Here is a 57,671-nt window from a genome sequence, read left to right as displayed (position 1 = left end):
AGCCCCAGCCAGGGCGCTTGCAGGTTGCGTTTGGCTTCGCCGATCAGTTCGCCCAGCGAGGCGCTGCCGGCGGGCATGCCGAACCCCAGAAAATCCAGTGCGGTCAGGGTGGCGATGGCGCCCGTTACGATGAAGGGCAGGTACGTCAACGTGCTGGTCATGGCGTTGGGCAGGATGTGTCGCCACATCAACGCCGCATCGGTCAGGCCCAGGGCGCGGGCCGCCTTGACGTATTCCAGGCTGCGACCACGCAGGAATTCGGCCCGCACCACATCCACCAGCGCGAGCCAGGAGAACAGCGCCATGATGCCCAGCAACCACCAGAAATTCGGTGAAACGAAGCCGGACAAAATGATCAGCAGATACAGCACTGGCAAACCGGACCAGATTTCCTGAATCCGCTGGCCGATCAGGTCGGTCATTCCCCCGTAGTAGCCCTGAATGGCTCCGGCACAGACGCCGATCAGGGTGCTGATTGCGGTCAGCAACAGGGCGAACAGGATGGAAATCCGTGCGCCGAACAGCACCCGCGCCAGCACATCCCGGGCCTGCTCATCGGTGCCCAGCCAGTTGCGGCTGCTGGGCGGGCTGGGTGAGGGCGCTTCCAGGTCGTAGTTGATGGTGTCGTAGCTGAAGGGGATCGGCGCAAACAGCATCCAGCCGTTTTTGGCGGCGATCAGTTGGCGGACGTAGTCGCTGGAGTAATCCGGCTCAAAGGGCAATTCGCCGCCGAAGTCGGTTTCCATGTAGGTCTGCAAGGCCGGGAAATACAGATTGCCTTCGTAGCTCAGAACCAGCGGCTTGTCGTTGGCGATCAGTTCGCCACACAGGCAGATCAGCATCAGGCCGAGGAAGATCCACAGCGACCACCAGCCCCGTCGGTTGGCCTTGAACAGCGCCATGCGGCGTTTGCTCTGGGGAGAGAACTCGAACATCAGGCACTCCTCGCGGAAAAATCGATGCGGGGATCGACCAGTGTGTAGCACAGGTCGCCCACCAGCTTGATCAACAGGCCGAACAGCGTGAACAGAAACAGCGTGCCGAACACCACGGGATAATCCCGCGACACCGCCGCCTCGTAGCTCATGCGTCCCAGCCCGTCGAGGCCGAAGATGGTTTCGATCAGCAGGGAGCCGGCAAAAAAGACGTCGATCAATGCCTGGGGAATCCCGGCAACCACCAGCAGCATGGCGTTGCGGAACACATGGCCATACAGCACTCGATGTTCCGTGAGGCCCTTGGCCCGTGCCGTGACCACATACTGGCGGCTGATTTCATTGAGGAAGCTGTTCTTGGTGAGGATGGTCAGCGTGGCAAATCCGCCGATCACCAGCGCACTGACTGGCAGCACCAGGTGCCAGAGGTAATCCTTCACCTTGCCCCAGGTGCCGAGGCTGTCGAAGTTGTCCGAGAACAGCCCTTGCGCCGGAAACCAGCTGAGGTAGCTGCCTCCTGCAAAGACCACGATCAGCAGGATCGCGAACAGAAACGCGGGAGTGGCATAACCGATGATGACCAGCGTGCTGCTCCAGACATCGAACGCACTGCCATGCCGCACGGCCTTGCGGATGCCCAGCGGTATGGAGATCAGGTAGGTGATCAGTGTTGCCCACAGGCCAAGCGACAGCGACACGGGCAGTTTCTGGGCAATCAACTCCGTCACTTCGGCACCACGGAAGAAACTGGTGCCGAAATCCAGCTGTGCATAATTTTTGAGCATCAGCCACAGGCGTTCGTGCATGGGTTTGTCGAAGCCGTAATGTTCCTTGATCGCTTCGATCAGGGCCGGGTCCAGCCCGCGTGTACTGCGGCTTGCCGTGCCGGAAGCGGCCACCTCACCGCCTCCGCCGCCGACCCCGTTGGGGCTGAAGCCCTGAATACGGGCGATGGCCTGCTCGACCGGGCCGCCGGGGGCCGCCTGCACGATCAGGAAGTTCACAATCAGAATGGCCAGCAGCGTGGGGATGATCAGCAGCAGGCGTCGAATCACATAAGCCAGCATTTCACGGCTCCTTCGCTGCGGTTGTCTTGCCTTTCAGGGCCGAGGCCTGGGCATTGGTCAGCGGTGTCGGGCTGATCTGCCACCAGGTTTCCAGGCCTGTGTCGTAGATGGGCGCGGTTTCAGGCCGACCGAAACGGTTGGCGAAAACCAGCGGTGTGCCTTTGGAGTAGTAGTTGGGAATCATGTAGTAGCCCCATTGCAGGACCCGATCCAGCGCACGGGCGTAGCGCACCATTTCCTGGCGGCTGTTGGCGGCGACCAGGCCGTCGATCAACGTATCCACAGCCGGATTGCGCAAGACCATGGCGTTGGAACTGCCCACTTCCGTGGCGCTTTGCGAGCCAAACAGGTTGTACAGTTCGCGGCCCGGAGAGATCAGCGGGTTGCCGTTTTTTGGCAGGCTGACCACGATCATGTCGTAGTCCCTTGCGTTGAGCCGGTTGATGTATTGCGCCGAGTCGATGCGCATGAAATTCAGGGTGATGCCGATCTGTGCCAGCGTGCGCTTGAACGGCAGTATCAGCCGGTCGAAGCCGCCCTGGCCGTCGAGAAAGCTGAACGTCATCGGCTCGCCCGCCGCGTTGACCAGCTTGTTGTTCCGGGGATGCCAGCCGGCCTCGGCCAGCAGTTTCAGGGCCTGCAACTGTTTGTCACGGATATAGCCGCTGCCGTCGGTTCTGGGCGGCTGATAGACCTGTGTGAACACTTCATCCGGGATCTGGCCGCGCAGGGGCTCAAGAATCTTCAGTTCGGCAGCGTCCGGCAATTGTGTCGCGGCCATCTCGCTTTTTGGGAAATAGCTCTGCTCGCGCACATAGAAATTGCGCATGACCCGACGGTTCAGCCACTCGAAGTCCCACAGCAGCGATAACGCCTCGCGCACGCGACGGTCCTGAAAGACGGGGTTGTCCAGATTGAAGACAAAGCCCTGGGCCGAAACGGGGCGTTGCTGGGCCAGGATGTGTTTCTGCAGGCGTCCGTCGTCGATGGCCGGGCCGCTGTAGCCGACGGTATAGCCCGCCGAAGAGAACTCCCGGTTGTAGTCGAACGTTCCGGCTTGCAGCAGTTGCCGGGCAATCTCCGTGTCTCCGTAGAAGTTCACGGTCAGGGTGTCGAAGTTATACAGGCCGCGACTGACGGGCAGGTCCTTGGCCCACCAGTCCTTGACCCGTTCAAAGACCACACTGCGGCCGGCGTCGACCTTCGCGACCCGGTAAGGCCCATTACCGAGTGGAGCCTCGAAACCCCCGCCATTGGCAAAGTCCCGGTTCTTCCACCAATGCTCGGGGAGGATGCGCATGCTGGCGATATCCAGTGCCAGCAGGCGATTGAGGTTGTTCTTGAAGTCGAAGCGAATCTGCCGCGGCCCTTCAATGACCACGTCCTTGACGTCTGCATACATGGGCCGGTAGCTGAAGCTGGCCTTGGTGGTCATCAATTCAAAGGTGTAGCGAACGTCCTGGGCGGTGACGGGTTTACCGTCATCGAAGCGGGCCTTGGGGTTGATGAAGAAACGAATCCAGAGGCCATTCGGGTCCATCTCCATTTTTTCCGCGATCAGGCCGTAAACCGTGTAGGGCTCATCGAGCGAACGATAGGCCAGCGGGGAATAGACCCAGGTGTCGAGTTGAATCACGTTGATGCCTTGATCGACGTAAGGGTTCAGGTAGTTGAACTGGCCGATTTCTTCGGCCGCACGGCTCAGTGAGCCGCCCTTGGGCGCGTTCGGGTTGACGTAATCGAAATGCTGGAAACCGGCCGGGTATTTCGGGGCCTCGCCATAGACCGTCAAGGCGTGGGTCGGCGCGGCCAGCAGTGTCTGCCAGCCACTGCACAGAGCAACGCCCAGTAGCAGATGCCGTAGAAAACGGGGGGTACGCAACATGGTGGAGCTGTCCTCGTTTGCGCTGAATACAACATGCACTGCGAAAAAACCTCCGGCCGGGGAAGGTGGATGAGACCTGTAGGGCCGGAGGGGCGAAGCGCAACTCTGGACATGGCTCATGAGCGTGCAGGAGCCACGTCATCACGTCAGAAGTGATAGGTCATGCGGGCGAACAACGTACGGCCCAGCGGGTCGGCATAGCGAGGGTCATAGCCGGACTGGAAGTTGTAGGCCTGATTGGAGAACGGCGGGTCGCGGTCGAACAGGTTACGGACCCCGGCGTCCACATCCAGGACCTTGTCGAAGGTGTGACCGACCGAGAGGTCCCACAGCGCATACGATGCGACCCGGGCGTTGGTGGTGCGGTCATAGTCGTTGTAGCCGCTGGTGAAACGGTTGGTGAGCGACGCACGGGAGTTGCCCAGTGTCCAGGTGCCTGTCAGCACATGTTTCCAGCGGGAGATCACACCGTCTCCCTGGAAATCCCCGACCTTGTCGGTATAAGGGCCGTCGATGATGTTCTGGTAGTCATAACGGGTCACGTAGGTGCCGGTCATGCCCAGGCCGAACTGGCCGTAAGGCGTGTTCGGAAAGCGATAGTCCAGCGTCACGTCGACACCACTGGTCTTGACGATGCCCAGGTTGGCGTTGCCGGTCACGATATTGGCAATCGAACCGTCGGGGTTGCGGATGAAGCGGTCGGCGTAGGTGGTCGGGTCATCGAAGACGGTCGATTCGGGGAACGACTGGATCTGGTTGGAGATGTGAATCCACCAGAAATCCAGGCCCATGGAGAGGGTGCTGACCGGCTGATAGACGAAGCCCAGGGTCACGTTACGAGCTTTTTCAGGAGCCAGGTCGGTATTGCCGCCGCTGTTGTTGAGAAATTGCTGACCGCAATCCCGCCCGGCGTTACCGCCCGGCTGTACAGTGCCACCCGCGCACAGGACCGGGTCGTTGTAGTAGCCCTGAGTGAAGCTCAGGCTTCGCGGTGCATAGAGTTCATACAGAGACGGTGCACGGAAGCCCTCGCTGTACGCGCCTCTGACCACCAGTTGCCTGAACGGCTGGAAGCGGAACGAGTATTTGGGGTTGGTGGTGCTGCCGAAGTCGCTGTATTTGTCGTGACGAATGGCGGCGGTCAATTCAAGGCTGTCGAGCACCGGCACGTTCAATTCGGCGTACTGGGCTTTTACGCTGCGCTCACCCGAAACGCTGCCGGCGGCGTCTGCGCCCAGGCTGCTGACGTCGTTGACGAAGGCTTCGTACTCCTGATGCATTTTCTCCTTGCGGTATTCGCCGCCCAGGGCAAGACCGGCAGGCCCTGCACCAAACCAGTCACCGATTTCCCGGCTGATACGGGCATCGATCCCCGCTACCCGGCCCACGGCACTGGAATATTGGCCGTGGTACTCGTTGGCATCGATCAGTGCCTGGCCTGCGGCTGTCTGCGGGCCGAACGGGTTGATGATGCCGTTGGCCAGTCCGGCGATCATGGCGGCATCGCTGATATAGCCGTTGGTGAGGGAGGAGATGACCTTGTTCTGGTTGTATGAGGCACCGACGTTGTAGTCCCAGCCGCTGACCATGCCGTCGAAGCTCAGCAGGAAGCGCTGGCTGGTGTTCTGATCGCTTGAGCCCCGTGGTCCGGCCGCGGTCTCCCGCCAGGCAGTATCGATGGGTTGGGTCGGGTCGAGCACGAAATCGGTTGGCAAGGGCGTGATGCCGTTACCGGGGTAGAAGGGCGACGATGCGTCCAGCGACAGGCCGGTGAGTGGCGCAGGGCCGATGTCCGTGTGGTTGTTGTTGCGTGCCCAGAAATACTCGAGGTTTATGTTGTGATCGTCCGCCAGCTTGCCGGTGGCCTTGCCGAAGAAGGAAGTCTTTTCTGTCTGCGGGATCAGGTCGATGTATTCGCGGGTGCTGAACCGGCAGATCCCGTTGCTGGCGATCAGGCTGGGTCCGTTGCAGTTACTGCCAGCCAGCGGGTTCGTGCCGTTGTTCCCCTGGTAATAGTTGCCGGGGAAGGCTGTGCCGGACGTCTGGTTGAGGCCGCGTCCCGGTACATAGTCCTGAGCGAATGAGCGGTCGTTGGCGTCCAGGTTCTGCTGCTTGTTGTAGTTGAAGACGCCCATGACATTGAAGCGGTCTTCCTCCAGATCACCGAAGCCCCAGCTGGCGCTCAGGTCCTTGGTGGCTCCGCCGCCACTGTTGGTAGGCGTTTCGCCGCCCAGGCTCAGGGTGCCGTCGGTCATGGATTTTTTGGTGATGAAGTTGATGACCCCGCCGATGGCGTCGGTGCCGTACAGCGCAGAGGCGCCATCACGCAGTACCTCCACCCGGTCGATGGCGGCGAACGGGATCATGTTCAGGTCGATGGCACTGCCGTTGGGGGTGCCGACACCCGACAAGGCGTTGTTCGCCAGACGGCGTCCGTTGAGCAGGACCAGCGTCTTGTTCGCGCCAATCCCGCGCATGTCAGCGTAGGACGCCCCGCCCGTGCCTGCACCGACCGAACCGGCGCTGTTGTTGATCGACTGGCTGCCTGTGATGCGCTGGACCATTTCCTGAGTGGTGGTCACGCCCTGTTTCTTCAGGTCATCGGCCCGCAGGATGGTGATGGGGACGGCTGTCTCGGCATCGACCCTGCGGATCGCCGAGCCTGTGACCTCGACTCGTTGCAACTGAGTCGTGGCGGGAGCAACGACGGCGCTGGAGGATACGGTTTCACTGTTGGTGTCCGCATCGACGGCATCCGCCGCCTGGGCACCACTCATGCCCATGGCCAATGCGCAGAATAAAGCGCGTGGATGGCGCCGAACCGCCAGGGCGATTGGTTTGAGGGTGCAACCGGGAAGATTCATCAGCATGGTAATTTCCGACTTATTCCAGACGTTATTGAAATGGCCTTGTGAGCCCTCTTTTCCCGATGCGGTTGTGCCGACCGGGCGTTCCACTTCTTTTCCAGCAAGCCGCTCCCCTCCACGGGCTTTGCAGCCCACGGACGACCGTGTTCACGGGAGTTGGTCAGAGGGCTTCGCGTGGCGAAGCCCTCATGTCATTTCGAGGTCATGACGGATATCTTCGTAATGCCCGATCGTTCGATCGACGCCATGGCCTTGGCCACCTGGCCGTAATTCACGGCGGTGTCGGCCTGTAACTGGACGCGGATTTCCGGGTCTTTGGCCTTCTCGTCCTGCAGGCTTTTTTCCAGCAGCTCGGGGGCGATTTCAGATTTGGCGAGGTAGAACTTGCCGTCCTGATCGACACTGACCACGACCGGGTCTTTCTTCTCGGCAGGTGCCACCGAGTCGGTCTTGGGCAGGTTGACCTTGATGGCGTTGGTCATCAGCGGCGTGGTGACGATGAACACCACCAGCAGCACGAGCATCACATCCACCAGCGGCGTGACGTTCATTTCGCTGAGCACTTCATCGCTGTCCTGATTGGAGAAGGCCATTAGCTTGCCTCCCGAACGGAGTGGTTGTGTCGGGTCGCGATGGGTTGGCGCGTGACGGCGAAGGCGCTGCGCTGGGCCAGCGAGTCGAAGTCATGGGCGAAATCGTCCATGTCGGCGACGGCCAGCTTCAGGCGGCGAAGGAAGAAGTTGTAGATCAGCACGGCTGGCACCGCGACGGCAATCCCGACCCCGGTGGCAACCAGTGCGTGACCGATCGGACCTGCAACGGCTTCAAGGCTGGCCGAACCGGTGAGGCCGATGCTTTGCAGCGCCTCCATGATGCCCCAGACCGTCCCGAACAGGCCGATGAACGGTGCGGTACTGCCGATACTGGCCAGAATGGCCTGGCCGTTTTCCAGGGCTCGTCGTTCCTTCTGGATCTGTTGGCGCAGGTTGCGTTCCAGGCGGTCGGAGCGGTTGATGGTGTGGGCCAGTTGTTGGGTGGTCCGGGGCGTGTCTTCGACGGCCATCGCCTCAAAGCCGCTGTTGGCGATACGGGCCAGTGCGCCCGGGTATTGGGAGGCATGTTCGGCTGCGGTCAGCAGATCAGGCGCACTCCAGAAGGCCTGGGTGAAGTGTTTGTTCTGGGACTTCTGCCTCACGTACTGCGCTGACTTGATCAGCAGCAATGCCCAGCTCAACACGGAAAACAGAATCAGGGCCCAGAGTACGGCCGGAACAATCATGGAAGAGAGCGATGCATTCATGGTTTACACCTCACCAGCTTGAATAAAGTTGTCGGTTGTCATCCGCCGGATCATTCCGGAAGCTTGAAGTCGATGGTCTGTGTCGCGAAGCCTTCGATCGGCGTGTCACCACGCTTGGCTGGAATGAACTTCCAGTTGCGTACGGCTTCCACGGCGGCTTCGTCCAGTACCGGTTTGCCGCTGGACCTGGTCACCTCGACACTGCCCGCGCGGCCATTGGGCAGAACCTTGATGCGCAGAATCACGCGCCCCTCCCAACTGCGCCGCAATGCCAGCCCCGGATACTCGGGCGGTGGATTGCCAAGGCTGGCGAGCCCTGAAACGGCGGCGCTTTCCTTGACCGGTGCTGCTGGTGCAGCAGGCGCGGGCGAAGGTGTCGGCGGTGCCGGTGTACTCGGGGCGGCGGGCGCGGGTGGCGTCGGTGGAGCAGGCGGCCTCGGTTTTTGCACAGGCTCCGGTTTCTTGACCGGTTTGGGCTTTTCGACTTTCGGCTTTTCCACCGGTTTGGGCGGTGGCTTGACCGCGTCCGGGTCCTCCACCGGCTGTTCGGGCTCGGGTGGCGGAGGAGGCGGCGGAGGTGGAGGTGGCTCCGGTGGTGGTGCTTCCGGTGTTGGCGGTGCAGGGCTGGTCAGCTCAATTGTCATTTCCGGAACTTGGGGTGCAACTTCTGGAAGCTCGGCCTTTGCGGTCTGCATGTACCACCAGACCGCACCATGAATAAGTACCGACGCGGCTATCAATAAGAAAGCCTGCGGTTTATTCAGACTGCCAGGTCGTGAGGTATTGGCTTTAAACGGAATACTTTGCCATGCCGTGGGAACTTCTCCGGGCGATGGATCAGAGACCGCCTTCAGGGTTGCCGCATCATTCATTAACGCTCCCTCGGGTAGTTGAAGGGCAATAAAAGTCCGTTTGAACATAGGGTGAATGTTCAAATGCTGAAGCGCTGCACATTTAACAGGGTGCACGATTCCTGAGGGCGAAAGTTGTGCTAAGGCCCAAGGAGGACAAACGGTTTATCAACTTATGAAGAGGGCATTGATCGTCCTTTTTCTTGTCGCGTGTCCAAACGTATCGATGTGTTTCTGAATGCTTACAAAGCAACCGCTATGCCAGAAAACAGCGCTTTACGGCCTGCCATGGCTGAGCGGGAGCGCATGTCGCATTCCTGTAATTTTTTATCGAATCCAGTAGAAAGTTGACCGTGATCGGTTCTTGGTGAATGAGTAAGACCCGAAACTTAAGGGCGAATGAATACCCTCTGTTTTTTCAGACGAAATCAAAAAGGCCGTCGTTAGAATCCAGAAACTGGATGCACCAAACTTGCATAAGTCGGATCAAGTTGGTGCATTTGAAAATCAAGGGCTCACGTGGGCACTCTCCTCAATGAAATAGGGCATGTTCCTGGGCGTAAATAAAAAGCTGGACGAGTGAGTCCGCCCGCTCTTAGTGAATGGTGGCTATTTGAAACTAGTTTGTAGATTGTCGGACGATGTCCGATTCATTTAGTTGAATAATTATTCTCGTTTAGAACCTGCCAATAAGCCGTGGATAAAAGAAAGATCATGAGTCGAAAAATAGAAAGAGGGCTGTGAATACTCACTTCCCGGAGCGCCAGCGAACTAAAAAGAGAAAGGGGGAGCCTAGGGCGAGAGAACGTCCACGGAAGGACAGGTCCCGCCGCGTGGCAAGAGGAGGGGTAAAAGGGGCAGCGAGTGCTGATGGGACACGAGTGGATCTCCTTATCTGGAGAGACATGCGGCTTTTGGCCGGGCCTCTGCACCGTTTATGGACGCTGTGGCATCCGTTGACTGCAGAGTGGTGCGGGATGAGCACTATCAATGCAGAAAAGCCAGTGGTTTCTGGCACGGGCGTTCCACTAGAAAGAAATGTGCCAACTTGTGTCTATTTGTACCGAATGACTTACGAACTGTTCCAAAAGCGTCAGTGGATTCATTCACGACATGGGATGGAACCCGAACGACCCCGAGGACACTCACCACGACTTAACCGTTCTGGGAGCGCTCTGAAATGTTCAACGGGTTCGCACGTGTGCTGGGCAATATCAGTGTCAGATCGAAATTGACCCTTGGGTTTGTCAGCGTGTTATCGCTGACGACCCTGATTGCGGTCTTTGGCTGGATGGAAATCGACATCCTGCGTGAGCGTGGCCACAAGCTGACGGCGATTGCCGAGCTCAATGAAATGGTGCGAGACATGCGCATCGGCCGACTGAATTACACCCTTGCACCCAGTGCGGAGCGTGCGGCAACCGTGCGCACGATAAACGAGAACCTTGAGGCTCATTACGTCGATATCAGGCCCAGGTTCCACAGCCCGTCGGACTTGACGCTGGTCCACAACGGCATTGAAGCGACCCGGCACTATCGCAGCCATTTCCAGGATTTCGTTCAGGCCACACAGGCCCATGATGACGCGAAGATCAGGTCGGCCCAGGAAGGGCTGGACGCTGAAGTCGCCCATCTTTTCGAGGCCAGCAAACAGTTGCGCATCAGCCAGAACGGCAAGCTCGACAAGGATGTGGCACAGGCGAAAGTCATGCTGGGCAGTGCAACGGCTTTTGCGCTGCTTCTCGGTGCCCTGGCGGCCTGGGGTATCACCCGCCTGATTGTCGTGCCGCTGATGGCGACCCTGCGCTGTGCCGAACGAGTGGCCGCTGGTGATTTGAGTGTCGAGATTCAGGTGGATCGCAAGGATGAACTGGGCCTTCTGCAAGCCAGCATGCAACGCATGACCGCCAGCCTGCGTGACCTGATCGGCGGCATTCGCGACGGTGTGGTTCAGTTGGCCAGCGCCTCCGAGCAGTTGTCGGCTGTCACGGAGCAGACCAGCGCCGGTGTCACCAGTCAGAAGAGCGAAACGGATCAGGTGGCCGTCGCCATGAACGAGATGGCCGCAACGGTGCAGGAAGTGGCCCGCAATGCCGAAGAGGCTTCCAATGCCGCCATCGCGGCTCATGAAGAAACCCGCAAAAGCGATGAGGTCGTGGTTCAGGCCCTTGACCAGATCGGACGCCTGGCCGAAGAGGTCAATCACTCGACTCACGCCATGAGCGAACTGAGCCGTGAAAGCGACAAGATTGGTACCGTGCTGGATGTGATCAAGTCGGTTGCCCAGCAGACCAACCTGCTGGCTCTGAACGCAGCCATCGAAGCGGCCCGTGCAGGCGCAGCCGGTCGTGGTTTTGCCGTGGTGGCCGACGAAGTCCGCAGCCTGGCGCAGCGTACTCAGGCGTCGACAGAAGAAATCGAAGGGCTGGTCAGCAGCCTGCAGAGCGGCACACAGAAAGTGGCTTCGATTCTGGACAGCAGTCGGGCGCTGACTGAAAGCAGCGTGGAATTGACCCGGCGCGCAGGCACTTCACTGATGAGCATCAGCCGCTCGGTGTCCACCGTGGAGCAGATGAACACACAAATCGCCGCTGCCGCTGAACAACAGAGCATCGTCGCCGATGAAATCAATCGTCGTGTCGTGAACGTGCGGGTGATCTCTGAACAGACCTTCGTTGCCAGCGGCGAAACCGCCATGTCCAGCACCGAACTGGCACGGCTGGGTGGCAGTTTGCAGGCGAGTGTGGGGCGGTTCAGGTTCTGAAACGACAACGGATGATAGGGGGCAACGATACCTCAAGCCCCTCTATCATCCGTGACCGTGCCTTCAGCTGCTTCTTCACTGGCTGAAATGAAGCTTGATGAAAGGCAAACCGACTGCGGCAATCACCAGCATCATGGCTACCAGCCAGAGTGGAAACGGTATCTGGCTCTTGAAAGACAACCAGCACCCTCCAGCAAGCGTCATCAGGCAGGTTGAGTAGCACATCAGAAACTTGGGAGAGGTCAGGTCATTGGTGCTGGGCAATGCAACTGAAAGCAGTACGCCAATGATTAGCAGCACCGGCAAGAGGTAGACGTGCATAGGTGCGCTTTGCATTGTCAGGCCCCCGATTGGCTGCTCGAACTGCTTGAGCTGCTGGGTGAACTGAAAGAGTCGTAAATATAAGCACCGGCAAACGCACCTGCTGCGCCACCTGCGATGAACCCGACTGCGGCACCGACCGGACCGGCAAAGGCACCGACTGTCGCGCCAGCCTGAGCCCCGGCCCATGCCCCTACAGCACCACCGGCACCAGCCCCGGCCACAGCACCTGCTACTGCCGCATCGCCACGGTCAGCACCGGTAACGGCATCCATTTCCTGCTCTGTAAGAACTCTCATGACAACTCCCTATTAATCCGATCAACCAATTAATTGCTTCGACAGTGTAGGTAGCGCTTACACCCCATACAACCCTACATCTGTAGGGGGCGTTTCACTTCAACGGCCATTACGCAATGCCCAGTTTGACAAGAAGTGCCAGGCGGCCATCAACTTCCATTTTCTTGAATACCGAACTCAGGTGATCCCTGACGGTATATTCACTGATGCTGATTTTCTGGGCGATCTGCTTGTTGCTCATGCCCTCGGCCAACAGGCTGACCACCAGGGTTTCTCGGTTGGTCAATCGGCTTTTCAACTCAGTCTGTTTGAGCGTCGACATGGCTTCCCCCTTGAGAATACTGAGCCGTTCGGCTGGTAAAAGTCCTTTTCTTGCGGGAAAGCCAGTGTGCAGGCCCGGCCCCCCAAGGCGCTGCTGCCAGTATTTCCCGGGCCGCCAAGGCCCCGTAACCGGGTTTGCAACAGAAGTCCAGAATCCAGATATCCCCCTTTTCGTTCCATTCCGAGGGATGCAGGTTGAACGCTGGATCAGAAACCAGTCGTGCCTGCGTATCGGCTGCCAGCGTGGCCCATGTCATGTAGGCCAATGGCAAACCGTTATTGCTGTACACGAAATAGATCTGACCATGCTGTATTGCGAATTCGGTCCATTGTTGCAGGCACGACACGGGGTAAGTGCTGTAATTCTTGTTATACAACATGCACCTGACCGCCATGCCCAGTTGCTCGTACATGCCATAGTCACGGTCTGGGCAGGGGGTATGTTTGATATAAGGATTCATATCGTCGCCCCTTCAAACAACGCCCGGGCAGAGGCTATCTTGCGAGTCGTCAGATGATGCAGCGCTGCCCGGATATCGATGCCCCTGTCTTCTGTCGACAGGATCGAGCTGATCTCCTGCAACATGTGTCTTTTTTGCAACTCGGTACGCACACCATATTTTCTGTCTATATACGCTTCAATGTGCTCGGTTCGTTCCAGTGGGCTGGCAATGCTGACGGCTCCGCTGCCAAGTGTGGTGCGTAATGCCGCTATGCAGGCGCTTATCTGAGCGTGCAGTTTCTGATCCAGGCCGGGGCCGTGAGCCTGACCGCTGCGTGTCGGGCACAGGATATCGGCCACGAGTGCAGATAAGGTCTGACGCATGAGTTCGCCACCGTCGCGGCCATATCGGGCGTGATAGAACGATATCAAGCGGGCGATCAACATGGCGGTGCGGTACAGGGCATTGAAACCTTCTTCGTTTTTTATGGCCGTCACCGTAATGCCGGCCAGACTCAGTTGCTGCATGGCGCAGCAGACATTGAGTTCCTGGTTGAACACCTGTGTCACATGGCGTTTCAAGTCCTCCGAAAAGCTCCGGTCGAACAGATGCTTGCCCAGATACAGGCAGAGATCCTGCAATCCCTGCAGCAGTGTTTCAGGCTCGCTGATCAGGCTGTTGAATTTCACCTTGAACTCAAAATCGTAAGGATCGTCTGTCGGCGACAGGCAAAAGACCCCGTTGAAGTCGAGCAACCGACCGTCAAGTGCAACATTGGAGGGCGATGTCGTAAGCATGATCATGCGGGTTCGGCAGAAAGCCATTTGTCGGGCCTGGCGTCTGGCCAGCTCGATCAACCCTTCCGCGCATTTTTTTTCCAGCCCGTGATAATTCAGGCCGACACATGGCTCGCTCGGTTCGGGAAGCATGTAGGGCAGCTTCCCGATGGCAATGCCAACGCGCTCATGGTCGTGGTGAATATGATCGATGAGTTGCGGTTGTGGCTTGAAGTAGGGCGCACGCTCGAAATGCGCGGGACGGATCACCGGTTCCCTGACCAGCAATGCCTTGCGTACACGTCGGCTGTTGCGTTCAAAATCGATGTTGATGTATTGGTCTGTGCGCAAGACAGCCAGAGAGTGGACAGCCCCGTAAGGGAGCAGGACGGCCAGGATTTCACCCCAGATGGATTCATAGATGGCGTAGTCCTCGGCCAGGGCGCCATTGGAGTGATGCCGATCGGTTCCGACACCGACCAGAGGGTTGGCCCCTATGCCTTTGACCTGATAGCGACCATCGAACCCACAGCGTGCACCCCCGCCGTTCTGGACGATTCCGCTCCCGCCATAGCGTTCGGCGAAGAACGTTTTCGACTCGACCTCGGGTGCTGTCGAGTCGATGGCGTAGGAGCAGGCCGACGACAAGTCGACCTCATCTTTCAAGGTTGCACCGGCCCAGATCAGTTGAGTGTCGATAGGGCGTGCCTGGAAAGGGACGAGATTTTCCGGAAGGTCGCTCAATGACCATTGTGTCTGCATCTGTGATTATCCTTCGACCAACGTGCCAGGTTGCGGTGTCGTGGCCTTGTCGGCGGCCGGCCTGGTTTTGCCCAGAATGCTGTCCAGGTGTCCGGCGATAGCTTTGAGTGCTTCCGTTCTCGCCATGCCCGGATGATCCGAATCGATGTTCAGGTTGGTTATTCGGCCGTTTACGTAAGGCCGCCATGCTTCCAGCGTCAGCCAGTCTTCCGCCCGTGGACGGGCAGCCGTGAAGAACAGCATGTTTCCGTTGAAGACGTTGTGTTGCGAACCGCCAACCAGGCGCCGACTGTTGATGACGACGTCAATCAGCCGATCCAGTGTTGCATCGTCCAGGCTGGCCAGAGCGTTGCCCTGGCATCGAAGCATTGCGATCACCTGGGCGCGCTCAAGAAACTCGCCACGGGGAATCGTCAGCGATGGCAGTCCGCGATCAAAGGGCAGGGGAATACCGGCAATGAACAACAAGGCCGCCAGCGCCATGCTTTCTTCTTCACGTGGCGATTGTTCGGTGAATGCGAAGCGACGCCACAGGTCACTGGGATAGGCATCCATCAGTGCCAACAGCTCGACATGCCGCCCCTGCCTTTCAAGACGGGCTGCCACGTCATGCGCGATCATGCCGCCCACCGACCAGCCAATGATCCAGTAGGGACCGTCGGGTTGATAGGCGCAGATCCTGTCGACGTAATCACGGGCCATGGCGTCCATGGACGTTGCAATGGACGAACCGGGGGCCAGGCCATCGGCCTGTATGCCTACGATTCGGCAAGGCGTCTTGAGGAACCGGGCGATACCGCTGTAGCACCAGGAGATGCCACCTGCCGGGTGAATACAGAACAGGGTCGGCAGCCCTGCCTGTTCATTCGGCGCTGGCCGTAACAACAAGGCTGACGCAAGCATGTCCAGTTCCCCGCCATCGCCGTGTGCGGCAAGCGCTCGCGGAGTCGGGTGGGCAAAGAGGGTCGCGATCGAGATTTTCCAGCCTAGCCCTGCGTTGATTCGTGCTGCCATATCGACAGCGGTCAGTGAATGCCCGCCCAGCTCGAAGAAGTTGTGTTCGGGGCCGATGCCCGGGCGCTCAAGCACATCAGTGAAATATTCACATATCCGCTGTTCCACCAGACCCACCGGCACTCCCTGTTCGATCCGGTCATCGGAGGGGAGTGGCAGGCGGCCTCGATCAAGCTTGCCATTACCGGTCGTGGGCAATTCATCGAGCAGGACTATGCGCTGGGGCACCATGTAGTCGGGAAGGTATTCACGTGCATGCTCGCGCAGCATGGTTTCGCTGCACTGACCGGAAGCGACCGCATAGGCCACCAGCCGGTCGCCATGCACGGCCGCACATGCGGAGGCAATGTTTTCGTGCCTGAGCAGGACGCTTGCAATTTCGTCGAGCTCGATGCGCACGCCACGAATCTTTACCTGATGATCGATACGGCCCAGGAACTCGATCTCACCGTTCGCGCACCAACGCGCAAGGTCCCCGGTGCGATACAGGCGCTGTCCGGCATTGTCGATGAACTTCTCGGCGGTCAGTGCTGGTTGCCCGATATAACCGTCAGCCAGACAAATACCTTCGATGAACAGTTCGCCGATCGCCCCGACCGGCATGGCTTCTGCCTCTTCGCCAAGAATATGGATACGGGTGTTCCAGATCGGGCGACCGATTGGCACTGTGCGCTCAGTGTGTTGCTCGTCGACGGGATGATGGGTGACATCGATGGCCGCTTCGGTGGGGCCATACAGGTTGAACAGCGAGGCCTTCAGTAAACGCCGGAAGCGTTCGGCCAGTTCCCGAGGCAATGCTTCTCCGCTGGCGAACACCCTGCTCAGGTTCGATGAGCCCTGGCGACGTTCTTGAGCATCGACGAACAGTGCCAGCATCGAGGGCACGAAATGCAAGGTCGTGATGCCATGGCGCTCGATGCAATCGAGCAGGTAATCGGGGTCGGTATGTCCCTGTTCACGAGCCATAACCAATGTGGCACCGCTGATCATTGGCCAGAAGAACTCCCAGATCGACACATCGAAGGTCACAGGGGTCTTTTGCAATACGCGATCATGACCTTCCAGTCCGTACTGTGCCTGCATCCATTGCAGCCGGTTGGCCAGGGCCAGATGATTGACCTGCACACCCTTGGGCTCACCGCTGGAACCCGAAGTGAACAGAATATAGGCCGCCTCGGTGCCGGTGATCCGGGGGAGCGGCTCTTGGATGGCGTTGTGCAGTTGTTCTATCGGCAGCCTGAGGATGTGTCCGGGAACGTTATCGTGATCCCTGGTCGAAGCAATCACCAGGCTCGCCTGTGCTTGCTCCAGCATGTGCGACAGACGTTTCATCGGTGTCTGTGACGAGAGCGGCAGGAGCACAGCCCCTGCCCGAAGTACAGCCAGCATCGCCACTTGCAGCTCGACGCTGCGATCAAGCATCACCGCGACGACCTTGCCTCTCGCATCACCGAGGGCTTTCTGCAGCCCGTGCGCGACGCCTTGCGTCTGCTCATCAAGTTCGCGATAGGTCAGGTGCCGGGATTCATCGAGCACGGCAATTCGTTGCGGATGGGTGCTGGCCTGTTTTTCGAACAGGTCGAGAATATTATCGGACGCGAGCAGGTGATCGGTCGCATTCCAGGTTTCGATCAGGTCCCGCTCCCTTGCACATGCAAACGGCAGATGGGCCATGGGGACGGCCGGTGCGGCAAGTAACTGCCCGAGCCAGTGCTGCATGCGCTCAAGATGCAGATTCAGGTCAGTGAGCGTATGGCGTTCGCCATTGGCAATGAGCTTGACGGTATGTATCTGGAGATCGCTACCGACTTCCACATGCAGGTTAAGGTCGCGGACCGGTCCTGTTGCGACATGCTCGAGGGATGAACTCAGTCCGGTAAAGCCCGGTAAGGGCAGGCACGGGAGGATATTGAGTTCTATTCCATAAAGCGGCAAGGCATCGCCGATGCGTCCCAGTTCTCGACTGATCCATTCGGAGCGATAGCGCTGATGGGCAATCACGTCCTTGCGGCTTTTGCCGACCACGGTGCAGGCATCGATAAAACTGGCGACTCCGGGAAGCTCGAAATCCAGTGGCAGGATATTGCTGCGGGTGATTGCAGCCTGGGCGCTGCTGGCATCCAGACGCCCCATCAGCGGCAGCCCGAACAGCATCTGTTGTCTATTGTTGAACCGTGAAAAGTAGCTGCCGAACAGCGCAATCAACGCATCGGCGAGCGGTATTCTGGAGCGCTGGTGAAAATTCTTCAGGGCTACGGCGAGTGACCGGGGAATATGGCATTGGGCCTGAATGCGCATGCCGGACAGCTCATACGGGGCGGCACCGGAAAAGGTGGGGGCGACGAAACGCTTGCCTCGTTCAAGCCAGAAGTGCCGATCGAGAATGTACTGCATGCTTGACCGATAGGCGCTGTCTTCGGCACGCAAGGCATCCAGGTGGAGGTAGGTGCATGATTTTACGGGGGTTGCGTTCATCAGCGCGTGATAGTGCTCTGCGGCCCGCCTGTGAAGGAGGTGGTAGGCATAGGAGTCAAAAGCAATGTGATGAATGCGGGAAAGCCAGATAACCTCGTGATCGCTCACGTGGTAAAGGCAATGCCCGTGCAGTTCGTTGCTGCCCAGGTCGCCAGTGGACTTCAGGCTTTCGGCGATCATTGCCTGTGCGGCTTGTCCGGGATCAGGTTTCCCGCGCAGGTCGCATACTTCAAGCAACGGGGCCTGTGATCGTTTCTCCAGTACGGGTCTGCCCTGCACGCTGATATAGCGGATGCTCAGGACCTCGCAATCCACCAGGGCACAGGATATCGCGCGGTGTAATCGTTCCATATCAAGGTCGCCATGCAGTCGCAGTGCTTGCGCTGTCATGTAAAGCGCCGATGACTGTGCGGCCTGAGAGGCGTACCAGATACCGGCCTGGGCATCGAGTAATGAGTCGTCGGCCGGATTGACAAAGTCCATGTCTTGTTTCACCTGATGACAAGAATCCAATAGCGAACTAGCAGCCCAGCGTTGCACCGCCATCCACCGTGAGGTCATGCAAGGTGATGTGGCTGGCACGTTCGGAAGCCAGAAACAGAATCGTCTGCGCCACTTCCCGGGGGCTGGCGATCTTGCCGAGCGGGATGCCGACACGGAAGGTTTCCGGTACGCCTTTCAGGGTTTTTTCCACGGCGCTGCTGTCACTTAACAGCTGCGCCAGCATCGGGGTGTCGGTTGAGCCTGGCGAGACACTGTTGCAGCGTATGCCATAAGGCGCGACCTCCAGAGCGACGCAACGGCTCAGGCTGAGGAGTGCGGCCTTGGAAGCGCAGTAAGCGGCCATGTTCGACCTGGGCACACTGGCAGCGTTTGAAGCAACATTGACGATTGCTCCCTGACGTCGCTCCTTGAAGACCGGAATCAGCAGCCTGAGCAGGTGAAAGGCACCGCTGACGTTGACGTCGAAGCAGCGCTGCCAATCCGTTAGCGATAGTTGCGAACAGTCACCCTGCACCAGAATACCGGCGGCGTTGATCAGCACATCCGGTACCAGGTCTTGCGCCAACAACCTTGCACAGGTCTCTGCCACCTGTTGCGTGTCAGTAATATCCAGGTGCATGCATTCAAAAGGGTATTCGGCTTCGGTAAAGGCCACATCCAGACCGATAACGCGAGCCCCGTCGTCTTGAAGGGCCGTAGCGGTCGCCAGGCCAATGCCTTGTCCCGCACCTGTGACCCAGGCAACTTTTCCGTGGAATTCCCCTGTCTTCATGGTGTGACCTCGGCCAGGACGCAGGAAGCATTACGTGCTCTGGACAGCGTGTCCCACCAGCCGTTGAAGGTCGGCTTTTGCAGGATGTCTTCGAGTCGGACCCTGATACCGGCTTCGTTCCATACCGAGATCAGGTTCATCACTTGCAGGGAGTCCAGCCCGTAATCCATCAGGTTGGCATCGAGGTCCAGCGTCTGGCCGGTCGATGCGGTCAGGATGTTCAAATGACGTAACAGTCCTTCGCGTGACAGCAAATCGTTGCCAGCGTTGAGGACCTGTTCAAGAGACACCACGGTTCCACAACAGTCTGCGACCTGACTCAAGGCCTGATGATGGGAGCGTTCGGAGAAGTCGGCCATGCAGTCTCCCGCCACGAAGGCCTGGATATCCAGCATGAAGGCATCGAGTGCCGTGGCCATACAGCCGATATGGGCATAGACGCCGCAGATCAGTAATTGATCCCGGTGCTGTTCACGCATGATGTTTTCAAGGTTGGAGTGGCGAAAGGCGCTGTAACGCCATTTCTGGATGACGATATCGTCCGGGCCTGGCGACAGTTCAAAAGCGATGAATTGCTGCTCGGTATTGGCTGCCGTAATGCCGGGTCCCCACATCGGGGTCAGCAGCCCTCGACGTTCGGCGGGTTGCACCTGCGGCTGGGCGCTGTAGACCACCGGTACGCCGTTGTCTCTGGCCCATTGGCACAGTCGGGCGCAGTGAGCCTTGAGCCTGGCCAGCAGATCACCGTCCTGCTCGAAAAATGCCAGGAAGTACTCCTGCATGTCATGCACCAGCAACATGCAGCGCTCGGGGTCGACTTTCCAGTCCACTCGGTTGGCGGGGAAGTCAGATACGGTCGGCATCGGATAATCGGCGATTCTTGCGATGGTCATGGCGGGCTCTGCTTGAAAGTTTGCCGGAGGAATACTTTGTTGATTTTCCCGACTGGGGTGAGTGGCATGTGCTCGATGTATTCGAGGCGGTCGGGCAGCTTGTAATCGGCGATGCCGCGATCCCTGAGAAAACCACGCACCTGTGGTAGCGAAAGCGATTCTTCGCTGACCAGGAAGGCGCAGCTTTTTTCACCCATCAGCGGGTCGGCATAAGCCACCAGTGCGGCCTGATGGATCGAGGGGTGCGATAACAGCAGTCGTTCGACTTCTTCCGCGGCAATCTTCTCTGCGCCACGATTGATCTGGTCCTTGACGCGTCCCACCACTTTCAATCGGCCATCGACGCTTCGCTTGACCAGGTCGCCAGTGTGGTAGAAACCCTCTGAGTCGAAGACCGTCGCATTGTGTTCGGGGCTGAGGTAGTAACCACGAACCGTATAAGGACCACGCGTGGCCAGCATGCCGACCTCGCCAGCCGCTACAGGATGACCTTCGGCATCCAGCACGCGCACCTCGTCATCTTCACTCATGGGGCGTCCCTGAGAGGCGAACAGCGCTTCGCCATCATCCTCCAGGTCGGTGTAGGCCACCATGCCCTCTGCCATTCCGAAGACTTGCTGCAAGCGACAACCGAATGTTTGGGGAACCTGTCTTGCCAGGTGCTCGGAAAAACTGGCTCCACCCACCTGAATCAGCTTGAGCGAGCCGAGTCCGGGTGATGATCTCTGTGCAGCCTGAACCCAGAGGGCGACGGCGGGAGGCACCAGTGCGACGTGGGTGACGGCATGTTGTTCGATAACCCGGAAACACTCGTAAGGCTCTGGCGTCGCTGTCATGACGACGCAGGCACCTGCATCGAAAAAACCCAGTGCGCCGGGCGAACTCAACGGATAGTTGTGGGCGGCCGGAAGGGCGCACAGGAAACGGTCCTGCGGTAGCAGCCGGCAAACCTGCACGCTGCGTCGCACGCTATAGAAGTAATCGTTATGGGTTCTGGGAATGAGCTTGGGTGTTCCCGTACTGCCGCCGGACAATTGGAAAAAGGCCACTTGCCCTGCATCGAGGGAGGGCAGTCTGACTGGCGTGGCAGGCTCGTGGTCGAGCAGGGACTCAAGGCGCCCGGCATGCTCCGGGTCCTGCGAACTCAATACCACTTCAAGTCCAGGGTGAGCGGCACGAAGCTGATCGATGAACGCCATGCCGGAAAACAACGGGTGATCCTGCTCGGCGATCAGCAGCCTGGGTTTGATCTGAGTCGCGTAGTTTGCAAGCTCCAGGCTCCGGTGACTGTACAGTGCGTTGACAGGTGCCACGCCGATACTCAGCAGGGCAAAGAACACGATGTAGAAGTCGGCCCGGTTGCTCAGCTGGACCAGCGCAGTGTCCCCCTGCACGATACCCAGTGCTTGAAAATGACCGGCCAGACGCTGGGTCAGCAATTTGAAATGGCGATAATCGAGCTGTCGCTCGCCATCGATGATTGCAAGGGCGTCAGGGCGCTGTTGAGCATGCCGGTCAAGCATTTCCGTCAGCGGCAGGTCTTGCCAGTAGCCCTTGTCGCGATAGCGCTGTGCCAATTCAGCCGGCCATGGCGTGAATGCAATCGTCATGTACACACCTCTTCGGTGACGCCCAATGCCTGTAACAGGGTCGAGAGTTTGGTGTTGGTTTCCTGCCATTCGGCCGTCGGTGAGGAGTCTGCGACGATCCCCGCCCCTGCGAAAAGGCGCAAAGTCCCGGCCAGATACTGGGCGCAGCGGATTGTGACTGCCCATTCACCATTGCCTTGAGCATCGGTCCAGCCGACCATTCCGGCATAGAGACCTCTGGCATGAGGCTCCAGGCGGTCTATCAGCTCCCATGCCGTCTGAGTCGGGTAGCCGCAGACGGCTGGCGTGGGATGCAGTCGGGCAGCCAGTTCCATTGCACTGGGGTAAGGTGTTTTCAATGTTGCGCTGATCGGGGTGCCCAAATGCCATAACGGCCCTGCCGGTACCAGAGAAGGACTGTTCGGGACCTCTACCTGCTCGCAGACCGGTGCCAGAATGTGTGCGATTTCATCGACGACGAACTGGTGTTCGCTCCGGTCCTTGTGCGAAGCCAGCAGTGCATGTGCTGCTTCTCTGTCCTGCTCGGCATGCCGATGCCTGGCCGTTGATCCGGCCAGTGGGAATGATTCGACACATGCCTCCTTGCGTCGCAGCAATAATTCAGGGCTGGCCCCTAACCAATAGTGATCTTCGCCCAGGGGCAGGTAGAAGTTATAAGCGCTCGGATAGAGTTCCAGAAGCCGGTCGACAATTGCATTTCCAGCGCCTTGCAAGTCGGCCCGGAGTTCCAGTGTGCGTGACAACACGGCCTTGTCCAGTTTTTTGTCAGCAATCTGTTTCAACACTTCGTCGACGGCAGAGACAAACTTGTGGTCCTGAAAGTGAGAATTATTGTTAGTCACTGGAATAATTTTTCGAGTGCGCTCAGTGCCCCGCTTCACCTTGTCGCGGTTATAGGCAATTGGCACAAAAATCTCGGGCGAGGCGCTCTTTGAAAACGGGATGGCGCCAACTATGACGGGGTTTTCGATCCCCGCTGCCTCCGCATCTTTCAGCAGGGCGCGTGCCCGATTCCATAGTTCAGCCGCGCTATCTCCTGTTCCGGAAGTCGAAGGGCGCATTCTTTGATGGACGCCAGTCGTTACCAAGTCTCCCGTAGGGGAGTGGTATCGAAAAGATATTTCAAGTCCTTGATCAGAAAGACAGTCTCTGATTGGTTGAGTAACTGAATCTTCCATTTTCAGTGCCGTGTGATTCCCTTAATTTACACTTCCATGATTCCAAGGTTTTCGTCAAGTGCCGCCTGGTTAAATACAGTACGCATTAATATGCTTATACATTGATGCAGGTCATGATCGTGTCGAGTAGTCCGGGTGTGTTGATTTTTTATAAGTGCGAAGGTACCTTACTCGCGATATTGAAATTATTTCCTATGTGCTATCAATGGATGATGAAACAGCACTCATGCAATGGACTGTCCGTAAGCCATACCAACTAACGCTCTCCCGTTTTGTGACGGCTCTGTGACATGGAGGCGCACGAACCCCTGTTTCGGAGTGAAGTGTTAGCGCACCAGAAAAGAGACGCGCTAGGTGAGATAATCCTCATTCCGCCGACATCGTTTTCATTTCTGGCATTGGGCGCATTTTGCCTGGCGGCCATCGTCATCGGCTTCATGTACTGGGGCAGTTATACGAAGCGCAGTACGGTCAGCGGCCAATTGATACCGGCCACCGGGCAGGTAAAAGTGTACGTGCCTCAGTCGGGAATCGTTCTGGAGAAGTGGGTTCACGAAGGGCAGACCGTGCAGCGTGGCGACCCTCTCGTGCGGCTGAGCAGCGAACGTTATGGCAACGATGCCGGACCTGTTCAGGCCACGATCAGTCAGCAACTCACCGTCCGGCGTGACTCACTGAGGGGAGAGCTGGAAAAGGTTCGCCGCCTGCAGGCGCATGACCGTGAAACACTCGACAGCAAGATCGCCAGCCTGCAACGGGAGTTGACCACGCTGGCAGGCCAGACTGAAAGCCAGCATCGGTTGGTGGCTCTGGCCACCGATGCTGCCCGCCGCTATCAGGGGCTGATGGACAAGGGGTATATCTCGATGGACCAGCTTCAGCAGCGCCAGGCTGAACTGCTGGGACAGCATCAGACTCTCCAGGGATTGCAGCGTGATCGCACCACACTCGAACAGGCATTGACCGAAAAACGCAACGAGCGGGCAGGGCTTTCCGAGCGTCAGGACAATCAATTGGCCGATATACAGCGCCAGGTTTCTACTGTGGAACAGGAGCTTTCCGAGAGCGAGGCACGGCGCGTATTGCTGGTCACAGCGCCTGAAGCCGGAGTTGTCACGGCAGCACTGGCAGAGGTCGGTCAGACCGTCGATACCTCCAGACCCTTGCTCAGCATCGTTCCGCTCGATACGCCTCTGGAGGCCGAGCTGTATGCGCCGAGTAAGTCCATCGGTTTTATCAAGCCTGGCGACGCCGTGCTGGTCAGATACCAGGCGTACCCCTACCAGAAGTTCGGCAAGTATCAGGGGGCGGTGCATTCGATCTCGCGCACCAGTATTTCATTCAATGAGCTGGCCAGCATGGTGGGCAGTGTGCCGAATGTCGGTCTCGACGGTGAACAATTCTATCGATTGCGTGTGCGCCTGGATGACCAGAACGTCATGGCGTATGGGCAGCCAAGAGCACTGCAAAGCGGCATGCTGCTCGAAGCGGACATCATTCAAGACCGGCGACGCCTTTATGAGTGGGTGCTCGAACCGTTGTACAGCCTGACCGGCAAACTATAAGGAGCCTCGTCATGTCTGTATTCGATACGCTCGCCCTGCGCCTGGGCAGAACGGTTCCCGTGATACTGCAGACCGAGGCCACCGAGTGCGGTCTGGCCTGCCTGGCGATGGTGGCGGGTTACCATGGCTATCATTGCGATCTGTTGAGTCTGCGCAGCCGCTTCAATGTGTCGCTCAAGGGAACGTCGCTCAAGCATCTGACCCAGCACGCCCACAAACTCGGTTTCGGCACGCGAGCCGTCAGGCTGGAACCGGAGGAGTTGGACAAGCTCAAGTTGCCTTGCATCCTGCACTGGAATCTCAACCATTTCGTGGTTCTGAAGAGCATCGATTCCCGTGGTATCACCCTTCATGATCCTTCCCACGGTATTCGCTTTATTCCCTACAAGGAAGTTTCCCAAAGCTTTACCGGCGTGGCCGTGGAGCTGTGGCCGGAAAGCCGTTTTGAAACTCAACAGGCCCCTGAGCGCATACGACTGACCCGGATGCTGGGTAAGGTTTTCGGTCTCTATCGGTCTCTGGTCCAGATTCTCATCCTGGCCGGTGCGCTCGAAATCTTTTCCCTGATCAGCCCCTTCTTCCTGCAGTGGACGCTGGATAATGTCATCGTCAGCAATGACCATGATTTGCTCACCACCCTTGCCATCGGTTTCGGCTTGCTCTTGCTCATGCAGCAGGCTGTCAGTGGCGTGCGTACCTGGGTCATGATGCATATGGGCACGCTGCTCAACGTGCAATGGCGATCCAACGTATTCGGGCATTTGCTACGTTTGCCGACTCAGTACTTTGAGAAGCGTCATCTGGGTGATGTGGTTTCGCGCTTCGGTTCGGTCGACACTATTCAGCAGACCCTCACGACGGCTTTTCTCTCGGCGATTCTGGATGGGCTCATGGCCATTGCCACATTGGCGATGATGCTCATATACAGCCCTTTGCTGGCCGCGGTCGCTGTCACGGCGATGGTGCTGTATGCGTTGGGGCGCTGGGCCTGGTATGGACCGCTGCGCAGGGCAACCGAGGAACAGATCGTTCACGCGGCCCGTCAGCAATCACATTTTCTGGAAACGATCCGGGGCATTCGCCCATTGAAGATGTTCCAGCGTCAGGATGAGCGCCGTTCGGTGTGGTTGAGCCTTCTGGTGCAGCAGATCAATGCCGGCTTGCGTACCCAGAAACTTCACTTGTTCTACCAGCAGATGAACGGCCTGCTCTTCGGTGTGCAAAATATTCTGGTGATCTGGCTGGGAGCCAGAATGGTCATGGACGGTCAGTTTACGGTAGGTATTCTGATTGCGTTCAATGCCTACAAGATGCAGTTCGACAATCGGGTCGGAAACCTGATCGACCGCTTTTTCGAGTTGAGGATGTTGCAACTGCAGGGCGAGCGTCTGGCCGATATCGTTTTGCATGATGCAGAACCCGACAGTGAAGGCATTGATCAGGACAGCCTTGCCAAACGCCAGGCCAGCATTGAGTTGCAGGGCGTACGCTTTCGGTATTCGGAGCAGGACCCGTGGGTGCTGGATGGTTTGGATTTGAACGTGCGGGCTGGAGAGTCCGTCGCGATCGTCGGGCCTTCGGGCTGCGGCAAGAGCACGCTGCTGAATATTCTGTTGGGCAATCTCCCGGTCACTGAAGGCCAGGTTCGGATCGCCGGTCTGGAGTTGCGTCAGTTGGGGCTGGAGGGGCTGCGCAATCTGATTGGGCCTGTGCTTCAGGATGATGTGTTATTTGCAGGATCCATTGCCGAGAACATCAGCTTCTTCGCCGCAGACGTGGATATGGGCTGGGTTGTGCAGTGCGCTCGCATGGCGGCCATTCATGACGATATCCGGGTGATGCCGATGGGCTACAACACGCTGGTGGGCGATATGGGCACTGTGCTGTCCGGTGGCCAGAAGCAACGTATCGTTCTGGCCCGGGCGTTGTACAAGAAACCCCGGTTCCTGCTGCTGGACGAGGCCACCAGTCATCTCGATGTGCATTGCGAACAACGCGTCAATGCTTCCATTCGGGAGCTGCGTATTACGCGCATCATCGTGGCCCATCGGCCAGAAACCATCCAGTCTGCCGACCGTGTGGTTGTGCTCGATCAGGGTAAGGTGGCATTGGACGAAAGTACGGCGAACCTTGCCGCGCGGCAAAGCGCCATGGCATCGGTGGAATAGGCCCAATGCGTGTGTTGATTCCCCTGACCCTGTGGTTGGCAGCGGTTTCGCCACTGGCAATGGCTTACCAGCCCGATGTATTCGGCACCGGAAAAGAAGTGGCTTCGCTACCGGGGCAGGCAGCAGGCGCTGCTTGTGGACTCCCTCCCATCGGTACGGGACTCACACTGGAAAATGCCATCGAGCATGTGCTGTGCAACGACCCTCAGGTGCGTCTTGCCTGGGCCAATGCCAAGTCTCAGGCCGCACAGATCGGCATTGCCCGTTCCGCCTGGCTGCCCAGACTCGATGGCTCCTTGAGCAGCAGTCGAGGCCATCAGGCGTTCGATTACGACGATGCTCCCCGGTTGTCCGACAGCGGTCGGTACCGCAGCAACAGCCAAGGGCTTGCGCTGAGCTGGGTACTGTTTGATTTCGGACGACGCAGCGCAACGCTGAACAGAACCCAACAATTGCTGGCGGCTGCCAATGCCAGTCAGGATGCAGCCCTGCAGAACTCATTCGTGGTTGCCAGCCAGGCCTACTATGAGACCCTGGCGGCACAAAGAACCCTGGCTGCGGCCCGTCAGGTGGAAAAGCTGGCCGCGCAGAACTTTGAAGCCGCCGATGCAAAATACAAGGCCGGGGCAGCCGCATTGTCCGATCGCCTTCAGGCCCAGACGGCATTGTCTCAGGCCCGGTTACGGGTCATTCGCGACGAGGGCACCTACACCAACAGCAGTGGTGTTCTGGCGTTGCGCATGGGGCTTTCACCTCGACTTCAGCTGAATCTGACAGGCGATCTGGACACCGTTCCCGACTCGAGCTTTGCCAACTCCATCGATGATCTGCTGGCCGAAGCTCGTCGTAACAACCCGGCCCTGATTGCTGCTTCTGCCCAGATGAAGGCTTCGCAGGCGGCCATCGATGAGAGTCGGGCGGCCGGGCGGCCCACGTTGTCGCTGGTCGGTAACCTGACAGATAGCCACAACACCCAGCCAGCCACTGCCAATGGCGATCTGCGCCAGCGTGATCGGGGTATTGGTATTCAGCTCAATATTCCGCTGTTTGAAGGCTTCGAGCGCAGTTACCAGATTCGCGATGCCATGGCGCGGCATGAAGCCAGCCAGGCACAGGTGGCGGATACCGAGCAACGTGTGGCGCTCGAAACATGGGGTTACTACCAGACCCTCAGCATCGAGACCCGCAGCCTGCAACGCACTCAGGAGTTGGTCGAGCAGTCCAGGCAAAGTCTGGAAGTGGTTCAGGGCCGTTACCAGGCCGGTGTCGGTAGCATGATTGAGTTGCTCAATGCCCTGACGGCGTATGCCAACTCTGAACAGGAGCATATCCAGTCATTGAGCTCCTGGCAGACCGCGCGCCTGAGTCTGGCTGCGAGCCTGGGCAGGCTCAACCTCTCCATGTTGCAGTAAAGGGAGGCCATTTCCGGTCCCGGAAGGCTTTTCACGCCAAAACTGATGAATGCCGTTGAGAGGCAGGTGTTTGAATCAGGGGCGATTTTTTGGGAAGGACGCGACCCGGGAACCGGATCGACAGGATTCGGGAGTCAAGGCATCCAGAATCGGTAAAGAAATGGCGCACTCGGCGGGATTCGAACCCACGACCCCTGCCTTCGGAGGGCAGTACTCTATCCAGCTGAGCTACGAGTGCGTTGCGGAGCGCAATCATACGCATCCGGAAGGCGGGCGTCCACCGCCACCAACGGCTTGGCTGCCCGCATGTGTAACGGCATTGCCGACGCCGTTATCAGGGCTGAGTCGGATGCTCCGGCCGTGACCATATCCACAGGGCGCCCATGCTCATGCCGATGGCGGCGAACAGCACGGAGGGCAGGTGGTCGACGGTCAGCAGCATGATCGACAGAGCGACGGTCATGCTCAGGCTGGCCGCCCATTTTGTACGCCGGGCGATCACCCCTCCGCGTTGCCAGTCGCGCAGCAATGGGCCAAACAATCGATGATTTTCCAGCCAGGCGGACAACCGTGGCGAACTTCGCGACGCCGCCCAGGCGGCCAGAAGGACGAACTCGGTGGTCGGCAGGCCGGGCACTACCACGCCAATCGCGGCAAGGCCGATGCTCAGGTAGGCGAGCGCCAGCCATAACCAGCGCAGGCGGCCGGTTGCCACCACTTCAGGCAAAGCAGCGCTCCAGGTGAACGACAAATCGCTCGAAGGCCGCGATGGCGGCGGCTTCGGCCTGACGCTCCTGTTCGGCATCCAGCACCACGCCATCCAGTGCCGCGACGAAGTGTTTCCAGCCTTGGGCGCGACCGCCTTCCGGCTCGCCCAGATGACGTGCGCCGAAGGTTTCGCTCAGCCCCAGAGCCGGCATCCGCTTGAGCAGGAAGGCCGCGCCCAGCTTTGACCCTTCCGATACGAACAGCCAGGCCAGCGCTGCGCCGGTGCTCAGGGATTGTTCTCGAATCGTTTCATCGCCCTGTGGCAGTGGATGCTCCAGATCGGCCAGATCCAGGCGCGCCTGTTTGACACGGCAGCGGGCAGGCAGATCAGGCACGAGTTCGATCAGTGCGGGGGTGTTGTAAAGCTTTTCCAGGTCGTACTGGAACAGGTACTGGGCGGCGACGAAACGGGCAAAGCGTTCCCGGCTGCTGAACGGATCATGGCTCTTCACCAGAGAGTCGAGACGGCTATGCGGTTCGTGGGTGATCTGGTTCAGGCGCTGTGAGCGCAGGGCATGGGAAAGCTGCGATTGAGAGGCGGTCATGGTGAGGCTCGCGATGAAAAGGGTTCTTAATAAAGACGAAGCAGAGAGTAAAACTCAGTAATTTTTGCCCTGTACATCGCCGAAATAGCGATCAATCACGTTCAGATCGCCGTCGTTCAGCACACCAGCCAGATACTTGAGCGTCAGCCAGGCTCGCAGGTAGTCGTAGCGGGCCTGAGCCAGGTCGCGTCGGGCACCATAGAGCTGTTGCTCTGCGTTGAGGACGTCGAGGTTGACCCGCTCGCCGCCGATGATGCTTTTGCGCGTCGCGTCGATCAGTGTGCTGGCCGAAGACACCGCCATTTCATAAGCCCGGATTTTGGTGGTGGCACTGTTACAGAGGTTGAACTGGCGACGTACCTGATTGAGTACCTCGTTGCGCTGGGCATCCAGCTCAAAGCTGGCCTGTTCATAGGAGGCCGAGGCCTTGCGGCGTCCGGCCGATACGCCCCCTCCGGCGAAGAGCGGAACGCTGAGCTGGATGCCGATGCTGTCGGTGTCGTATTGCTGGTTGTAGGTGCTTTCCGAATCCGATTCCGTCTTGCGTGTACTGGCGTAAATGCTGAGGGTGGGCAGATGGCCTGCGCGCTGGCGTTCGACTTCCTGCCTGGCCACTTCCAGACCGTGACGCTGGCTGGCCAGTTCGGCGTTGTTGGCCACAGCCAGGTCGCGCCAGTTCTCGTAGCGTGCCGGTTGCAGCGGGGTGGACGTGAAGGTGTTGTTCAGCGGCGATAACTGATCGAGTTCGACGGGTTCGCCGAGCAGCGCTTGCAACTCGCGCAGGGCGGCATCGAGTTCGTCGCCCGCTTCTATTTCCTGAGCACGGGCCAGGTCATGCCGGGCCGCGGTTTCCAGCAGATCGGTTCGGGTGCCTTCTCCGCGCTCGAACGTGTGCTGGTTGGACTTCAGCTGTTCGCCATAGGCTCTTCGCTGTGCCTTCGCCAGTTCGATCTGCTCACCGGCCAGCAGTGCTTTGCTGTAGGCCTCGAACAGGCGCACGGCCAACTCCTGGCTGCGCCCGCGAAAGTGTTCGTCGGCCAGGGCGGACTTGGCCACGCCCTGTTTGTATTCGGCCCAGGCGGCGTAGTCGAACAGTGGCTGTCTCAGGGTCAGGCTGGAGGAGTAGCTGCTGTAGTCCCGATCTACCGAGGTGTCGCCCGAGGTCACTTCTGACTGGTTGCGCGCCTTGCTGTAGTTGTAGGACAGCGACGGCAGCAGACCCGCCCGGCCGATGGCAAGGTTTTCCCGGCCTGCCTGGTGTTCCTTGATCGCCGCCTGGAAGGTCGGGTCGTTGCGCAGCGCCAGGGCATAGGCATCCATCACGCCCAGGGCAAGGGCCTGACCACTCAGGCTCAGCAACAGGGCCGCGCTATACAGACAGGTAGACAGACGCATCATTGTTCCACCAATGCCATGTGAGTACGGTCGGCCAATGGCTTGAACAGGTAGTTGAGCAATGAACGTTCGCCGGTACGGACGAAGGCTTCGACCGGCATGCCGGGCCGGATCTGCAAACCGCCCAATTGGTGCATGCCGTCTTCGGTGACCCGTGTGCGAACCTTGTAGTACGGATTGCCGGTCTTCTCGTCGATCAGGCGGTCGGCCGAGACCAGAGTGACTTCACCCCGTACGCGAGGCGTAGTGCTCTGGTCGAAGGCCGCGAACATCAATTCCACCTCCAGGCCGGGGTGCAGCTTGTCGACCAGCTCCACGGGAACCTGGGCATCGACCAGCAATGGCACGTCCCGGGGAACGATTTCCATCAATTGCTGGCCGGCACCGGCCACGCCGCCATTGGTGAACACGTTCAGACCGACCACCGTGCCAGACGCCGGTGCGCGCACGCGGGTACTGGCCAGCTCAAACTCGGCACCTTTCAGACGGCTTTCCAGTTCACGGGCATTCAGGCGACTGTCCGCCAATTGCTGCTGCACTTCCTTGCGGTATTCCTTCTGACGCTGGTCGCGGCGCAGACCGAGCTCCAGAACCTGCCGTTGGGTGCGGCCGATGTCGCCCAGGTCGCGAGAAATTTCCCCATTGATCTGTGCGTACAGGCGTTCTGATTCCAGCAAGCGGTTACGCGGGATGTAGCCCTCGCGTGCCAGCTCGCGCAGGCTGCCCAGTTGCTCCTGCATCGAGCTGCGTTGTTCTTCCTTGTGTGTCTTCGAGTCGCGTAATCCGCGCAGCGTTGCCTCGGTGCCAGCGATGCTTTCGTTCAAGCCGGCCAGTTCGCTGTCCAGAGCCTGGCGGCGGCTGGACAGCAATTGTCGCTGCAGCTCCAGTGCGTCTCGTACCCACGGCTCGTTCTGGTGTTCAAGCAGGTCGGCAGTGAATGGAATGCTGGTCAGCCCGTCACGCTCGGCCTGCCAGCGTGCTTCACTGGCGCGGGCATTGATGTATTGGGCACGCAAGGAGTCCCGCAACGAGCGCGCCTGGGTTTCGTCCAGTTGCAGCAGAACCTGCCCGGCCTCTACCTGATCGCCATCGCGAACCAGTACCCGCTCGACCAGACCTCCGGTCACATGCTGGACCGCCTGCCGATTACCGGCGACCACTACACTGCCGGAAACTGCCACGCCTCTGTCCAGCGGTGCCAGGGCTGCCCACAGCAGGAAACCACCGAAACCGATGAGCACCAGCCAGCGCCCCAGGCGTGAGTAGCGGTGTTCGTCGAGTTGCAGCACCTGCGCTGATGCGGGGCTTTCCTGTTGCAGACTGTTTTGCATGACGTGTATCGATCCTGAAAGGCTGTGAGTTCGTTCGCGCCCTGGCATCGGAGCGTGATCGGGTTAAAGGCTCAATTCGTTGGCCGGGTGCCGTAGCTCATGTTGAGGTTGGGGGCCACTTTCAGCGTGGGTGTCGTCTGGGGGCGGGCGGCGGCCTGCAAGTCCTGCATCACCTGTGCGGTCGGCCCGAACGCCTGAATGTGCCCGGCTCGCAGGATCAGCAACTTGTCGGCCCCGGCCAGCAAGGCCGGTTTATGGGTGATCAGCACCAGCGTGCGTTTGTGCTGTTTGACCAGCCGGATTGCTTCAAGCAGGGCTTTTTCACCGGATTCGTCGAGGTTGGAATTGGGTTCGTCCAGCACGATCAGCGCTGGCAGTCCATAGAGTGCCCGGGCCAGGCCGACCCGCTGACGCTGCCCACCGGACAATCCGGCACCGCCTTCGCCAAGCAGGGTGTCGTAGCCCTGGGGCAATTGCAGCACCAGTTCATGCACACCGGCCATGCGTGCTGCCGCCACGACCTGATCGGCGTCGACATCACCGAAGCGGGCAATGTTTTCGGCGAGGGTTCCGGCAAAAAGCTGCACATCCTGTGGCAGATAACCGATGTGCGGGCCGAGTGTCTGCTTGTCCCACTGATGCAGGTCGGCCCCATCGAGGCGCACCTTGCCCGACAACGCAGGCTGTGCGGCCACCAGCAGGCGGGCCAGGCTGGACTTTCCGGAACCCGATGGCCCAAGAACGCCCAGCACATCGCCGGCTTCCAGGGCGAAGCCGATATTGTTCAGCACCGGGTTGCGGGTGCCTGGCGCGCAGGTGGTGATGCGCTCAAGTTGCAAGGCCCCAGTGGGAGATGGCAAGGCCATGGCCTGTTCGCGTTGCGGGTTGCTTTGCAGCAACAGGACGAGACGCTGGTAGGCCAGGCGTGCGGAGGTCCATTGACGCGAAACGGCAATCAACTGGTCCAGCGGGCTGAGTACCCGACCGACCAGGATGGAACCGGCGATCATCATGCCGGGCGTGATTTCACCCGAGACCGCCAGCAAAGCTCCCAGGCCCAGCATCAGGGATTGCAAGGCAAGGCGTACGTTTCTTGACCAGGCGCTGACCATCGCACTCTTTTCGCTGGCCAGATTCTGTTGATAGAGAAACGCCTGATGCTCGCCCAGCCAGCGTTTGCGCAGGTTCGCCAGCATGCCCATGGCTTCGATGACCTCGGCGTTGCGCAGGTTGGCGCTGGCCTGCTGGTTGGCGCGGATGGAAATGCGCCCGGCCTCGGCCAGTGGTGCGCTGGACAGGCGCTGGTTGAGCCATGCCAATAACGTCAGCAAGACGGCACCCGCCAGTGCCAGGGCTCCCAGCCAGGGGTGAAAGAAGAAAATCACCAGCAGATAGACCGGGAACCAGGGCGCGTCGAAGAAGGCAAACAGCGAGTTACCGGTGGCGAACTGACGCAGGCTGGTCAGGTCGTTGAGTGTCTGGCCGGCCGCCAGGTTGCCGCTTTTGAGATTGGCCTCGAAGGCCGCGTTGTAGACACGCTGGTTCAGGCGCATGTCCATCTGGGTGCCGAGACGGATCACCACCTGGCTGCGGACCCACTCCAGCACACCCATGAAGGCGAAGAGCCCGAGCATGATGAGCGTCAGCATGGCCAGGGTCATTTGGTTGCCCGAGGCCAGGACACGGTCATAGACCTGCAGCATGTACAGCGCAGGGGCCAGCATCAACAGGTTGATGACGGCGGAAAAGAGTCCAACGCTCCAGAACGCGCTTTTGTAAACACGTAGGGCATGGATGATTTCATTGCCCTTATTGTTCGACGGGATGCTCATGATTGACTCGATATCGAAGGGCGCAGGAGAATTTGCGGTCCACGCAACCGTTCTCGGCAAAAAGGTCGGTTGCGTGGTTTTCCGGGCGGATAAAAGAGCGATCTTTTATCCGCTTTTTACTGCGTGACGATCAGGCCGCCAGAGCCAGATCGGACTCGCTGGCTTCTGCAACGCCGACCAGAGAGCTGCTGGCGGTGAGGGTGCCGCCGCTGGCATCGAGGCTTGCGTTCAGGTCGAAGTAGTCGTCGAGTACCGCGGCCAGTGCATCGGTTTCGCCATTGAGCAGGCCCCAGACGATGTTGTGCACATCATTGTCGCTGGTGTAGGTGCTGTTGCCGGCGATCACGGTGCCGTCTGCATTCTGGCCATTGTTGATGATTTCGCTGAGGCCGGTGATGTCCAGAAGGGTGCTGCCCAGGCTCCACTGGCTGCTGACATTGCTCAGGTCCGAACCGAAGCTGAGGCTGTCCAGCTCGCCGTAAAGGGTGTGGGTCGGCGCAGTGAAGAAGGAGTAGTAGAGGTTCTCACCTGCGCTCGCTTCGGCCACGAATGCCGAGGTATAGCCAGTGGCTTCCGTTTCATTGGCGTACTGGGTGCCATACATCTGGAAGTCCGGGGTGAAGCTGGTGCTGTTGAAGCCGCCGGAGCTGGCATGGTCTTCCACGGAGAAGGTGTATTCGTAGTAGTCCAGGTAGCCTTGCAGCGTGGTGGCATAACCAGCCGATTGCAGGGTGGTGTAGAGGCTGGAGGTGTAGCTGATTTCAACGCTCATGTTTATCTCCATTAACAACCGGACGATCCGGTTTGAGGTTGTGGTCGGAAAGGCCCGACCGTTTTGTTGCGGCTCCCCGGAAGGGAAGCTGCCGACACTTCAGAATTTCAGTTCAAAGGAGCCGATCACGGTGCGTCCCGGACCTTCGGTGCGCGCCAGCAGGTCGCCCATGGGCACCAGGTAGCGTCGGTCACGCACGTTTTCCACCGACAGTCGCAATGTCAGGTTGTCCGTTGCACGCAGGCTGCCGAACAGATCGACCACGCTGTACGCGAGGGACCCTTGAGTGATGCTGTTGGATTCGTTTTCCGAGGCGTAGCGCAGGCGCGAGCCCAGCTCCAGGCGTCGATCGAAGAACCGTAATCCGCCGGTCAGGCTGGCGGTGTCCCGTGGCGGGAACATGCTGTAGAAGGGATAGCCCTGGCCGCTGCCGTCGGAGGAGATGAAGTTGTTCCAGTAGTCGGCTGTCGCGCCTTGGGCTCCGCCCAGGTAGAACAGGCGATAGCTGTTTTGCCCTGTGTGGTAATCGACGCGGGTGGCGTTGCCTTTGAGGTACCAGGCTCCTGCATCGTATTCGGCCTCCAGCTCGAAGCCGCGCAGACGTACCGGGTCCAGCATATTGACCGGCGCGAAATGGGAGATCGAATGGAAGGCCGCGCCTGGCCTGCCCACGTTGGCCAGGCGGATGTAGTTCTCGATCTTGGTGTTGAAGTACGCCAGCTTGGCGCGGAAGCTGTCTCCGCTGGAAATCAGGTTGTCGAACTTCAGGTTGACCCCGGTTTCCCAGGTCTTTGATTCTTCGGCCTTCAGATAGGGGTTGGGCAACATGATGGTGCCATCGTTGGCGCCCCCCAGGTGCTGGCCTGAAATCAGCGATTCGGTGATCGCCGGTGGTCGCCAGCCCTCGCCATAGTTGGCATAGAGCTGAACGCCTTCGACCGGGGTGATTGCCACGGCAAAGGTGGGCGACAGATGGCCTTGCTGGTCATCGACCGAGTATTCGACGGGGACACGTGTGTTGGCGACGCCCGTGATTTCGCCTCGGGAGTCCAGCGTGGTAAATCCGGTGTCGCCCCACAGCCGGTAGCGGTCATAACGCAGACCGGCGTCCAGCCGCAGCCAGTCGTCATGTTGCAAGGTCAGGTTACTGAAGAAGCTCGTCAGCCAGCGTTGGCCGGGAGGCGTGGTGCCGGCTGTTTCGTTGCCGTAGGTGTCGACGTTCTCGACGCCCTGAGTCTTGGGGACGGTCTTGTCGTAGCTCAACTCGCTGCCGTAATTCCAGCTGGCCTCGAACAGCGGCAGGTTGAAGTGCGCGGTGTTCTGCAGGTTCAGGCCCCAGGTACGGGTTTCGGTGATCAGAGTGTAGGCATCGCTGCCTTGCGGACAGATGCTGCTGGACGGGTTGGACCTGCAAAATGTGGCGACCGGGGTAATCAGGCTCGAGTAATCCGGAGCGACGGCGTCGGCCGCCTGATGATTGCGTGTACGGGTGAAATACAGCTTCGCGGCCAGATCGATCCAGGGATCGCCCTCGTTCCAGGCATAGTCCAGCGATGTGGTCTTTGAGGTCACTTCGTTGCGGGTGACGGCCTCCCAACCGTCTGCGTTACGTACGGCGTCATACGTGCCGCCGGATGTGTAATCCACCTCCGTGGCCAGATGCGTGAACTTGAGTTCATGCCCGTCTGCCATGTGCCAGTAGACCTTGAACAATTGTGAGTCCATGTCCTGATTGGTCAGGCTGACGACATCCTGATAGCGCTCGTCGGCGTTGTAGGTGCTGGCACCGGGAAACGAATCCCCCCGGCTGCCCGGGGAATATTCACCCATGCGCTTGCGGCTGAACGCGGCCAACAGGTCGATCTGCTTGCTGGCACGAAGGCCTGCGGCGAAGCTGCCTGCAAAGTGATTACCGTTGGCGTAGCCACCCAGTCCGGTGCTGCCACGCAGGCGTCCACCTTCGGTGCGATCCGCATCGACAATGTCGTTGATATCCAGCGTGCGGAAGTTCGCGGTGCCACCGATGACACCGGCCCCGCCCATGCCTGAGTTCGGACCTTTGCTGATGTCGATGCCGCCCAGCAGTTCGGGATCGACGAAGACTTCCCCGTTGCGCTGCTGGTGACCGCTTTGCTGAAAGTTCTGCCGCGCACCGTCAATGCTCATGTTGACGCGGCCGTAATCCTGAACACCGCGGATGTTCACCGACAGGCCGGGTTCCTGATAACTGGTCGAGGTGTACACACCGGCGGTGTCCTGCAGCATGTCGGCGGCATGGCGGGGTGGATGGCGGTCGATCTGTTCACGGCTGATCACGCTGATCGAGCGTGGGGTTTCATAGATCCAGTCGTCCTTGCGCTCGCCTTTGATGTGGGTTGCACCCAGCTCAATCGCGCTGGAGCCGATGGCGAGCCGTTCCAGGCTGACGCGCTTGTCATTCACGAAAATGTAACCGACTGGCAGGTTACCGAGCAGCAGCGGGAGGGCTTGACGGGGTGAGTAGCGGCCCTTGAGCGCACTGCTTTGCAGACCTGACAGTTTGCTGCTGTCGAAGAACACTTCGATGCCGGCCTGTTCAGCGAAGACGATCACGGCACTGCCCAGCGGCTGGGCCGGAATGTTGAATTCGACCGATGCACTCTGGCTGTCGCGACTCTGCGCCGTTTTCGGGGGCGTCGGCTGTTGTGCCCAAGAGGGCGTGCTGAAGGTGATTGCCGTACCGATCATCAAGCTGCTCGCCAGGCTTGCCCTGATCACTTGATGACGCATTCCTTTGTTCCCCATTGTTCTGCTCTTCGTCGCTTTAATAGTAATAAAAATCATTATCAGTAAAGGAGACGATGCAGCCTGGAAAACTCAGTAAAGATTTATGAAAAAAGTTTTAAAAAACGAAAAGGCCCCTGCGGAGGCCTTTCAGTAGATCAGACTGACGCCCGGCAACTCGACGTGCCGAGCATGCAATTCAGTGCTGAGGCGTGGCACTGCGCTGTCCAGTGACTCCAGACGAAAAACACCGCTGACCTTGCGTTGGGCCAGTTGGCGATCGGTGATCATGATGTGCCCGTTGCGGTAGCGGTTGAGCTGGTCCACCACTTGCGCCAGAGGGACCTGATCAAAGATCAGCAATCCGCGCTGCCAGCTGGTTGCCCGTTGCACATCCTGCCCAGAGAGGCGGGTGATGCCATGGATAGCGTCGTAGCGGGCGCTCTGACCTTCTTCCAGTACATCGCGAAGGATGCCGTTGTCTGGCCGGTCAAGCATGGCCAGTTCGACGCTGTGCTCCAGCACGCCGACCCAGGCACTGTCGGCGGACTCGCTGACTACAAAGCGTGTACCCAGGGCTCGAGTGGTGCCGCCGGCGCTTTCGACAATGAAGGGGCGCGTCTCCTGACCTGTCATCGGGGCCACGTTGAATACGGCCTCGCCCTGGCGCAGACGAATGCGGCGTTCGTGTTCATCGTAGGCCAGATCGATGGCGCTGTCGGTGTCCAGCACCACGCTGCTGCCATCCGGTAATGAGATATGGCGCACCTCGCCCGTGTGGCTGGCGTAGTCAGCTGTCAGGGGGATGAGCAGGCCCGGACCGACATTGATCCCGAACCAGACCAGCGCGGCCACTGCCGCTGCGCGGGTGACGCGTCGCCAGACTGGCCGCCGTCGCCCGCGTAACGGACGCGCGGCAGGTGGCAGAGGGACTGCCGAAGCCATTGGCGCGGAGGTGCCCAGTTGACCCAGGTCTGCCCAGGTGCTCAGGGCGAAATCCAGGGCCGGGGTATGGCGTGGATCGCAAGCGCACCATTCCTGCAGGGCAAGAGCCTGCTCGGGGGTGATGTCATCTGCGGCAAGGCGTATCGCCCATTCTGCGGCTTGCTCGCGAATCGCTTGCTCTCGCAGGTCGTGGCTGGTCACGGAGGTCTCTCGATTTCTGGTTATATCCATGGTGACGTCTGACGGCTGCATATTCAGTAAACCGTCCGTCATTGCGCTTCCTGCAGGCGTTGCATCACATGCGCCAAGGCTTTTGCCAAATGCTTTTGCACGGAGCTGTCGGAGATGTCCAGTCGGCGCGCAACCTCTGCATGAGTCAGGCCTTCCAGGCGGTTGAGGCGGAAGACCTCCTGAGTACGCTCCGGCAGTTCGGCGATGGCATCACGCAGGCGGCGTTTGTGCTGCTCGGTGGCGGCCTCTTCGTCCAGGCCCGGTTGTTCGTCGATGACGTCTTCCAGAGCTTCATGGGGCACATTGTCGGTCTTGCGCCGCATCTGTTGGCGCACATGGTCGATCAACAGATTGTGGGCGGTGCGATAGAGATAGGCCGAGGAGTTGTCGATGCGTTCCTTGTCCTGAAGTTCGGCCAGGCGCAGGAAACTCTCCTGGACCAGATCGGCGGCCAGTTGCGGGTCACGACTTTTGCGCAGAAGGAGGTTCTGTAGCGCCTTGGCGTGTTTCTGGAACAGGCCTTTGATATCCGAATCAGGCACGCACGAAGCTCAGGGAGGAAAAAAGAGACGCTATCTTATTTTTAGTGAGAATGGTTTTCAATTAAAAGATGGCGTGTTGCCTTTCAAGCGACAGGGCGAGTCACGGGTGTCGCCGATTCTGAACGTTAGAGGCTCTGCGAAGGGTGTCGATCAGAAAAATCGCCGATTTTCACGGAAGGCGTTCTTTTTTTTGAACGGCCTATTGTCCTTTACCCCAGCAGTCCCTAGGATTCGTTTGAGATTTCAAACGCTCTTGTTCGGTCTTCCCGTTTTCAGGCGATGTGCATCGCTGAGGCCGATGGAATGTTTTCCAGGCGATGGCTTCCAAATGGGGTGCATCGATATTCAATAGTTCGCTCCGCCCTTGCGCGGTGCTGTTTAGGAGGCCGACATGCAGCTCAAAGATTCCAGACTGTTCCGCCAGCAAGCCTACATCAACGGCCAGTGGCTGGATGCGGACGGTGGCCAGACCATCAAGGTCAACAACCCGGCGACCAATGAAATCCTGGGTACGGTCCCTAAAATGGGGGCCGCCGAAACCCGTCGCGCCATCGAGGCTGCCGACAAGGCGCTGCCCGCCTGGCGTGCCCTGACCGCCAAGGAGCGTGGCAGCAAGCTGCGCCGCTGGTTCGAGCTGATGCTGGAAAACCAGGATGACCTGGGCCGCCTGATGACGCTGGAACAAGGCAAGCCGCTGGCCGAGGCCAAGGGCGAGATCGCCTATGCCGCGTCCTTTATCGAATGGTTCGCCGAAGAGGCCAAGCGCGTCTACGGTGACGTGATTCCGGGCCATCAGCCGGACAAGCGCCTGATCGTGCTCAAGCAGCCGATCGGTGTCACTGCCGCAATCACGCCGTGGAACTTCCCGGCCGCGATGATCACCCGTAAAGCCGGGCCTGCACTGGCGGTCGGTTGCACCATGGTGCTCAAGCCTGCCTCTCAGACCCCTTACTCTGCCTTGGCACTGGCCGAACTGGCCGAGCGTGCGGGCATCCCGGCGGGTGTCTTCAGTGTGGTGACGGGCAGTGCGGGCGACATCGGCAGTGAGCTGACCGGCAACCCGATCGTACGCAAGCTGTCCTTCACCGGCTCGACCGAAATCGGTCGCCAGTTGATGGCTGAATGCGCGCAGGACATCAAGAAGGTGTCGCTGGAGCTGGGCGGCAACGCGCCCTTCATCGTGTTCGACGACGCCGATCTGGACAAGGCCGTCGAAGGCGCGATCATCTCCAAGTACCGCAATAACGGCCAGACCTGTGTCTGCGCCAACCGTATCTATGTGCAGGACGCGGTTTACGATGCGTTCGCCGAGAAGCTTCAGGCCGCAGTGGCCAGACTCAAGATCGGCAACGGTCTGGAAGAAGGCACCACCACCGGCCCGCTGATCGACGATAAAGCGGTGGCCAAGGTCAAGGAACACATCGCCGATGCTGTCGGCAAGGGCGCGAAAGTACTGTTCGGTGGTAACAGCCTGGAAGGCACTTTCTTCGAGCCGACCATTCTGGTCAACGTGCCCAAGGATGCCGCCGTGGCGAAAGAAGAGACTTTCGGCCCGCTGGCACCGCTGTTCCGTTTCAAGGACGAGGCTGAAGTGATCGCGATGGCCAACGACACCGAGTTCGGTCTGGCGTCGTACTTCTATGCTCAGAACATGAGCCGCGTGTTCCGTGTGGCCGAGGCGCTGGAGTACGGCATGGTAGGTATCAATACCGGCCTGATTTCCAATGAACTGGCACCGTTCGGCGGCATCAAGTCTTCGGGCCTGGGGCGTGAAGGCTCCAAGTACGGCATCGAAGACTACCTTGAAATCAAATACCTGTGCCTGAGCGTTTAATGCCACGCACCTGATTTTGTAATACCCACCCGGTAGCCGGGCGTTGCAGCAGTCGATCATCGTATGCTGCTGCAACCCACCCCGGCTGCTTAATCCTTGAACTACGCCGACCGATGAGCGGCGAATGAGGAATACATGAGCAAGACAAACGAATCCTTGATGCAACGCCGCCAGAACGCTGTGCCACGTGGCGTTGGTCAGATCCACCCGATCTTTGCCGCTTCGGCCAAGAACGCCACCGTGACGGACGTCGAAGGCCGTGAGTTCATCGACTTCGCGGGCGGCATCGCGGTGCTGAACACCGGTCACCTGCACCCGAAAATCATCGCCGCGGTGCAAGAGCAGTTGAACAAACTGACTCACACCTGCTTTCAGGTGCTGGCCTATGAGCCGTATGTGGAACTGTGCGAAAAAATCAACGCCCGGGTACCGGGTGACTTCGCCAAGAAAACCCTGTTGGTGACCACCGGTTCCGAAGCCGTTGAAAACGCCGTCAAGGTAGCCCGTGCAGCCACTGGCCGTGCCGGCGTGATTGCCTTCACTGGTGCTTACCATGGCCGCACCATGATGACCCTGGGTCTGACCGGTAAAGTCGTGCCTTACTCGGCGGGCATGGGCCTGATGCCGGGCGGTATCTTCCGTGCCCTTTACCCGTGCGAACTGCATGGCGTGAGCGTGGACGATTCCATCGCCAGCATCGAGCGCATCTTCAAGAACGACGCAGAGCCTAAAGATATTGCCGCGATCATCATCGAGCCTGTGCAGGGCGAGGGTGGTTTCTATGTGGCACCGAAGGCCTTCATGCTGCGTCTGCGCGAACTGTGCGACAAGCACGGCATCCTGTTGATCGCCGACGAAGTGCAGACCGGCGCGGGCCGTACCGGTACGTTCTTCGCCATGGAGCAGATGGGTGTTGCTGCCGATCTGACCACCTTTGCCAAGTCCATCGCAGGCGGTTTCCCGCTGGCAGGCGTATGCGGCAAGGCCGAATACATGGATGCCATCGCGCCAGGCGGCCTGGGCGGCACCTATGCTGGCAGCCCGGTAGCCTGTGCCGCAGCGCTGGCGGTTCTGGACGTGTTTGAAGAAGAAAACCTGCTGGAACGCTGCAAGTCCGTTGGCGAAAAACTGGTTTCCGGCCTGAAAGCCATTCAGGCCAAGCATCCGGTTATCGGCGAAGTTCGTGCCTTGGGCGCGATGATCGCGGTAGAACTGTTTGAAGACGGCGATGCTCACAAGCCAAACGCTGCTGCCGTGGCTCAGGTCGTGGCCAAGGCGCGTGACAAGGGGTTGATCCTCCTGTCGTGCGGTACGTATGGCAACGTCCTGCGCGTTCTGGTGCCGTTGACCGCTGATGACGCCTTGCTGAACAAAGGCCTGGCGATCCTGGAAGAGTGCTTTGCCGAGATCGCTTGAGAATGTTTGGTTACAGATTGATTGATTTGTGACCAGACAGATAGAAAAAACCCTGCCTCGGCAGGGTTTTTTCGTCTTGAGAACAGGTTTTCTCGCTTATGACTCTATATCCGGACGAAGGCTTTGGCTAAGGTGAGCGAATCGATGTCGGAGAGTTCTGATGACTGCTGTAGATTTGCCCGCGATACCTCGTGTATTGGTTGCCGAATCTGATCCGTGGGTTCGCGAAACACTCAGTGATCTGATTCTGGGTGTGCGTGCTGATATCGAGGTGGAGATGTGCAGCGACGGCAAGCAAGCTGTCGAATGGATGAAAAAAAACGTGCCCAATCTGGTTATCGCGGCCAGAGAGTTGCCTGTTATCGATGGCCTGAGCCTGCTGCGCGGTATTCGCACATTGCGCCGCCAGCCTCCGATTCCCTTCATCTTGATCAGCAACCGCAACGACAGTGCCAGTGTGCGTGAAGTCCTTCCCCTGGCTCCCACGGCTTATCTGACCAAACCCTTGAACACTGACGGCCTGCGCCAGCGCCTTGAAAGCCTGTTGCTGGAGCGTCGGGCGCCTGTGCCCGGAGAAATGCCCGCACTCACGCCCGGCCTGACCTTGACCAAGTTTCTCGACAAGCGCCGTGATGTGGCAGACGGCGCGCCGCTGTTTATCGATGTCGCCACGGCTCTCAGGCTCAGTCAGGGCGCAGCAGGCATCGATGCCGCCTTGCTTGAGCAGGAACTGCGCAACGACCCCCATATCACGGCCGCGCTGATCGCGGCGGCCAACAGTGCCGCCCAACACCTGGGCAAACCCGTCCAGACGCTGGGTGGGGCGATTGCCGTGTTGGGTGGGACACAGAGCGCCAATATCGTGACCGGCCTGTCGAAAAAGCGCATGGCGGTGCTGACCGACGATGCGTTGTTGGCCCAGGCCAGTCAGCTCTGGGCCATGTCGCAACGCACGGCGGATTACGCGCGCATCCTGGGGCGCATGCTGGAGCTGGATATCGAGCGTTGTTTCTGTGCCGGCCTGCTGCAATCGCTGGGGGATCTGGCCGTGCTGGGGTGCCTGCAAGAGTGGTTGCTGGCGGGCGGTCAATTGACCGAAGACGTGATCAAGAAAGCGCTGGAAGAGTATTCAGCCGCCTACGGCTCGGCCTTGCGCACCCGCTGGCGCTTGCCGCTTGAGCTTCGCGAACTGATTGCGGCGGTTTACCAGTACAACACGGGCATCTACACCCGCGAAGTATTGGCCATGAACCTGGCAGGGCAGATGGCGCGTCTGGGCGAGCATGAAACGGTTACGACACTGGTCAAGACCAAGTCCGCCAAGCTTCTGAAGCTGAGCGTCGGAGACTTGCAGCGTCTGCGCAAGAAACTGACCGGTATCACCGATCCAAGCCTGTTGGCACCGGTGGTGGCTGAAGCGCCAGAGCCTGAAACGCCGGTTGAAGACCAAGGGGAGACGGATCTGCTGGATATCACCGCAGAGCCTGTCGATCCGGGCATTGCGAGCGCCGAAGATCCGGCTGTCGGGGTTCAGGACTTACCCAAGACATAAGGGTTTTTCGCGAATGAACTCGCTCCAGCAAACTGCAGGAGCGAATTTATTCGCGAGACGGCATTGAAGGCGATAGATTTTCTTCAGCTTCACGGGCTTTCGCGAATGAATTCGCTCCTACCTGAGTGTTTGTAACTCATGATGTTAGGAGTGGATTGTGAAAACAGCACTCACACCAACACAATCTGATTCTTGCCCTGGCGCTTGGCCTGATACATGGCCGCATCGGCCCGGGCATACAAGGCTTCAAGGTTCTGGTCGTCAGGACCGAGATTGGTCAGACCCTGGCTGGCAGTGATGCTGAATGTCTTGTTGTTGCATTGAAAATTCTGCCGCTGAATCTCGCGTTGCAGGCGCTCGGCAATCTGCATGGCCATTTCAGGTGCGCAGCCGGGGAAGACTGCTGCGAACTCTTCACCCCCGATACGCCCGAACAGATCACCGCGTCTTAACGTCGAGCGACCGCTTTCGGCGATGCGTTGCAGCACCAGATCGCCCTCCTGATGGCCATAGGTGTCGTTGACCAGTTTGAAGTCATCGACATCCAGCAGCAGAAAGGCCATGGGCGTGCCGTTCAGACGTGCCAGCTCGAATTCGCGCTGGGCGCATTCAAAGAAGTGGCGACGGTTGCTGCTCTGGGTCAGCACGTCGGTGGTCGCCAGACGTTGCAGCTCGTCCTCAAGCTGTTTTTTCTCGGTGATGTCTTCGGCAATGCCGACCACGATCAAACGCTGGCTGGCATCGGTCCGGTGGCTGACGAAGCATTTGTCGCTCAGCCAGCGGATTTCACCGTCGGCCCGGATGATCCGGTATTCGCGATCCTCGATGGAGCCTTTTTCGATGACATCGCTCAGGCTGCGCTCGGCGTAGTTCAGGTCGTCCGGGTAGATGCTGTCACGCCATTCGGCGAAGTCCGCCAGCAGCAGGCCGGCCGTACGTCCGAATACCTTTTCATAGGCGGGGCTGACATAAATCATGCGCTGGGTTTCCCAGTCGAACGCCCAGAGCACAGCATTGACGCTGACCAGCAGCGAACTGAAGAGCTGTTCACGTTCGCTCAGGCGGGCGACTTCCGCCTGGGCATGTATCAACGCCAGCAGAGTCTCTGCGGCGGCGGGCATGCCACTGATGTGTGTGGCAGGCAGGGCGATTGCGGACTGTTTATCCATAGGGCTGCATCTCAAAGGACGTGCAGCCAGGGCCGCAGCATCCACCCGAACGATGGGGGAAAGCTGTTGAGATTGATTTGAGGGAGGGAAGTTCCGGCATCGGAGCGCCCTCGGGAGGGCACTCCGATCAACGGTGTCAGGCCTGGACCGGACGCAGGGAATAGGTCTTCAGTTGATCTGCAAAATCGCGCAGGGACTGGATGCCGCTGGCTTCGGCTTCGTGTACCCAGTCCTTGATGGCGGCCAGCATGTCGTGGCCATTGCTGCTGGTCTTGAGCCAGATCTGTTGCAGGGCCAGACGCTTCTCATAGATCACCTTCAAGGCGTGGCTGTGTTCAAGCATGGCCTGGATACGCGCATGGTGTTTCTCGTCCAGCAGGCTGGTTTCACGGGACAGCAGGCGCTTGGCGCGATGGAAAAGATGACGAACCGAAGCGTCGGCCTTGGCCAGTTCCTGGGCCACCAGCGGCCCGATGACCAGCTTGCGGTACTGCGCCATGATCTGGAAACGGTTGTTGAGGATCGCCATGGCGGTGTCCATGTCCATATGACCCTTGCCTTCGACCCGATGGGCAATCGGTGCGACACGCTGGACTTTCGCCAGGCGCAGGGCACTGAAGACCTTGATCCAGGCCCAGCCCATGTCGAATTCCCATGGCTTGACCGACAGCTTGGCCGAGTTGGGATAGGTGTGATGGTTGTTGTGCAGCTCTTCACCGCCAATCACGATGCCCCAGGGCACCAGATTGGTCGCTGCATCCCGGCACTCGAAGTTGCGATACCCCACGGCATGGCCCAGGCCGTTGACCACACCGGCGGCCCAGAACGGAATCCACATCATCTGGATGGCCCAGACCGTGATGCCGATTGCGCCGAACAAGAGCAGGTCGATAGCGCCCATCAGTGCTATACCCAACAGCTTGTAACGTGAATATAGATTGCGCTCGATCCAGTCTTCAGGGCAGTTCTTGCCGTAGATTCGCAAGGTGTCCTGGTTCTGTGCTTCGGCGCGGTACAGTTCTGCGCCTTTGCGCATTACCGTGGACAGGCCTTTGATGACCGGGCTGTGCGGATCATCGACGGTTTCGCACTTGGCGTGATGTTTGCGGTGGATGGCTGTCCACTCACGGGTGTTCTGCGCCGTGGTCAGCCACAGCCAGAAACGGAAGAAATGCTTGAGCCCGGCGTTGAGCTCCAGGGAGCGGTGGGCCGAGTAGCGGTGCAGGTAAACCGTAACACTGATGATGGTTACATGGGTCATGACCAATGTGACCGCTATCACCTGCCAGATGGAAAGGTCGAGCAGACCGTTGTACCACATAGGCTGTTTTGCCCTCGAAAAAGACACGTATGAAGAAAAAAGTCACAGAACGCATTATCACTGAGCACTTACAGAAAACCAGTCACGCTTTTAGATAAGAGTCTCAGGATGTTTCTTGCTTTATAATCCGGCCAATTTGTAAGGTTTTATGCATTCTTATGACCAATTCCTCCTGTGACCCCCTGCGGGCGGCCCTTTTGTATGGCCTTTTGTCTCTTTTGTGGTTTGTGGCGTGCGACTACCTGCTGCCTCATTTGATCGAAGAACCGGCTCGACTGGCCATTTTCCAGCAAGCGGGCGGTTATCTCTGGGTGGTGATCAGTGCGGTCATGATCTTCATTTCCAGAGGGCGGCTGCGCCTGTTCATGGGGGCCGATGCGCAGTTGCGTCGTCAGCAGGAGGAGGATCAGGACCGCCTGCGGCTGGCGTCAGCAGTGTTCGACAGCACGCGGGAAGGGGTTCTGGTCACGGATGATAAGGGGCGGATCGTTCATGTGAACCGCGCTTTCATGGAAATCACCGGCTATCAGGCCGACGAGGTCATGGGGTTCAACCCGAGCAAGTTCAAATCCGGTCGCCATGGCCCGGAGTTCTATCGGCAGATGTACCGGTCCATTCTCAGTGCCGGGCAATGGAGCGGGGAGATCTGGAATCGCCGCAAAAGCGGTGACATCTATCCCCAGTGGCAGAGCATTCGTGGCATCAAGGGGGCGGACGGCCAGCTCAAGCATTTCGTGGCGGTGTTTTCGGATATCACGGTCATCAAGCGCTCCGAGCAGGAATTGACCCAGCTGGCTCATTACGATGCCCTGACGCAGTTGCCCAACCGGCTGCTGTTCACTGACCGCGCCACTCAGGCGCTGGCGCATGCGCGTTCCAGCAAGCGCGGTTGTGCATTGCTGCTGATCGACCTCGATCACTTCAAGAACATCAATGACAGCCTGGGGCACAATGTCGGCGACCAGCTCCTCAAGGCTGTGGCCGAGCGTCTCAAGGGGTTGTTCGACAACGAGCTGACCCTGGCCCGACTGGGGGGAGACGAGTTCGCCCTGTTGGTGAAGAACTGTCAGCAGGTGGTGCAGGCGGCAGCCCTGGCGCAACAGATCATCGACAGTTTCAAGAAGCCTTTTCTGCTCGATGACCAGCCACTGTTCATTACGGCCAGTATCGGTATCAGCCTGTTTCCCGGCGATGCGCTGACGGTCGCGCAATTGATGCGCAATGCCGACTCGGCCCTGTTCAAGGCCAAGAAAGACGGTCGCGAAGGCTATGCCTTGTATACCGAGGAGCTGACCGCGCACGCTCAGCAAAGGGTCGAACTGGCCAGTGAGCTGCATCGGGCTATCGAGCAGCAGGAACTGCGGGTGTTCTACCAGCCGATTCATGACCTGGAAACCAGTCATATCAAAGGTGTCGAAGCACTGGTGCGCTGGGAGCATCCAGCGCGAGGAATGGTTTCGCCTGCCGAATTCATTCCGATTGCCGAGCAGAGTGGGCTGATCGCCGATATCGATGCCTGGGTATTGAGTACCGCCTGCCGGCAGATGCGCTGCTGGCTGGGATCGGGTGTGAACCTTTCGTTTGTTGCGGTGAATATCTCCAGCCGGTTGTTTGGCAGCGGCGATATGGACCGGCAAGTGGCTCAGGTTCTGCGCGAAACAGGGTTGGACCCTTCTTTTCTGGAGCTGGAAGTCACTGAAAGTGCGGTGATGGACGACCCCGAGCAGGCCATCGAGCAATTGCATCGCCTGCGCGAACTGGGCCTGAGCCTGGCCATCGATGATTTCGGCACCGGTTATTCATCGCTTTTGCGCCTCAAGAGCATGCCGGTCCAGAAGCTGAAGATCGACCAGGGCTTTGTGGCCGGCCTGCCGAGCGATGATGACGATATTGCCATCGTGCGGATCATCATTGCCTTGGCCAAGAGCATGGGCATGCGGGTACTGGCCGAAGGTATCGAGCACGCCGATCAGGCGGGTTTCCTGCTCGATAATGGATGCCAGCTCGGCCAGGGCTACTGGTTTGCCCGTCCAATGCCTGCAGAACAGATCGATTGGTTGAGAGCACCCGACTTTCGCCAGCCTGTCATCTGAATCGCCTGTACCGCTTGAATCAAGGCCTGCCGGGGTGTGCAACGTGCTCCGGTCGTCTGTTCTGTCTCTTAATTTCTTTTGGTTATATCTGCATTCTTAAATAGTCTTTTTAAGAATATCTCGGCGTATCTACTATTACTCCAACGCCACAAGCCATCGCCCCCAGTCGCGACAGGCAGGCCTCTCTAATTTCAAGGAATACGATTATGAGCGCATCTCTACGTAGTGTTGACGGTCAGGACGAAGCAGCAATTCTGCGTGAAATTCAGAGTGCGTTGCGTGACCTGCGTTTTGGGGCCGTCGAAATCACGGTGCATAACGCGCAAGTGGTTCAGATAGAGCGTAAGGAAAAGTTTCGTCTGCAGAACTCCGGCGCCAAGCCGAACTGATTCCGCACCCGACTGGTTAACCGGAGGGCTTCACTTTGACTCCTGATACACCCGTGAACAGCAGCGCACCATTCCGAATGCGGACGTGATGCGCCAAGAAGAAATCAAAAAAGCCAACACTCAGAATTTCCAGGAGCTTCACCTTATGTCCATTCGCCGTTTTGCCCTGGCCGCTATCGCCAGTGCCGTTTTTGCCGGTTCCGCTGTTGCCAAGGATTATGAGTTGCTCAACGTGTCCTATGACCCGACACGCGAGCTGTATCAGGAGTACAACGCCGAGTTTGCCAGCCACTGGAAGAAGGCCCATCCAGCCGACACCGTGACCATCAAGCAATCCCATGGTGGTTCGGGCAAGCAGGGCCGTGCGGTCATCGACGGTCTGCGTGCCGACGTCGTGACTCTGGCACTGGCGGGTGATATCGATGAAATCGCCAAACTGGGCAAGACCCTGCCCGAGGACTGGCAGAAGCGCCTGCCGGATGCGAGCACGCCTTATACCTCTACCATCGTGTTCCTGGTGCGCAAGGGCAACCCCAAGGGCATCAAGGACTGGGGCGATCTGATCAAGCCGGATGTTTCGGTCATCACGCCTAACCCGAAAACCAGTGGCGGTGCCCGCTGGAACTTCCTGGCCGCCTGGGCCTACGGCCTGAAGGCCGGTGGCAGCGAAGCCAAGGCCAAGGAATATGTACAGACCCTGTTCAAGCACGTTCCGATTCTGGACACCGGTGCTCGCGGTTCGACCATCACCTTCGTCAACAACGGTCAGGGTGACGTCCTGCTGGCCTGGGAAAACGAAGCCTTCCTGGCCTTGAAGGAAGACGGTGGCAACGACAAGTTCGACATCGTCGTACCTTCGCTGTCGATCCTGGCCGAGCCTCCAGTGGCGGTCGTCGACAAGAACGCCGAGAAGAAGGGCAACACCGAAATTGCGACCGAATACCTCAAGCATCTGTACAGCAAGGCCGGTCAGGAAATCGCTGCCAAGAACTTCTACCGTCCGCGTGACGCCGAAGTGGCCGCCAAGTACGAGAAGCAATTCCCGAAACTGGAGCTGGTGACTATCGACAAAGACTTTGGTGGCTGGAAAACTGCGCAGCCGAAGTTTTTCAATGACGGCGGTGTGTTCGACCAGATCTACCAGGCGCAGTAATAACCTGTGCAACCCGGTGGCATTGTCCGATAAGGCAGCGCCACCAGGACACGTTCATTAGCCCGGATTTGACTCCGGGCTTTGTGCAAGCGTAACCAAGGACTTTTATGTCGCGTCGTATCTCCCCCGTCATACCCGGCTTCGGGCTGACGCTGGGTTACACCTTGGTGTACCTCAGTCTGATTGTGCTTATACCGCTGGCGGCCATGTTCATTCATGCCGCGCAGCTCACCTGGGATCAGTTCTGGAACATCATCACCGCCCCGCGCGTGATCGCTGCCCTGAAACTGAGTTTCGGAACCGCGTTCTACGCAGCCCTGATCAACGGCGTCATCGGTACGCTGCTGGCCTGGGTGCTGGTGCGTTATACCTTCCCGGGTCGCAAGATCATCGATGCGATGATCGACCTGCCGTTCGCCCTGCCAACCGCCGTGGCCGGTATTGCGCTCACCGCGCTCTATGCGCCCAACGGTCTGGTCGGGCAGTTCGCGACGGATCTGGGTTTCAAGATCGCCTACACCCCGCTGGGTATCACCCTGGCGCTGACCTTCGTGACCATGCCGTTTGTGGTGCGCACCGTCCAGCCCGTGCTGGCCGATATCCCGCGAGAGGTCGAAGAGGCGGCGGCCTGTCTGGGCGCTCGCCCGCTGCAGGTGTTCCGTTACATTCTGATGCCTGCCTTGCTGCCCGCCTGGCTGACCGGTTTTGCCCTGGCCTTTGCCCGTGGTGTCGGTGAGTACGGCTCGGTCATCTTCATCGCCGGTAACATGCCGATGAAAACCGAGATCCTGCCACTGCTGATCATGGTCAAGCTGGACCAGTACGACTACACCGGTGCGACGGCTATCGGCGTGATGATGCTGGTGGTTTCCTTCATTCTGCTGCTGCTGATCAACTTGTTGCAGCGGCGCATCGAAACCCCATCCTGAGGAGGCGCGCATGTCTTATTCATCTGTTTCTGCCGCCGCCGATGCCAACGCTGCACGCCGTGGCAACTCGGTTGCCCGCCGGGTCCTGATCGGCCTTGGCTGGCTGATCTTTGCCCTGTTCCTGGGGTTGCCGTTGTTCATTGTGGTGTCCCAGGGGCTGAAAAACGGTCTGGGCGCGTTCTTCACCGCGATTCTGGAGCCCGATGCGCTGTCGGCACTCAAGCTGACGGTGATTGCGGTGCTGATCTCGGTGCCGCTCAATCTGGTGTTCGGCGTCAGCGCCGCGTGGTGCGTGAGCAAATACTCGTTCCGGGGCAAGAGCATTCTGGTGACGTTGATCGACCTGCCGTTTTCGGTGTCGCCGGTCATCGCCGGTCTGGTCTACGTGTTGATGTTCGGCGCCCAGGGCTTTTTCGGGCCCTGGCTGCAGGACCACGACATCCAGATCGTCTTTGCCTTGCCGGGCATCGTGCTGGCGACCATTTTCGTGACCGTGCCTTTCGTGGCGCGTGAACTGATCCCGCTGATGCAGGAGCAGGGCACGCAGGAAGAAGAAGCTGCACGTCTGCTGGGGGCCAACGGCTGGCAGATGTTCTGGCACGTCACGGTGCCGAATATCAAATGGGGTCTGATCTACGGCGTGGTGCTCTGTACCGCACGGGCCATGGGGGAGTTCGGCGCGGTGTCGGTGGTTTCCGGCCACATCCGCGGCGTCACCAATACCCTGCCACTGCACGTCGAAATCCTCTACAACGAGTACAACCACGTTGCAGCCTTTGCCGTGGCAAGCCTGTTGCTGATCCTGGCGCTGTTCATCCTGCTGCTCAAGCAGTGGAGCGAATCCCGCATTAACCGTCTGCGCCAAAGCGCGGCGGAGGAATAAATCATGTCGATCGAAGTCCGTAACGTCAGTAAGAACTTCAACGCCTTCAAGGCCCTGAACAACATCAATCTGGACATCCAGAGTGGCGAACTGGTTGCCTTGCTCGGCCCGTCAGGCTGCGGCAAGACCACCTTGCTGCGCATCATTGCCGGCCTGGAAACCCCGGATGACGGCAGCATCGTGTTCCACGGCGAAGATGTCTCCGGGCACGATGTCCGCGATCGCAATGTCGGGTTCGTGTTCCAGCACTACGCGCTGTTCCGCCACATGACGGTGTTCGACAACGTTGCGTTCGGCCTGCGCATGAAGCCCAAGAGCCAGCGCCCGAACGAAACCCAGATTGCCTCCAAGGTCCATGAGCTGCTGAACATGGTGCAACTGGACTGGCTGGCCGACCGTTATCCGGAGCAGCTTTCCGGTGGCCAGCGCCAGCGTATCGCTCTGGCGCGTGCTCTGGCGGTCGAACCCAAGGTGCTGTTGCTTGACGAGCCGTTTGGCGCACTGGATGCCAAGGTGCGCAAGGAACTGCGTCGCTGGCTGGCACGCCTGCACGAAGACATCAACCTGACGTCGGTCTTCGTGACCCACGACCAGGAAGAGGCCATGGAAGTGGCTGATCGCATCGTGGTGATGAACAAGGGCGTGATCGAGCAGATCGGTTCGCCGGGCGAGGTCTACGAGGCTCCTTCCAACGACTTCGTCTATCACTTCCTGGGTGACTCGAACCGTTTGAGCCTGGGCGACGGGCACGTGCTGTTCCGTCCGCATGAAGTCTCGTTGTCGCGTCAGGAGCTGGAAGATCACCATGCTGCCGAGGTCCGTGACATCCGCCCACTGGGCGCCACGACTCGGGTGACCCTGAAGGTCGAAGGTCAGAGCGATCTGATCGAAGCCGAAGTGGTGAAGGACCACGACAGCCTCGTGGGTCTGGCGCGGGGCGAGACGCTGTTCTTCAAGCCCAAGGTCTGGCAGAAGATTTCAGGCGTCTAACCCGCCCGTAGGAGCGAATTCATTCGCGATAGGCCCGTTGAAGCTGAAGAAAATCCATAGCCTTCAATGACGTCTCGCGAATGAATTCGCTCCCACAGTTTCTTCTACACTGCGGCTTTGGGGGTGTTGCGCCTCACAGGCCCGACACGCTCTTCAATGTCGTGCTGCAAGGGTTTGCGCATCCCCATCAGGAACGCCAGTTCCGCCACCACGAACAACGGCCCGATGATCAGGCCCATCACATCGTCGATGAATGCCGGTTTGCGGCCTTCGTAATAGTGCCCGATGAACTGGATGATCCAGCCGATCACAAACAGCCCGACGCCTGCACTCAGCCAGACCATGGTTGCCTGCTGCGCCAGGTTTGCGCCTGCCCAGATGCAAAGTCCGAGCATGATCGCCATCACCAGCCCCAGGACCCGATCGAGCTTGAGATAGAACACGGTCGACGCCAGCGCGACCAGCGCCGCAGGTGATAGCCAGAGCCCCGCCACATCCCAGCCCGGTCGCGAGAGCAGTATCGCCACTGCCAGCACGATCAGCGGAATTCCTACGAAATGCGTCACGATATTGCGCGAATCACGGTGATACGCAGCATATTGGCTGAGATGATCGACAAGGTTTTTCATTATTATTCCTGCCTGAGACGATGATCGGGTTGCTTTACCGTAGTCGTTTTTTGGCATCGGTGCCTGTGGAAAAAGGGAGCAAACATGACAAATGGAGAGGGATGGCGGTCACGGTTACTGTCCGATTACTGGTTTAGCTATTTACCGGCCGATTTGCAGGACAGCCTGATCGACGCCGCGCAGCAGCGGCGCAAGACACCGGGGAAGTTGTTGTTTGAAAAAGGCGCTCCGGCGTGCGGACTTTACGTCCTGCTCGAAGGCACTGTACGGATGGGCGGGGTTCATGAGCAGCGCCTGGCACCTCGACAGGAAGAGATCCGCCCTCCGTACTGGTTTGGCGAGGTTTCATTGTTCGATGGCATGCCCCGCATGCTGGATGCCTATTCCGTGGACCAGACAATCTTCCTGCACATTCCCCAGGAAACCCTGGTCCGGCTGCTGGAGGAGAACCCACAGCACTGGCGTCCGTTTGCAGCACTTCTGAGCCGTAAACTGGGCCTTTTCTGGCCGGGGCACGACAAGATCCAACAGCTCCCGGCCCGCGCCCGAGTGGCCTGGCGCTTGCTGCTGTTGTGCGAAGGGTATGGCTACTTGAGCCACGCACGACGCTTGATCGCACTGGACGATATTCAGGCTCCATCCGTCCTGTCGATGACCTCATCCGAATTGCTCGAAGTGCTCGAGGAGCTACATCAGCGCAAGATCATTCGTCTGGGAGACGGGCAACTGGAAGTCTTCGACGTGATTCGCCTGCGTAAAGTGGCCAATTTTTCACGGGCCAAGGCTCTGGGGTGATTCATGCCGGAATCTAAAACGGTTTTGCCTGAATCGCTGTCAGGGCCAGTTGCTCTTTCATCATCCAGGCAGCGGATATCTGGCATCGGGCCTCGATCAGGGAATGCATTTTTGATAGCTCATCAGCCAGGTTGCGTCTGAAGATTGGCTCATGGTGGGCAATCCGGTTGCGCAGCAGGCGAATCGTCTCCAAGTCTGTTGCCAATCTCATCCTATGAGCCGAAACCGTCTTTGCCGGGTCCAGATTCGGGAACAGAGAAAAGAGGTGAGTGTTCCAGATCCTCTGATCATGGCGGCTCGTAAACATTTTTTCCCAGAACACGAATTTGAGTTCGACAACAATACGGTCTGTCGTACGAAAACGGGTTCGGGCGTTGATCAGATCCTGTCGTTGCTGATAGCCATGTCCTTTGGAGACAGGAAGGCTGTTTTCAAAGTTTTTATCCCAGGGCCAATGCTTTCCATAAACGGCTGTCAGGGCATCCGATACGGCATTGCGTACAGAGTGACTGCATCTTCGGGAGAGAGCCCTGCTGCGGCCGCAGCGGTTTCGTAGGTTGCAAATCTTGCCGGTGACAATGCGAGACGAATCGCAGGTGCGAGGGGAGGAGCCAGCGTTGACGACAACTGCGAATATCCTTATATTTTCTTCACCAGCCGAGGGAAACGAGGGCGAAAGCCTCCACCCGCGGACATACGCAAGTGATTTACGAAAAACCCACCTCATGGTGGGTTTTTTCGTATGCGCCGCCGAATTTATCAGCAAACCGTCCTTGCCTTCACGGTCACTATCGAGAGTTCATCGCTCCGATATGTTGCAATTCATCTCATCAACCCATTCCGATACTGATCCGGTGTCTGCCCTGTCCAGCGTTTGAAGGCGCGATTCAAGCTGTCTGTGTCGGCAAAGCCCAGTAGCTGAGCGATTTCGCTCAATGAGGTGTGTGGATCGCTCATGTGGAGCAAGGCCAGATTCTGGCGGCATTGTTTGAGCAGCAGGTCGTAACGGCAACCTTCGTCGGCCAGGTGGCGTTGCAGGCTGCGAGGGCTGATGTGCAAGGCTTCTGCGATGCTTTCGGGCGAGGGTTCGCCCTCGGGCAGCAGGGTTTCGATGGCCGAACAGACACGTGGCTCCCATATGAGGGAGTGCAGAGGTTTGTCGTTGTGACCGGATTCGTCCGAGGGCGAAGGACTGTCGTCCAGGTGGCTGTCAAAATCGGTGCAGGCGAACGTCAGTCTGTTCTGGGGAGCCGAGAAGTGCAGGGGCGCGCGAAACAGATCGTGCCAGGGTTGCGGATTTTCAGGTGCGGGACGCTGAAGGTCGACGGACAGGGGCGAGTACCCCCGGCCCAGGCGGTTGCGGCAAGTGCGCACATAAATGGCCGCGAAGGCATCCAGCACTTCATCGGCATGGGGCGAGGCACCCGGCTGGGTGTTGAAGCGAAGCTCATAGCATTCACCGACCCGTTTGAAATCCAGAACCAGTGCGCTTTCTGTGACCGAGTGATAGCGCACGATGCGCTCGAATACTTCACGCAATGAGTGGCTGGCAACCAGGGTGTAGCCCAGTGCATGAAAGGATGTAGGGCTGACGAAGCGTGATACCCGTAAGCCCAATGCCGGATCGTTGCTGGCCTGGACCGCCAGTTGCCAGAGGCGTGTGGCTGCGCTCTGGGACGGTCGGGCGTCAGCGGCGTCCATGTGCAGGGGATCAAGACCGGCAGCCTTGCACAGTTCGAGGCTGTCGAGGTTCAAGGCGTCGAGCTGCTTGCGCAGGGCGCGGGTCCAACTGGCAAGGCTGTTTGACTCGGGCATGTGAACGACCCTTCCTGTCATTGATGCGTACTCAAGGCCGGGCCGGGCCGACAAGGTATCCCTGGCAAATCCGTTGCCAGCTATCCAGGCAGAGCATGTAAGAAATTATGACAATTGTGCAAGCATTCCCGGACTGACTGCAGGGCCGACTCCTGTTCGGGACAGAGGCGTTCACCCTTTCGAGGGCTTTTTCATCTGCTGTAGCCTCACTGTCATCCGGGGGCGTTATCTTCCAGTGCGAAAGCGATTTTTCAGGGGCCGTTTCTTAGACAGGGGAACGGCCCTTTTTTTGATCAGTAATATTCTTTTTGGATATTAATAAATAGCTACTTATTCCTTATCGGATATATATTTCCTCCCTATACTCGCCTCATGAATGCCCACATGCAGGAGGCGAACCCATGCACAACGAGTCGATCCGTTACCTGATCGTGCCAGGCTGGCAAGGGTCGCCTGAAGATCATTGGCAAACCCACTGGCAGAACAGCCTGCCTAACAGTGCCCGGGTGGAGCAGTTCGACTGGCTCAAGCCGCGTCGGGAAGACTGGGTGGGTGAGCTGCAACGCATGATCTGCGCACAAGACACTCCGGTGATTCTTATTGCCCACAGCCTTGGCTGCATCACGGTTGCGCATTGGGCGCAATTGGCTCCGCTGGAGTCACTGCGTCAGGTGCATGGCGCTTTGCTGGTGGCACCGGCCGATGTCGAGCGTCCGAACTGCCCTCCGGCATTACGCAATTTCGCTCCGATTCCTCAGGATCTGCTGCCGTTTCCCACACAGATCGTCAGCTCTGATAACGATCCGGCTGTCAGTTCTCTGCGTGCCATGGAAATGGCCCGCCACTGGGGGGCCGAAGTCGGCTTTCTGAGTCAGGCAGGACACATCAACGTCAAGTCTGGCCATCAACGCTGGGAGCAGGGTTTTGCTTACCTGTATCGCCTGCAAAACCGTCTGGAGCAAGGCGCACGTCGTCGGGCATGAGCCGACCCATCACGTTTTCGTCAGGTCATCCGGGCCTGCCTGTTTTTAACGCTTGAGCCTGACAAGGGCTCGGGCGGGAGTTTGTCATGAGTCTTGAAGTTTCCAGTCAGCCGTTGCTGACCTTCCCCGATGCTGAAAAAAGCCCCCTGAGCATTCGCGCCAAGGCGCTGGTCTTTATCGACCCGCGTGCGCGTCAATTGCGCGAAGAGATGGAGCAACTGGCACCGCGTTCGTTGCCGGTGCTGATTCGTGGTGAGTCCGGTACGGGCAAAGAGCTGCTGGCCCGTCATATTCACCGTGGCAGTGATCGCGCCGGGCTGTTCGTCTCGGTCAATTGCGGTGCCATCAGCCCGACTTACGCCGATGCCGAGCTGTTTGGCCATGCTGCCGGTACTCACAACGTTTCCGGCAGCA

At 58.9% G+C, this 57,671-nt stretch carries 47 protein-coding genes and 1 tRNA gene (2 of these 48 running past the window's edge); 16 read left to right on the top strand and 32 right to left on the bottom strand.

Translation table 11 applies throughout. From position 1 onward, the window contains the following. The 7 genes from ACIPY9_RS04215 to ACIPY9_RS04185 form a co-directional block, all read right to left on the bottom strand. Window positions 1–935, bottom strand: the 5' portion of a protein-coding gene (locus tag ACIPY9_RS04215; RefSeq protein ID WP_400697246.1) for an ABC transporter permease. Its footprint begins 88 nt before the window's first position; the window shows 935 of its 1,023 coding nt (coding positions 1–935); the start codon lies at window positions 933–935; the stop codon falls past the left edge of the window. Then, entirely contained in the window at window positions 935–2,002 is a 1,068-nt protein-coding gene (locus tag ACIPY9_RS04210; protein ID WP_400697244.1) for a microcin C ABC transporter permease YejB, read from the bottom strand. The genes ACIPY9_RS04215 and ACIPY9_RS04210 overlap by 1 nt, the downstream gene beginning before the upstream one ends. Before the next feature lies 1 nt (window position 2,003). Next, complete coding sequence (locus tag ACIPY9_RS04205; RefSeq protein WP_400697243.1) at window positions 2,004–3,887, bottom strand: extracellular solute-binding protein; 1,884 nt, start codon at window positions 3,885–3,887, stop codon at window positions 2,004–2,006. A 146-nt stretch (window positions 3,888–4,033) separates the two neighbouring features. After that, entirely contained in the window at window positions 4,034–6,757 is a 2,724-nt protein-coding gene (locus tag ACIPY9_RS04200) for a TonB-dependent receptor (protein ID WP_400697241.1), read from the bottom strand. 188 nt (window positions 6,758–6,945) lie between these two features. Beyond that, window positions 6,946–7,347: a biopolymer transporter ExbD gene (locus ACIPY9_RS04195; RefSeq protein ID WP_198728112.1), complete on the bottom strand. Its 402-nt coding sequence runs from the start codon at window positions 7,345–7,347 to the stop codon at window positions 6,946–6,948. Then, window positions 7,347–8,033 carry a MotA/TolQ/ExbB proton channel family protein gene (locus tag ACIPY9_RS04190; RefSeq protein ID WP_400697419.1) on the bottom strand — a complete coding sequence of 229 codons (687 nt, stop codon included), beginning with the start codon at window positions 8,031–8,033 and terminating at the stop codon, window positions 7,347–7,349. The genes ACIPY9_RS04195 and ACIPY9_RS04190 overlap by 1 nt, the downstream gene beginning before the upstream one ends. Before the next feature lie 71 nt (window positions 8,034–8,104). Beyond that, window positions 8,105–8,926: an energy transducer TonB gene (locus tag ACIPY9_RS04185; RefSeq protein WP_400697240.1), complete on the bottom strand. Its 822-nt coding sequence runs from the start codon at window positions 8,924–8,926 to the stop codon at window positions 8,105–8,107. Window positions 8,927–10,085: 1,159 nt separating this feature from the next. Here ACIPY9_RS04185 and ACIPY9_RS04180 point away from each other — a divergent pair. Continuing rightward, window positions 10,086–11,669, top strand: a complete 1,584-nt coding sequence (locus tag ACIPY9_RS04180; protein WP_400697238.1) for a methyl-accepting chemotaxis protein — start codon at window positions 10,086–10,088, stop codon at window positions 11,667–11,669. Between the two features lie 75 nt (window positions 11,670–11,744). Here ACIPY9_RS04180 and ACIPY9_RS04175 read toward each other — a convergent pair whose 3' ends face one another. The 10 genes from ACIPY9_RS04175 to ACIPY9_RS04130 form a co-directional block, all read right to left on the bottom strand. Continuing rightward, entirely contained in the window at window positions 11,745–12,005 is a 261-nt protein-coding gene (locus tag ACIPY9_RS04175; RefSeq protein WP_400697236.1) for a hypothetical protein, read from the bottom strand. 2 nt (window positions 12,006–12,007) lie between these two features. Next, window positions 12,008–12,289 (bottom strand): hypothetical protein, encoded by a 282-nt coding sequence (locus tag ACIPY9_RS04170; RefSeq protein WP_400697234.1) that lies wholly within the window; start codon window positions 12,287–12,289, stop codon window positions 12,008–12,010. A 109-nt stretch (window positions 12,290–12,398) separates the two neighbouring features. Then, the gene (locus ACIPY9_RS04165; protein ID WP_400697233.1) at window positions 12,399–12,611 is read right to left on the bottom strand and encodes a LuxR C-terminal-related transcriptional regulator; all 213 of its coding nucleotides are present in this window, start codon (window positions 12,609–12,611) and stop codon (window positions 12,399–12,401) included. Continuing rightward, complete coding sequence (locus tag ACIPY9_RS04160) at window positions 12,589–13,071, bottom strand: toxin-activating lysine-acyltransferase (RefSeq protein ID WP_400697232.1); 483 nt, start codon at window positions 13,069–13,071, stop codon at window positions 12,589–12,591. The genes ACIPY9_RS04165 and ACIPY9_RS04160 overlap by 23 nt, the downstream gene beginning before the upstream one ends. Further along, entirely contained in the window at window positions 13,068–14,591 is a 1,524-nt protein-coding gene (locus tag ACIPY9_RS04155) for a hypothetical protein (protein WP_400697231.1), read from the bottom strand. The genes ACIPY9_RS04160 and ACIPY9_RS04155 overlap by 4 nt, the downstream gene beginning before the upstream one ends. Window positions 14,592–14,597: 6 nt before the next feature. Beyond that, window positions 14,598–18,563: an amino acid adenylation domain-containing protein gene (locus tag ACIPY9_RS04150; protein WP_400697230.1), complete on the bottom strand. Its 3,966-nt coding sequence runs from the start codon at window positions 18,561–18,563 to the stop codon at window positions 14,598–14,600. Window positions 18,564–18,600: 37 nt separating this feature from the next. Beyond that, the gene (gene dhbA / locus ACIPY9_RS04145) at window positions 18,601–19,356 is read right to left on the bottom strand and encodes a 2,3-dihydro-2,3-dihydroxybenzoate dehydrogenase (RefSeq protein WP_400697229.1); all 756 of its coding nucleotides are present in this window, start codon (window positions 19,354–19,356) and stop codon (window positions 18,601–18,603) included. Further along, a complete protein-coding gene (locus ACIPY9_RS04140; protein ID WP_400697227.1) occupies window positions 19,353–20,249 on the bottom strand; it encodes an isochorismatase family protein in 897 nt (298 codons plus the stop codon). The genes dhbA and ACIPY9_RS04140 overlap by 4 nt, the downstream gene beginning before the upstream one ends. Next, window positions 20,246–21,859, bottom strand: a complete 1,614-nt coding sequence (locus ACIPY9_RS04135; RefSeq protein ID WP_400697225.1) for a (2,3-dihydroxybenzoyl)adenylate synthase — start codon at window positions 21,857–21,859, stop codon at window positions 20,246–20,248. The genes ACIPY9_RS04140 and ACIPY9_RS04135 overlap by 4 nt, the downstream gene beginning before the upstream one ends. Beyond that, window positions 21,856–22,920, bottom strand: coding sequence for an isochorismate synthase MenF (locus ACIPY9_RS04130; RefSeq protein ID WP_400697224.1), 1,065 nt, complete (start codon window positions 22,918–22,920; stop codon window positions 21,856–21,858). The genes ACIPY9_RS04135 and ACIPY9_RS04130 overlap by 4 nt, the downstream gene beginning before the upstream one ends. A 425-nt stretch (window positions 22,921–23,345) precedes the next feature. Here ACIPY9_RS04130 and ACIPY9_RS04125 point away from each other — a divergent pair, with 425 nt between their 5' ends. Genes ACIPY9_RS04125 through ACIPY9_RS04115 form a run of 3 tightly spaced genes read left to right on the top strand, consistent with a single transcriptional unit; the run spans window position 23,346 to window position 28,182 of the window. Beyond that, the gene (locus ACIPY9_RS04125) at window positions 23,346–24,602 is read left to right on the top strand and encodes an HlyD family secretion protein (RefSeq protein WP_400697417.1); all 1,257 of its coding nucleotides are present in this window, start codon (window positions 23,346–23,348) and stop codon (window positions 24,600–24,602) included. 11 nt (window positions 24,603–24,613) lie between these two features. Then, window positions 24,614–26,770 carry a peptidase domain-containing ABC transporter gene (locus ACIPY9_RS04120; protein ID WP_400697222.1) on the top strand — a complete coding sequence of 719 codons (2,157 nt, stop codon included), beginning with the start codon at window positions 24,614–24,616 and terminating at the stop codon, window positions 26,768–26,770. A gap of 5 nt (window positions 26,771–26,775) precedes the next feature. Further along, window positions 26,776–28,182 (top strand): TolC family protein, encoded by a 1,407-nt coding sequence (locus ACIPY9_RS04115; protein WP_400697220.1) that lies wholly within the window; start codon window positions 26,776–26,778, stop codon window positions 28,180–28,182. 161 nt (window positions 28,183–28,343) lie between these two features. On the opposite strand, the gene ACIPY9_RS04110 is transcribed toward ACIPY9_RS04115, so the two are convergent. The 10 genes from ACIPY9_RS04110 to ACIPY9_RS04065 form a co-directional block, all read right to left on the bottom strand. Further along, window positions 28,344–28,420: transfer RNA gene (locus ACIPY9_RS04110), tRNA-Arg, on the bottom strand. Window positions 28,421–28,516: 96 nt separating this feature from the next. Next, on the bottom strand, window positions 28,517–29,002 hold the full coding sequence (locus ACIPY9_RS04105) for a YbaN family protein (protein ID WP_400697219.1): 486 nt from the start codon (window positions 29,000–29,002) through the stop codon (window positions 28,517–28,519). Next, entirely contained in the window at window positions 28,902–29,495 is a 594-nt protein-coding gene (locus ACIPY9_RS04100; RefSeq protein WP_400697217.1) for a biliverdin-producing heme oxygenase, read from the bottom strand. The genes ACIPY9_RS04105 and ACIPY9_RS04100 overlap by 101 nt, the downstream gene beginning before the upstream one ends. 54 nt (window positions 29,496–29,549) lie before the next feature. Further along, on the bottom strand, window positions 29,550–30,893 hold the full coding sequence (locus ACIPY9_RS04095; RefSeq protein ID WP_400697215.1) for a TolC family outer membrane protein: 1,344 nt from the start codon (window positions 30,891–30,893) through the stop codon (window positions 29,550–29,552). Further along, entirely contained in the window at window positions 30,890–32,221 is a 1,332-nt protein-coding gene (locus ACIPY9_RS04090) for an HlyD family type I secretion periplasmic adaptor subunit (RefSeq protein WP_400697213.1), read from the bottom strand. Before ACIPY9_RS04090 ends, ACIPY9_RS04095 begins: the two co-directional genes overlap by 4 nt. Window positions 32,222–32,292: 71 nt before the next feature. Next, complete coding sequence (locus ACIPY9_RS04085; RefSeq protein WP_400697211.1) at window positions 32,293–34,053, bottom strand: type I secretion system permease/ATPase; 1,761 nt, start codon at window positions 34,051–34,053, stop codon at window positions 32,293–32,295. A gap of 130 nt (window positions 34,054–34,183) precedes the next feature. Continuing rightward, window positions 34,184–34,825: a heme acquisition protein HasA gene (locus ACIPY9_RS04080; protein ID WP_400697209.1), complete on the bottom strand. Its 642-nt coding sequence runs from the start codon at window positions 34,823–34,825 to the stop codon at window positions 34,184–34,186. A 99-nt stretch (window positions 34,826–34,924) separates the two neighbouring features. Beyond that, complete coding sequence (locus ACIPY9_RS04075; RefSeq protein ID WP_400697207.1) at window positions 34,925–37,594, bottom strand: TonB-dependent hemoglobin/transferrin/lactoferrin family receptor; 2,670 nt, start codon at window positions 37,592–37,594, stop codon at window positions 34,925–34,927. 144 nt (window positions 37,595–37,738) lie between these two features. Continuing rightward, window positions 37,739–38,734: a FecR family protein gene (locus tag ACIPY9_RS04070; RefSeq protein ID WP_400697206.1), complete on the bottom strand. Its 996-nt coding sequence runs from the start codon at window positions 38,732–38,734 to the stop codon at window positions 37,739–37,741. A gap of 68 nt (window positions 38,735–38,802) precedes the next feature. Next, window positions 38,803–39,306: an RNA polymerase sigma factor gene (locus tag ACIPY9_RS04065; protein ID WP_400697205.1), complete on the bottom strand. Its 504-nt coding sequence runs from the start codon at window positions 39,304–39,306 to the stop codon at window positions 38,803–38,805. A 391-nt stretch (window positions 39,307–39,697) separates the two neighbouring features. Between ACIPY9_RS04065 and gabD the strand changes: the two genes are divergently transcribed. The 3 genes from gabD (at window position 39,698) to ACIPY9_RS04050 (ending at window position 44,108) form a co-directional block, all read left to right on the top strand. After that, window positions 39,698–41,140 carry an NADP-dependent succinate-semialdehyde dehydrogenase gene (gene gabD, locus ACIPY9_RS04060; protein WP_400697203.1) on the top strand — a complete coding sequence of 481 codons (1,443 nt, stop codon included), beginning with the start codon at window positions 39,698–39,700 and terminating at the stop codon, window positions 41,138–41,140. A 135-nt stretch (window positions 41,141–41,275) separates the two neighbouring features. After that, on the top strand, window positions 41,276–42,556 hold the full coding sequence (gene gabT / locus ACIPY9_RS04055) for a 4-aminobutyrate--2-oxoglutarate transaminase (protein WP_400697201.1): 1,281 nt from the start codon (window positions 41,276–41,278) through the stop codon (window positions 42,554–42,556). Between the two features lie 160 nt (window positions 42,557–42,716). Beyond that, complete coding sequence (locus ACIPY9_RS04050; RefSeq protein WP_400697199.1) at window positions 42,717–44,108, top strand: HDOD domain-containing protein; 1,392 nt, start codon at window positions 42,717–42,719, stop codon at window positions 44,106–44,108. Between the two features lie 170 nt (window positions 44,109–44,278). Here the strand turns inward: ACIPY9_RS04050 and ACIPY9_RS04045 are convergent, their stop codons facing one another. Further along, entirely contained in the window at window positions 44,279–45,277 is a 999-nt protein-coding gene (locus tag ACIPY9_RS04045) for a GGDEF domain-containing protein (protein ID WP_400697198.1), read from the bottom strand. Window positions 45,278–45,413: 136 nt separating this feature from the next. Beyond that, window positions 45,414–46,598 (bottom strand): delta-9 fatty acid desaturase DesA, encoded by a 1,185-nt coding sequence (gene desA, locus ACIPY9_RS04040; RefSeq protein ID WP_400697197.1) that lies wholly within the window; start codon window positions 46,596–46,598, stop codon window positions 45,414–45,416. A 158-nt stretch (window positions 46,599–46,756) separates the two neighbouring features. Between desA and dibA the strand changes: the two genes are divergently transcribed. From dibA to ACIPY9_RS04010, 6 genes are all read left to right on the top strand, one after another. Beyond that, window positions 46,757–48,691: a phosphodiesterase DibA gene (dibA, locus tag ACIPY9_RS04035; protein ID WP_400697195.1), complete on the top strand. Its 1,935-nt coding sequence runs from the start codon at window positions 46,757–46,759 to the stop codon at window positions 48,689–48,691. A gap of 206 nt (window positions 48,692–48,897) precedes the next feature. Beyond that, window positions 48,898–49,080: a sulfur starvation response protein OscA gene (gene oscA, locus ACIPY9_RS04030; protein ID WP_400697194.1), complete on the top strand. Its 183-nt coding sequence runs from the start codon at window positions 48,898–48,900 to the stop codon at window positions 49,078–49,080. 145 nt (window positions 49,081–49,225) lie between these two features. Continuing rightward, window positions 49,226–50,233 (top strand): sulfate ABC transporter substrate-binding protein, encoded by a 1,008-nt coding sequence (locus ACIPY9_RS04025; RefSeq protein ID WP_400697193.1) that lies wholly within the window; start codon window positions 49,226–49,228, stop codon window positions 50,231–50,233. Window positions 50,234–50,340: 107 nt separating this feature from the next. Then, window positions 50,341–51,162 (top strand): sulfate ABC transporter permease subunit CysT, encoded by an 822-nt coding sequence (gene cysT, locus ACIPY9_RS04020; protein WP_400697192.1) that lies wholly within the window; start codon window positions 50,341–50,343, stop codon window positions 51,160–51,162. Window positions 51,163–51,172: 10 nt separating this feature from the next. Next, window positions 51,173–52,045 carry a sulfate ABC transporter permease subunit CysW gene (gene cysW, locus ACIPY9_RS04015; protein ID WP_400697190.1) on the top strand — a complete coding sequence of 291 codons (873 nt, stop codon included), beginning with the start codon at window positions 51,173–51,175 and terminating at the stop codon, window positions 52,043–52,045. 3 nt (window positions 52,046–52,048) lie between these two features. Beyond that, on the top strand, window positions 52,049–53,035 hold the full coding sequence (locus ACIPY9_RS04010; RefSeq protein ID WP_400697189.1) for a sulfate/molybdate ABC transporter ATP-binding protein: 987 nt from the start codon (window positions 52,049–52,051) through the stop codon (window positions 53,033–53,035). A gap of 104 nt (window positions 53,036–53,139) precedes the next feature. Here ACIPY9_RS04010 and ACIPY9_RS04005 read toward each other — a convergent pair whose 3' ends face one another. Further along, entirely contained in the window at window positions 53,140–53,664 is a 525-nt protein-coding gene (locus ACIPY9_RS04005; RefSeq protein ID WP_400697187.1) for a DUF962 domain-containing protein, read from the bottom strand. Window positions 53,665–53,748: 84 nt separating this feature from the next. On the opposite strand from ACIPY9_RS04005, the gene ACIPY9_RS04000 reads away from it, so the two are divergent. Then, entirely contained in the window at window positions 53,749–54,459 is a 711-nt protein-coding gene (locus ACIPY9_RS04000; protein ID WP_400697186.1) for a Crp/Fnr family transcriptional regulator, read from the top strand. 13 nt (window positions 54,460–54,472) lie between these two features. Here the strand turns inward: ACIPY9_RS04000 and ACIPY9_RS03995 are convergent, their stop codons facing one another. Next, window positions 54,473–55,225, bottom strand: coding sequence for a hypothetical protein (locus ACIPY9_RS03995; RefSeq protein ID WP_400697185.1), 753 nt, complete (start codon window positions 55,223–55,225; stop codon window positions 54,473–54,475). Window positions 55,226–55,281: 56 nt separating this feature from the next. Beyond that, the gene (locus ACIPY9_RS03990; RefSeq protein WP_400697184.1) at window positions 55,282–56,274 is read right to left on the bottom strand and encodes an AraC family transcriptional regulator; all 993 of its coding nucleotides are present in this window, start codon (window positions 56,272–56,274) and stop codon (window positions 55,282–55,284) included. A gap of 401 nt (window positions 56,275–56,675) precedes the next feature. On the opposite strand from ACIPY9_RS03990, the gene ACIPY9_RS03985 reads away from it, so the two are divergent. Further along, a complete protein-coding gene (locus ACIPY9_RS03985) occupies window positions 56,676–57,257 on the top strand; it encodes an alpha/beta hydrolase (RefSeq protein ID WP_400697182.1) in 582 nt (193 codons plus the stop codon). Window positions 57,258–57,343: 86 nt separating this feature from the next. Continuing rightward, window positions 57,344–57,671: the 5' portion of a sigma 54-interacting transcriptional regulator gene (locus ACIPY9_RS03980; protein ID WP_400697181.1), read on the top strand. It continues 620 nt past the right edge of the window; 328 of the gene's 948 nt are visible here — the first part of the coding sequence; its start codon is at window positions 57,344–57,346; the stop codon falls past the right edge of the window.

Source organism: Pseudomonas sp. NPDC089734, from assembly GCF_044748865.1.
In the GTDB taxonomy this organism is placed as follows: Bacteria; Pseudomonadota; Gammaproteobacteria; order Pseudomonadales; family Pseudomonadaceae; genus Aquipseudomonas.
Note: the sequence above shows the minus strand (reverse complement) of the source record. Positions and strands in the feature narration are given on the sequence as shown.

What these genes read in the sequence shown, in the direction of transcription:
- ACIPY9_RS04210 (WP_400697244.1), bottom strand. Translation starts at nt 2,002, where the DNA reads ATGCTGGCTTATGTGATTCGACGCCTGCTGCTGATCATCCCCACGCTG.
- ACIPY9_RS04205 (WP_400697243.1), bottom strand. Translation starts at nt 3,887, where the DNA reads ATGTTGCGTACCCCCCGTTTTCTACGGCATCTGCTACTGGGCGTTGCT.
- ACIPY9_RS04200 (WP_400697241.1), bottom strand. Translation starts at nt 6,757, where the DNA reads ATGCTGATGAATCTTCCCGGTTGCACCCTCAAACCAATCGCCCTGGCG.
- ACIPY9_RS04195 (WP_198728112.1), bottom strand. Translation starts at nt 7,347, where the DNA reads ATGGCCTTCTCCAATCAGGACAGCGATGAAGTGCTCAGCGAAATGAAC.
- ACIPY9_RS04190 (WP_400697419.1), bottom strand. Translation starts at nt 8,033, where the DNA reads ATGATTGTTCCGGCCGTACTCTGGGCCCTGATTCTGTTTTCCGTGTTG.
- ACIPY9_RS04185 (WP_400697240.1), bottom strand. Translation starts at nt 8,926, where the DNA reads ATGAATGATGCGGCAACCCTGAAGGCGGTCTCTGATCCATCGCCCGGA.
- ACIPY9_RS04180 (WP_400697238.1), top strand. Translation starts at nt 10,086, where the DNA reads ATGTTCAACGGGTTCGCACGTGTGCTGGGCAATATCAGTGTCAGATCG.
- ACIPY9_RS04175 (WP_400697236.1), bottom strand. Translation starts at nt 12,005, where the DNA reads ATGCAAAGCGCACCTATGCACGTCTACCTCTTGCCGGTGCTGCTAATC.
- ACIPY9_RS04170 (WP_400697234.1), bottom strand. Translation starts at nt 12,289, where the DNA reads ATGAGAGTTCTTACAGAGCAGGAAATGGATGCCGTTACCGGTGCTGAC.
- ACIPY9_RS04165 (WP_400697233.1), bottom strand. Translation starts at nt 12,611, where the DNA reads ATGTCGACGCTCAAACAGACTGAGTTGAAAAGCCGATTGACCAACCGA.
- ACIPY9_RS04160 (WP_400697232.1), bottom strand. Translation starts at nt 13,071, where the DNA reads ATGAATCCTTATATCAAACATACCCCCTGCCCAGACCGTGACTATGGC.
- ACIPY9_RS04155 (WP_400697231.1), bottom strand. Translation starts at nt 14,591, where the DNA reads ATGCAGACACAATGGTCATTGAGCGACCTTCCGGAAAATCTCGTCCCT.
- ACIPY9_RS04150 (WP_400697230.1), bottom strand. Translation starts at nt 18,563, where the DNA reads ATGGACTTTGTCAATCCGGCCGACGACTCATTACTCGATGCCCAGGCC.
- dhbA (WP_400697229.1), bottom strand. Translation starts at nt 19,356, where the DNA reads ATGAAGACAGGGGAATTCCACGGAAAAGTTGCCTGGGTCACAGGTGCG.
- ACIPY9_RS04140 (WP_400697227.1), bottom strand. Translation starts at nt 20,249, where the DNA reads ATGACCATCGCAAGAATCGCCGATTATCCGATGCCGACCGTATCTGAC.
- ACIPY9_RS04135 (WP_400697225.1), bottom strand. Translation starts at nt 21,859, where the DNA reads ATGACGATTGCATTCACGCCATGGCCGGCTGAATTGGCACAGCGCTAT.
- ACIPY9_RS04130 (WP_400697224.1), bottom strand. Translation starts at nt 22,920, where the DNA reads ATGCGCCCTTCGACTTCCGGAACAGGAGATAGCGCGGCTGAACTATGG.
- ACIPY9_RS04120 (WP_400697222.1), top strand. Translation starts at nt 24,614, where the DNA reads ATGTCTGTATTCGATACGCTCGCCCTGCGCCTGGGCAGAACGGTTCCC.
- ACIPY9_RS04115 (WP_400697220.1), top strand. Translation starts at nt 26,776, where the DNA reads ATGCGTGTGTTGATTCCCCTGACCCTGTGGTTGGCAGCGGTTTCGCCA.
- ACIPY9_RS04105 (WP_400697219.1), bottom strand. Translation starts at nt 29,002, where the DNA reads ATGGCGTGGTGCTGGATGCCGAACAGGAGCGTCAGGCCGAAGCCGCCG.
- ACIPY9_RS04100 (WP_400697217.1), bottom strand. Translation starts at nt 29,495, where the DNA reads ATGACCGCCTCTCAATCGCAGCTTTCCCATGCCCTGCGCTCACAGCGC.
- ACIPY9_RS04095 (WP_400697215.1), bottom strand. Translation starts at nt 30,893, where the DNA reads ATGATGCGTCTGTCTACCTGTCTGTATAGCGCGGCCCTGTTGCTGAGC.
- ACIPY9_RS04090 (WP_400697213.1), bottom strand. Translation starts at nt 32,221, where the DNA reads ATGCAAAACAGTCTGCAACAGGAAAGCCCCGCATCAGCGCAGGTGCTG.
- ACIPY9_RS04085 (WP_400697211.1), bottom strand. Translation starts at nt 34,053, where the DNA reads ATGAGCATCCCGTCGAACAATAAGGGCAATGAAATCATCCATGCCCTA.
- ACIPY9_RS04080 (WP_400697209.1), bottom strand. Translation starts at nt 34,825, where the DNA reads ATGAGCGTTGAAATCAGCTACACCTCCAGCCTCTACACCACCCTGCAA.
- ACIPY9_RS04075 (WP_400697207.1), bottom strand. Translation starts at nt 37,594, where the DNA reads ATGCGTCATCAAGTGATCAGGGCAAGCCTGGCGAGCAGCTTGATGATC.
- gabD (WP_400697203.1), top strand. Translation starts at nt 39,698, where the DNA reads ATGCAGCTCAAAGATTCCAGACTGTTCCGCCAGCAAGCCTACATCAAC.
- gabT (WP_400697201.1), top strand. Translation starts at nt 41,276, where the DNA reads ATGAGCAAGACAAACGAATCCTTGATGCAACGCCGCCAGAACGCTGTG.
- ACIPY9_RS04050 (WP_400697199.1), top strand. Translation starts at nt 42,717, where the DNA reads ATGACTGCTGTAGATTTGCCCGCGATACCTCGTGTATTGGTTGCCGAA.
- ACIPY9_RS04045 (WP_400697198.1), bottom strand. Translation starts at nt 45,277, where the DNA reads ATGGATAAACAGTCCGCAATCGCCCTGCCTGCCACACACATCAGTGGC.
- desA (WP_400697197.1), bottom strand. Translation starts at nt 46,598, where the DNA reads ATGTGGTACAACGGTCTGCTCGACCTTTCCATCTGGCAGGTGATAGCG.
- dibA (WP_400697195.1), top strand. Translation starts at nt 46,757, where the DNA reads ATGACCAATTCCTCCTGTGACCCCCTGCGGGCGGCCCTTTTGTATGGC.
- oscA (WP_400697194.1), top strand. Translation starts at nt 48,898, where the DNA reads ATGAGCGCATCTCTACGTAGTGTTGACGGTCAGGACGAAGCAGCAATT.
- ACIPY9_RS04025 (WP_400697193.1), top strand. Translation starts at nt 49,226, where the DNA reads ATGTCCATTCGCCGTTTTGCCCTGGCCGCTATCGCCAGTGCCGTTTTT.
- cysT (WP_400697192.1), top strand. Translation starts at nt 50,341, where the DNA reads ATGTCGCGTCGTATCTCCCCCGTCATACCCGGCTTCGGGCTGACGCTG.
- cysW (WP_400697190.1), top strand. Translation starts at nt 51,173, where the DNA reads ATGTCTTATTCATCTGTTTCTGCCGCCGCCGATGCCAACGCTGCACGC.
- ACIPY9_RS04010 (WP_400697189.1), top strand. Translation starts at nt 52,049, where the DNA reads ATGTCGATCGAAGTCCGTAACGTCAGTAAGAACTTCAACGCCTTCAAG.
- ACIPY9_RS04005 (WP_400697187.1), bottom strand. Translation starts at nt 53,664, where the DNA reads ATGAAAAACCTTGTCGATCATCTCAGCCAATATGCTGCGTATCACCGT.
- ACIPY9_RS04000 (WP_400697186.1), top strand. Translation starts at nt 53,749, where the DNA reads ATGACAAATGGAGAGGGATGGCGGTCACGGTTACTGTCCGATTACTGG.
- ACIPY9_RS03990 (WP_400697184.1), bottom strand. Translation starts at nt 56,274, where the DNA reads ATGCCCGAGTCAAACAGCCTTGCCAGTTGGACCCGCGCCCTGCGCAAG.
- ACIPY9_RS03985 (WP_400697182.1), top strand. Translation starts at nt 56,676, where the DNA reads ATGCACAACGAGTCGATCCGTTACCTGATCGTGCCAGGCTGGCAAGGG.